This is a genomic window from Halomonas sp. B23F22_20, from assembly GCF_043496985.1.
Taxonomy (GTDB): Bacteria; Pseudomonadota; Gammaproteobacteria; order Pseudomonadales; family Halomonadaceae; genus Halomonas.
Genome location: NZ_JBIEKH010000012.1, coordinates 54,364 through 109,496 on the forward strand (window position 1 = coordinate 54,364; position 55,133 = coordinate 109,496).

53 protein-coding genes (1 of these 53 running past the window's edge) are annotated in these 55,133 nt (G+C 66.9%); 23 read left to right on the top strand and 30 right to left on the bottom strand.

The features are described from left to right. Nucleotides 1-262: the 3' portion of a bacterioferritin gene (gene bfr / locus ACGTN6_RS11605; protein ID WP_394591694.1), read on the top strand. The gene continues 206 nt to the left of window position 1, outside the view; the window shows 262 of its 468 coding nt (coding positions 207-468); its start codon lies beyond the left edge, outside the window; it ends in the stop codon at nucleotides 260-262. A gap of 164 nt (nucleotides 263-426) precedes the next feature. Here bfr and ACGTN6_RS11610 read toward each other — a convergent pair whose 3' ends face one another. Both ACGTN6_RS11610 and ACGTN6_RS11615 read right to left on the bottom strand, forming a co-directional pair. Then, on the bottom strand, nucleotides 427-960 hold the full coding sequence (locus tag ACGTN6_RS11610) for a YgjV family protein (protein ID WP_394591695.1): 534 nt from the start codon (nucleotides 958-960) through the stop codon (nucleotides 427-429). 537 nt (nucleotides 961-1,497) lie between these two features. After that, nucleotides 1,498-1,860, bottom strand: coding sequence for a hypothetical protein (locus tag ACGTN6_RS11615; RefSeq protein ID WP_394591696.1), 363 nt, complete (start codon nucleotides 1,858-1,860; stop codon nucleotides 1,498-1,500). A gap of 179 nt (nucleotides 1,861-2,039) precedes the next feature. On the opposite strand from ACGTN6_RS11615, the gene ACGTN6_RS11620 reads away from it, so the two are divergent. Beyond that, nucleotides 2,040-2,843, top strand: coding sequence for an EAL domain-containing protein (locus ACGTN6_RS11620; RefSeq protein ID WP_394591697.1), 804 nt, complete (start codon nucleotides 2,040-2,042; stop codon nucleotides 2,841-2,843). After that, nucleotides 2,834-3,727 carry a sensor domain-containing diguanylate cyclase gene (locus ACGTN6_RS11625; RefSeq protein WP_394591698.1) on the top strand — a complete coding sequence of 298 codons (894 nt, stop codon included), beginning with the start codon at nucleotides 2,834-2,836 and terminating at the stop codon, nucleotides 3,725-3,727. The genes ACGTN6_RS11620 and ACGTN6_RS11625 overlap by 10 nt, the downstream gene beginning before the upstream one ends. Before the next feature lie 16 nt (nucleotides 3,728-3,743). Here ACGTN6_RS11625 and ACGTN6_RS11630 read toward each other — a convergent pair whose 3' ends face one another. Further along, nucleotides 3,744-4,376, bottom strand: a complete 633-nt coding sequence (locus tag ACGTN6_RS11630) for an SDR family oxidoreductase (protein WP_394591699.1) — start codon at nucleotides 4,374-4,376, stop codon at nucleotides 3,744-3,746. 185 nt (nucleotides 4,377-4,561) lie between these two features. Between ACGTN6_RS11630 and ACGTN6_RS11635 the strand changes: the two genes are divergently transcribed. Both ACGTN6_RS11635 and arfB read left to right on the top strand, forming a co-directional pair. Continuing rightward, nucleotides 4,562-4,777, top strand: a complete 216-nt coding sequence (locus ACGTN6_RS11635) for a DUF3820 family protein (protein WP_394591700.1) — start codon at nucleotides 4,562-4,564, stop codon at nucleotides 4,775-4,777. Nucleotides 4,778-4,798: 21 nt separating this feature from the next. Continuing rightward, entirely contained in the window at nucleotides 4,799-5,212 is a 414-nt protein-coding gene (arfB, locus tag ACGTN6_RS11640; RefSeq protein ID WP_394591701.1) for an alternative ribosome rescue aminoacyl-tRNA hydrolase ArfB, read from the top strand. A 52-nt stretch (nucleotides 5,213-5,264) separates the two neighbouring features. Here arfB and ACGTN6_RS11645 read toward each other — a convergent pair whose 3' ends face one another. The 3 genes from ACGTN6_RS11645 to ACGTN6_RS11655 form a co-directional block, all read right to left on the bottom strand. Continuing rightward, nucleotides 5,265-5,714, bottom strand: coding sequence for a hypothetical protein (locus tag ACGTN6_RS11645; RefSeq protein ID WP_394591702.1), 450 nt, complete (start codon nucleotides 5,712-5,714; stop codon nucleotides 5,265-5,267). An 89-nt stretch (nucleotides 5,715-5,803) separates the two neighbouring features. After that, the gene (locus tag ACGTN6_RS11650; RefSeq protein ID WP_394591703.1) at nucleotides 5,804-6,454 is read right to left on the bottom strand and encodes an NAD(P)H-dependent oxidoreductase; all 651 of its coding nucleotides are present in this window, start codon (nucleotides 6,452-6,454) and stop codon (nucleotides 5,804-5,806) included. A gap of 25 nt (nucleotides 6,455-6,479) precedes the next feature. After that, complete coding sequence (locus ACGTN6_RS11655; RefSeq protein WP_394591704.1) at nucleotides 6,480-7,436, bottom strand: DMT family transporter; 957 nt, start codon at nucleotides 7,434-7,436, stop codon at nucleotides 6,480-6,482. A gap of 78 nt (nucleotides 7,437-7,514) precedes the next feature. Between ACGTN6_RS11655 and ACGTN6_RS11660 the strand changes: the two genes are divergently transcribed. Beyond that, nucleotides 7,515-8,006: a MarR family winged helix-turn-helix transcriptional regulator gene (locus ACGTN6_RS11660; RefSeq protein ID WP_394591705.1), complete on the top strand. Its 492-nt coding sequence runs from the start codon at nucleotides 7,515-7,517 to the stop codon at nucleotides 8,004-8,006. On the opposite strand, the gene ACGTN6_RS11665 is transcribed toward ACGTN6_RS11660, so the two are convergent. Continuing rightward, nucleotides 7,960-8,490: a GNAT family N-acetyltransferase gene (locus ACGTN6_RS11665; RefSeq protein ID WP_394591706.1), complete on the bottom strand. Its 531-nt coding sequence runs from the start codon at nucleotides 8,488-8,490 to the stop codon at nucleotides 7,960-7,962. The two genes, ACGTN6_RS11660 and ACGTN6_RS11665, sit on opposite strands and share 47 nt — an antisense overlap. Nucleotides 8,491-8,702: 212 nt before the next feature. Between ACGTN6_RS11665 and ACGTN6_RS11670 the strand changes: the two genes are divergently transcribed. The 5 genes from ACGTN6_RS11670 to ACGTN6_RS11690 all read left to right on the top strand — a co-directional run bounded on the left by ACGTN6_RS11670 (nucleotide 8,703) and on the right by ACGTN6_RS11690 (nucleotide 12,655). After that, nucleotides 8,703-9,269 carry a diguanylate cyclase gene (locus ACGTN6_RS11670; RefSeq protein ID WP_394591707.1) on the top strand — a complete coding sequence of 189 codons (567 nt, stop codon included), beginning with the start codon at nucleotides 8,703-8,705 and terminating at the stop codon, nucleotides 9,267-9,269. Further along, nucleotides 9,266-10,381 carry a beta-ketoacyl-ACP synthase III gene (locus ACGTN6_RS11675; protein WP_394591708.1) on the top strand — a complete coding sequence of 372 codons (1,116 nt, stop codon included), beginning with the start codon at nucleotides 9,266-9,268 and terminating at the stop codon, nucleotides 10,379-10,381. The genes ACGTN6_RS11670 and ACGTN6_RS11675 overlap by 4 nt, the downstream gene beginning before the upstream one ends. Continuing rightward, the gene (locus ACGTN6_RS11680) at nucleotides 10,378-11,067 is read left to right on the top strand and encodes a hypothetical protein (protein WP_394591709.1); all 690 of its coding nucleotides are present in this window, start codon (nucleotides 10,378-10,380) and stop codon (nucleotides 11,065-11,067) included. The genes ACGTN6_RS11675 and ACGTN6_RS11680 overlap by 4 nt, the downstream gene beginning before the upstream one ends. Next, the gene (locus tag ACGTN6_RS11685; protein WP_394591710.1) at nucleotides 11,054-11,890 is read left to right on the top strand and encodes a DUF6999 family protein; all 837 of its coding nucleotides are present in this window, start codon (nucleotides 11,054-11,056) and stop codon (nucleotides 11,888-11,890) included. Before ACGTN6_RS11680 ends, ACGTN6_RS11685 begins: the two co-directional genes overlap by 14 nt. A 108-nt stretch (nucleotides 11,891-11,998) precedes the next feature. Further along, nucleotides 11,999-12,655 carry a hypothetical protein gene (locus ACGTN6_RS11690; RefSeq protein WP_394591711.1) on the top strand — a complete coding sequence of 219 codons (657 nt, stop codon included), beginning with the start codon at nucleotides 11,999-12,001 and terminating at the stop codon, nucleotides 12,653-12,655. Between the two features lie 75 nt (nucleotides 12,656-12,730). On the opposite strand, the gene ACGTN6_RS11695 is transcribed toward ACGTN6_RS11690, so the two are convergent. Continuing rightward, nucleotides 12,731-13,969: a DUF3422 domain-containing protein gene (locus tag ACGTN6_RS11695; protein WP_394591712.1), complete on the bottom strand. Its 1,239-nt coding sequence runs from the start codon at nucleotides 13,967-13,969 to the stop codon at nucleotides 12,731-12,733. A gap of 207 nt (nucleotides 13,970-14,176) precedes the next feature. Continuing rightward, nucleotides 14,177-15,145, bottom strand: a complete 969-nt coding sequence (locus ACGTN6_RS11700) for a magnesium transporter CorA family protein (RefSeq protein ID WP_394591713.1) — start codon at nucleotides 15,143-15,145, stop codon at nucleotides 14,177-14,179. Between the two features lie 86 nt (nucleotides 15,146-15,231). Here ACGTN6_RS11700 and chrA point away from each other — a divergent pair, with 86 nt between their 5' ends. Continuing rightward, nucleotides 15,232-16,422 (top strand): chromate efflux transporter, encoded by a 1,191-nt coding sequence (gene chrA / locus ACGTN6_RS11705; RefSeq protein WP_394591714.1) that lies wholly within the window; start codon nucleotides 15,232-15,234, stop codon nucleotides 16,420-16,422. 64 nt (nucleotides 16,423-16,486) lie between these two features. Here chrA and ACGTN6_RS11710 read toward each other — a convergent pair whose 3' ends face one another. Continuing rightward, on the bottom strand, nucleotides 16,487-17,200 hold the full coding sequence (locus tag ACGTN6_RS11710; RefSeq protein ID WP_394591715.1) for a DUF3581 family protein: 714 nt from the start codon (nucleotides 17,198-17,200) through the stop codon (nucleotides 16,487-16,489). Nucleotides 17,201-17,440: 240 nt separating this feature from the next. On the opposite strand from ACGTN6_RS11710, the gene nhaD reads away from it, so the two are divergent. The 5 genes from nhaD to ACGTN6_RS11735 all read left to right on the top strand — a co-directional run bounded on the left by nhaD (nucleotide 17,441) and on the right by ACGTN6_RS11735 (nucleotide 24,576). Then, nucleotides 17,441-18,934, top strand: a complete 1,494-nt coding sequence (gene nhaD, locus ACGTN6_RS11715; protein WP_394591716.1) for a sodium:proton antiporter NhaD — start codon at nucleotides 17,441-17,443, stop codon at nucleotides 18,932-18,934. Between the two features lie 283 nt (nucleotides 18,935-19,217). Further along, nucleotides 19,218-19,652 (top strand): hypothetical protein, encoded by a 435-nt coding sequence (locus ACGTN6_RS11720; RefSeq protein ID WP_394591717.1) that lies wholly within the window; start codon nucleotides 19,218-19,220, stop codon nucleotides 19,650-19,652. Further along, nucleotides 19,621-20,841 (top strand): hypothetical protein, encoded by a 1,221-nt coding sequence (locus tag ACGTN6_RS11725; protein ID WP_394591718.1) that lies wholly within the window; start codon nucleotides 19,621-19,623, stop codon nucleotides 20,839-20,841. The genes ACGTN6_RS11720 and ACGTN6_RS11725 overlap by 32 nt, the downstream gene beginning before the upstream one ends. 45 nt (nucleotides 20,842-20,886) lie before the next feature. Beyond that, on the top strand, nucleotides 20,887-23,712 hold the full coding sequence (locus ACGTN6_RS11730) for a bifunctional diguanylate cyclase/phosphodiesterase (RefSeq protein ID WP_394591719.1): 2,826 nt from the start codon (nucleotides 20,887-20,889) through the stop codon (nucleotides 23,710-23,712). Nucleotides 23,713-23,757: 45 nt separating this feature from the next. Next, nucleotides 23,758-24,576, top strand: a complete 819-nt coding sequence (locus tag ACGTN6_RS11735) for a PEP-CTERM/exosortase system-associated acyltransferase (protein WP_394591720.1) — start codon at nucleotides 23,758-23,760, stop codon at nucleotides 24,574-24,576. On the opposite strand, the gene ACGTN6_RS11740 is transcribed toward ACGTN6_RS11735, so the two are convergent. Next, nucleotides 24,498-25,628: a DUF3541 domain-containing protein gene (locus tag ACGTN6_RS11740; RefSeq protein WP_394591721.1), complete on the bottom strand. Its 1,131-nt coding sequence runs from the start codon at nucleotides 25,626-25,628 to the stop codon at nucleotides 24,498-24,500. The two genes, ACGTN6_RS11735 and ACGTN6_RS11740, sit on opposite strands and share 79 nt — an antisense overlap. After that, complete coding sequence (locus ACGTN6_RS11745) at nucleotides 25,625-26,371, bottom strand: trimeric intracellular cation channel family protein (RefSeq protein WP_394591722.1); 747 nt, start codon at nucleotides 26,369-26,371, stop codon at nucleotides 25,625-25,627. Before ACGTN6_RS11745 ends, ACGTN6_RS11740 begins: the two co-directional genes overlap by 4 nt. Nucleotides 26,372-26,540: 169 nt before the next feature. On the opposite strand from ACGTN6_RS11745, the gene malT reads away from it, so the two are divergent. The 3 genes from malT (at nucleotide 26,541) to ugpC (ending at nucleotide 32,191) form a co-directional block, all read left to right on the top strand. Continuing rightward, nucleotides 26,541-29,252 (top strand): HTH-type transcriptional regulator MalT, encoded by a 2,712-nt coding sequence (gene malT, locus ACGTN6_RS11750; protein ID WP_394591723.1) that lies wholly within the window; start codon nucleotides 26,541-26,543, stop codon nucleotides 29,250-29,252. Nucleotides 29,253-29,414: 162 nt separating this feature from the next. Continuing rightward, entirely contained in the window at nucleotides 29,415-31,088 is a 1,674-nt protein-coding gene (locus ACGTN6_RS11755; protein ID WP_394591724.1) for an alpha-amylase family glycosyl hydrolase, read from the top strand. After that, nucleotides 31,076-32,191 carry a sn-glycerol-3-phosphate ABC transporter ATP-binding protein UgpC gene (gene ugpC, locus ACGTN6_RS11760; RefSeq protein WP_394591725.1) on the top strand — a complete coding sequence of 372 codons (1,116 nt, stop codon included), beginning with the start codon at nucleotides 31,076-31,078 and terminating at the stop codon, nucleotides 32,189-32,191. Before ACGTN6_RS11755 ends, ugpC begins: the two co-directional genes overlap by 13 nt. 54 nt (nucleotides 32,192-32,245) lie before the next feature. Here the strand turns inward: ugpC and ACGTN6_RS11765 are convergent, their stop codons facing one another. The 6 genes from ACGTN6_RS11765 to malE form a co-directional block, all read right to left on the bottom strand. Further along, the gene (locus ACGTN6_RS11765) at nucleotides 32,246-32,746 is read right to left on the bottom strand and encodes a DUF1993 family protein (protein WP_394591726.1); all 501 of its coding nucleotides are present in this window, start codon (nucleotides 32,744-32,746) and stop codon (nucleotides 32,246-32,248) included. A 67-nt stretch (nucleotides 32,747-32,813) separates the two neighbouring features. Further along, a complete protein-coding gene (locus ACGTN6_RS11770; protein WP_394591727.1) occupies nucleotides 32,814-33,728 on the bottom strand; it encodes a MalM family protein in 915 nt (304 codons plus the stop codon). 98 nt (nucleotides 33,729-33,826) lie between these two features. Further along, nucleotides 33,827-35,095: a maltoporin gene (locus ACGTN6_RS11775; RefSeq protein WP_394591728.1), complete on the bottom strand. Its 1,269-nt coding sequence runs from the start codon at nucleotides 35,093-35,095 to the stop codon at nucleotides 33,827-33,829. Nucleotides 35,096-35,469: 374 nt separating this feature from the next. Further along, nucleotides 35,470-36,360 (bottom strand): maltose ABC transporter permease MalG, encoded by an 891-nt coding sequence (gene malG / locus ACGTN6_RS11780; protein WP_394591729.1) that lies wholly within the window; start codon nucleotides 36,358-36,360, stop codon nucleotides 35,470-35,472. A gap of 11 nt (nucleotides 36,361-36,371) precedes the next feature. Continuing rightward, nucleotides 36,372-37,943 (bottom strand): maltose ABC transporter permease MalF, encoded by a 1,572-nt coding sequence (gene malF / locus ACGTN6_RS11785; protein WP_394591730.1) that lies wholly within the window; start codon nucleotides 37,941-37,943, stop codon nucleotides 36,372-36,374. A 71-nt stretch (nucleotides 37,944-38,014) separates the two neighbouring features. Beyond that, nucleotides 38,015-39,211, bottom strand: coding sequence for a maltose/maltodextrin ABC transporter substrate-binding protein MalE (malE, locus tag ACGTN6_RS11790; RefSeq protein ID WP_394591731.1), 1,197 nt, complete (start codon nucleotides 39,209-39,211; stop codon nucleotides 38,015-38,017). 256 nt (nucleotides 39,212-39,467) lie between these two features. On the opposite strand from malE, the gene ACGTN6_RS11795 reads away from it, so the two are divergent. Next, nucleotides 39,468-40,964, top strand: coding sequence for an alpha-amylase (locus tag ACGTN6_RS11795; protein ID WP_394591732.1), 1,497 nt, complete (start codon nucleotides 39,468-39,470; stop codon nucleotides 40,962-40,964). Nucleotides 40,965-40,979: 15 nt separating this feature from the next. Here ACGTN6_RS11795 and zapE read toward each other — a convergent pair whose 3' ends face one another. From zapE to ACGTN6_RS11830, 7 genes are all read right to left on the bottom strand, one after another. Next, on the bottom strand, nucleotides 40,980-42,107 hold the full coding sequence (gene zapE / locus ACGTN6_RS11800; RefSeq protein ID WP_394591733.1) for a cell division protein ZapE: 1,128 nt from the start codon (nucleotides 42,105-42,107) through the stop codon (nucleotides 40,980-40,982). Between the two features lie 10 nt (nucleotides 42,108-42,117). Further along, nucleotides 42,118-43,038: a DUF808 domain-containing protein gene (locus ACGTN6_RS11805; RefSeq protein WP_394591735.1), complete on the bottom strand. Its 921-nt coding sequence runs from the start codon at nucleotides 43,036-43,038 to the stop codon at nucleotides 42,118-42,120. Between the two features lie 115 nt (nucleotides 43,039-43,153). After that, on the bottom strand, nucleotides 43,154-44,509 hold the full coding sequence (gene astB, locus ACGTN6_RS11810) for an N-succinylarginine dihydrolase (protein ID WP_394591737.1): 1,356 nt from the start codon (nucleotides 44,507-44,509) through the stop codon (nucleotides 43,154-43,156). Beyond that, nucleotides 44,506-45,975, bottom strand: coding sequence for a succinylglutamate-semialdehyde dehydrogenase (gene astD / locus ACGTN6_RS11815; RefSeq protein ID WP_394591823.1), 1,470 nt, complete (start codon nucleotides 45,973-45,975; stop codon nucleotides 44,506-44,508). Before astD ends, astB begins: the two co-directional genes overlap by 4 nt. Further along, the gene (astA, locus tag ACGTN6_RS11820; protein ID WP_394591739.1) at nucleotides 45,975-47,021 is read right to left on the bottom strand and encodes an arginine N-succinyltransferase; all 1,047 of its coding nucleotides are present in this window, start codon (nucleotides 47,019-47,021) and stop codon (nucleotides 45,975-45,977) included. The genes astD and astA overlap by 1 nt, the downstream gene beginning before the upstream one ends. Continuing rightward, nucleotides 47,021-48,091, bottom strand: coding sequence for an arginine N-succinyltransferase (locus ACGTN6_RS11825; RefSeq protein WP_394591741.1), 1,071 nt, complete (start codon nucleotides 48,089-48,091; stop codon nucleotides 47,021-47,023). Before ACGTN6_RS11825 ends, astA begins: the two co-directional genes overlap by 1 nt. 50 nt (nucleotides 48,092-48,141) lie before the next feature. Further along, nucleotides 48,142-49,356, bottom strand: a complete 1,215-nt coding sequence (locus ACGTN6_RS11830; RefSeq protein WP_394591742.1) for an aspartate aminotransferase family protein — start codon at nucleotides 49,354-49,356, stop codon at nucleotides 48,142-48,144. Between the two features lie 183 nt (nucleotides 49,357-49,539). Between ACGTN6_RS11830 and ACGTN6_RS11835 the strand changes: the two genes are divergently transcribed. Then, nucleotides 49,540-50,169 (top strand): class I SAM-dependent methyltransferase, encoded by a 630-nt coding sequence (locus ACGTN6_RS11835; protein ID WP_394591744.1) that lies wholly within the window; start codon nucleotides 49,540-49,542, stop codon nucleotides 50,167-50,169. A 76-nt stretch (nucleotides 50,170-50,245) separates the two neighbouring features. On the opposite strand, the gene ACGTN6_RS11840 is transcribed toward ACGTN6_RS11835, so the two are convergent. The 5 genes from ACGTN6_RS11840 to fabV form a co-directional block, all read right to left on the bottom strand. After that, nucleotides 50,246-51,220 (bottom strand): GlxA family transcriptional regulator, encoded by a 975-nt coding sequence (locus ACGTN6_RS11840; RefSeq protein WP_394591746.1) that lies wholly within the window; start codon nucleotides 51,218-51,220, stop codon nucleotides 50,246-50,248. After that, nucleotides 51,207-51,764: an isochorismatase family protein gene (locus ACGTN6_RS11845; RefSeq protein WP_394591748.1), complete on the bottom strand. Its 558-nt coding sequence runs from the start codon at nucleotides 51,762-51,764 to the stop codon at nucleotides 51,207-51,209. Before ACGTN6_RS11845 ends, ACGTN6_RS11840 begins: the two co-directional genes overlap by 14 nt. Nucleotides 51,765-51,882: 118 nt before the next feature. Beyond that, nucleotides 51,883-52,860: a GlxA family transcriptional regulator gene (locus tag ACGTN6_RS11850; RefSeq protein ID WP_394591749.1), complete on the bottom strand. Its 978-nt coding sequence runs from the start codon at nucleotides 52,858-52,860 to the stop codon at nucleotides 51,883-51,885. Nucleotides 52,861-52,998: 138 nt separating this feature from the next. After that, nucleotides 52,999-53,208 (bottom strand): hypothetical protein, encoded by a 210-nt coding sequence (locus ACGTN6_RS11855; protein ID WP_394591751.1) that lies wholly within the window; start codon nucleotides 53,206-53,208, stop codon nucleotides 52,999-53,001. Nucleotides 53,209-53,260: 52 nt separating this feature from the next. Beyond that, nucleotides 53,261-54,469 carry an enoyl-ACP reductase FabV gene (gene fabV, locus ACGTN6_RS11860; protein WP_394591753.1) on the bottom strand — a complete coding sequence of 403 codons (1,209 nt, stop codon included), beginning with the start codon at nucleotides 54,467-54,469 and terminating at the stop codon, nucleotides 53,261-53,263. Between the two features lie 166 nt (nucleotides 54,470-54,635). Here fabV and ACGTN6_RS11865 point away from each other — a divergent pair, with 166 nt between their 5' ends. Then, on the top strand, nucleotides 54,636-55,028 hold the full coding sequence (locus ACGTN6_RS11865) for a DUF7079 family protein (protein WP_394591755.1): 393 nt from the start codon (nucleotides 54,636-54,638) through the stop codon (nucleotides 55,026-55,028). Nucleotides 55,029-55,133: the final 105 nt, after the last annotated feature.

A 55,133-nucleotide genomic window follows, 5' to 3' on the forward strand; every position in this document is an offset into this window, starting at 1 on the left:
GGACATCCACACCCGCACCCCGGTGCGCATCGGCCAGGACGTGGAAGAGATGCTCACCAACGACCTGCAGCTGGAGTATGAGGTGGGCGACGCGCTCAAGGCCGCCATCGCCCTGTGCGAGCGCGAGCGCGACTTCAACACTCGCGCCATCCTGCTGCCGCTGCTCTCCGACACCGAGGAAGACCACGCCCACTGGCTGGAGCAGCAGCTGCGGCTGATCAAGCTGGTCGGCCGCGAGAACTACCTCGTCGCCCAGATGTAAACCGGGCGCCCCTACCCGCCTCACCTCGCGCCGTCCGGCCCTTCACGCCGCCGGCGCCCAGCACAGCGTGGTGCGCACCGCCCCCGCTCGGCTGGCCGAACAGGCCGAAGCCGAGTGGGTAGACGTGTGCAAGGAGGCCGAGATCGCCTGAGGCCGGATCCGATTCAGCCGGTGCCGCCCAGCCCGTAGCGATGGGTGGCGCGGCGCAGCCGCCAGATGGTGATCAGGTTGGTCACGAGTATCAGCGTCTCGGCGAGGGTGCCGCCGATGGAGCCGGCCAGCAGGTTGCTGATAATCCAGCAGAAGGCAGCCGCGGCCAGCACCGCGCGCATGGCGATGCCGCGCAGCATGAACATGCCATAGGTGCCCAGCAGCCCTGCCATCAGGGCTGGCACGTCGCGCGGGCCGCTCCAGGTCAGCGCGGCAATTACCAGGGTCGCGACCAGCACCGCTGCCATGATGCCGACGTGGCCCGGATAGCGGCGCACCAGGGCGATGCGCAGCACGATCAGCGCCGAGATTCCTGCCGCCACCCAGCTCTGGAACAGCGCAAACTGGAGGGCAAAAGCCACGTTGGCGACCAGCAGCAGCCCGAACAGCCGCTGGTCGCGTTGGCTGGCGAAGCCGATCACGCACAGCGCCAGCGCCACCAGGCTCACGCCTTGCCCCAACAGCTCTCTCAGGCCGATGTCGTCCATTGACGGCTCCGATAGTGGAAATGGCACGACAGGTTAGCATGCCGCCGACTCGGCCATGGCTCCGAGTCCGGTGGGAACGATCTTCAATCTTCAGATCGCAAAAGTAGGGTGCCTACCCAGACAGGCGCTGCCCGGGCTATCAATCCCTCGCGCAGCGAGCTGCGCTCCCACGAACACCTGATCAGTGGCACGCAATCGCTATAGGACCGCCCTTGCGCGATGATGTCTCTCAGGGCCTGCAGCCCCGAGTCGTGAGGTGTCGCCCATGACCCAGATGGAGCGACGCTGCGAACGCTACGGCCCCCGCTAGCGACTATGGGTCACCCTCACGGTGAAGCAGGGGCTGGTGGAACGTGGCACGTCGATCACCATCGTCAACGTGGCGATTCCCTACATCTAGGGCGCCCAGGCCCCTCGCCCATGAACAAGCCATGTTGCCTGACACATCCGCACGCAATCCCTGGGCATCCTGCCTTCAGTTCGCGCTTTGCCTTCAGTTCATGTCAGAGGGGCCGATAGTCGACACAGTGCCATCGTTCAGTGACCGGTCGACCGTGCCGACACGGCAAGACGAAACTCCTCCTGCCAGGCCATGACTTGGGCATTCGAGCCCTCGGGGAAACGCCCCAGTTCGACCGCCAACTCGAAGAATCCCACCCGTGGCAGCCCTTCGCCCTGCCGGCCGACCACCAGGGCCGCGAGAAAGGGGCGCTTGGCCCGGGCGTCCTCGCGCATCAGCGCCTCCAGCGCCAGGGCCACGCGGCGGATGGTACGCGGTGGCGTGAGCTCGAGGGCCTCGGCGAGCTGCTGGTAGGTCAGCGGCAACGCGGTCTCGGGGGCGCTCTCGAGCAGGTGGCGGACGCGCCGGGTCAGTTCTTCGTCGGCGAGGGTGTCAGTCATGCGAGCTCCTGGGAAAACGGTTGGGCGCCGATGATGCCGACAAGGCGCCAGGACGTCGAGGGCACGCCAAATACTTGTACAGAAATAGTACAAAAACGATACTTAGCAACGAAACACATCTATCTGCCATCCCTTTCCCCTGCCTGGGCCGAGAGATGGCACATCGCCGGGGAACCACCATGGCACACTGTGCACGGGTCACGGGCCACTGCCGTCGCTGCGAGGGAGCGCTGCCCTTCGACTTCACCATGGCCTTTCAGCCCATCGTCGACGTCAACCGTCGACACATCCACGCCTATGAAGCGTTGGTGCGCGGCGCCAGTGGAGAGCCGGCGGGCCAGGTGCTGGACAGCATCACCGATGCCGAGCTCTACCGTTTTGATCAGGCCTGTCGGGTCAAGGCCATCGAGCAGGCCAGTCGGCTAGGCATGCGGGAGTCCCTGTCGATCAACTTCCTGCCCAACGCGGTCTACGAGCCCGAGGCCTGCCTCGAGGCCACCCTCGAGGTCTCGCAGCGAGTCGGATGGCCGCCGGAGAGGCTGATCTTCGAGATCGTCGAGTCGGAGCACGTCAGCGACCGCGATCATCTGATGGCCATCATCACCGCCTACCGCCGACACGGGTTCCGGGTCGCCCTGGACGACTTCGGCACCGGCTACGCCAACCTGGACATGCTGGCCGACCTGCACCCGGACAAGCTCAAGCTGGATCGCCGGCTGGTGGCGGACTGCGACCGGGACCCGCGCCGCCAGGCGCTGATCGAGGCCACCGTCGTGATGGCGTGCCGGCTCGGGCTGACCCTGATCGCCGAGGGCGTGGAAACCGCGGCGGAGGGCCGCTGGCTACTCGAGACCGGCATCGGGCTTCAGCAGGGCTACTATTTCGCCCGGCCGGCACTGGATGCCCTGGCAACGGTCCCGGACGAACGCTTCGAGGCGATCCACGCCGCCCCCCTGCCAAGAAGGGGGGCCGCATGCCGCTGACCTTGACCGGGCCCGACGACATTCCCCGACTGATCCGAGCGGCACCGATCGGCATCTCCATCACCGATGCCGCGGGCCGCTACGAGATGGTCAATCCCGCCTACTGCGACTTCTACGGCTATACGGAACAGGAACTACTGGGCCAGCCCTTCACCATGATGGTGCCGAGTGAGCAGCGTCGGCGACTGCTCGAGATGCACCAGCGGCTGATCCGCGGTGAGGAGGATCTGGCGCGACGCCAGGAGTGGGAGGTGAGACGCAAGAACGGTGAGCGGCGCACGGTCATCGCCGAGGCGGCGCGCATCTTCGACAACACCGGCGAGGCGAAGAAGGTCACCTTCGTCACCGACATCACCGAGCGCAAGGCCCTGGAACGCCGGCTCGACTACCTAGCCCGCCACGACGAGCTCACCGGTCTGCTCAACCGACGCGCCGGACTGGCCCGCCTGGAAGAAGAGCTGGAACGACACCGCCGACTCGGCGGGGCGCTGTGCGTGGCCATCTGCGACCTGGACCATTTCAAGCAGGTCAACGACCGGCACGGTCACGCGGTGGGCGACGAGGCCCTGCAGGGCGCCGCCGACGTGTTGCTGCGTGGCTTGCGCCACTATGACGTGCTGGCCCGCCTGGGCGGAGAGGAGTTCCTGGTGATTCTGCCCGGAGTGACCCGGCCGGGTGCCGAAACCAGTCTGGAACGACTGCGCTGCAAGCTGTCGGCGACGCCGTTGGCCAGGCCGAGGCTCCACCTGACCTTCTCGGCCGGTGTTGCGGCATTGGCCGGCAACGAAGAAGCCAGCCATGCCCTGCTGGAACGCGCCGACCGGGCGCTGTATCGCGCCAAGGCCTCAGGGCGTAACTGCATCCGGGCAGCCCAGAACGACTGAACCAACCTTGCGCCGCTCAGCTCAGCGCCTCGGCGATCTCGCGCTCGCCGTCCAGCAGGAGGAACTCGCGGCCCGACAGGTCATCGGCCTGCACCAGGTGCAGCAACGCCTCGGCCACGTTGGCCCGGGACACGGTGTTCTCGCCCCCGGTCTCGGCCAGCGAGGTCGCGACGCGGCGGGTGGCGGGCTCATCGATCAGCCGCCCCGGCTTGAGAATCGTCCAGGGCATGCCGGAGGCCTTGAGATAGGCGTCGGCGGCCAGCTTGGCAGCCATATAAGGACGTAGCTTCTCGGGCGCCGCCTGGGGATTCTCGGCACGCAGGGCGCTGACCATCACGAAGCGCCGCAGTACCCGCTCGGCCGCCAGGTCAACGGCCCGCATGGCACCGTAGAGGTCGATCAGCAGCGTCTTGTCGGGGCCAGTATGCGGCCCGGAGCCGGCGGTGAACACCAGCTGATCGCAGCCCTCGAAGGCATGGGCGAAGTCGCCTTCCAGGTCGGCGACAACGCTGGGAATGCCACGCTCCTCGAACCAGGCACGCTGGGCCTCGCCTCGCACCATGGCCTTGATGGGCTCCCCGGCCGCCTGGGCAAGTTCGCAGAATTGCCGGCCGATCTGGCCGTTGGCACCGATCACCAGTGTCGTCATGAGTTCTCCTCGTGGGAATGGCTGCCTTCACTGCATGCGGGCCGGCAGCCCGAAGTTCAAGGGCACCAGCCGCGATGCGCGGTTCAGCGCGCCCCCGCCGGCACCGGTAACGGGCTGGCCCCACGCGCTGCGGTGGCGTAACCTGCCACGTCATTTCGCCAACCCCATGATGAAGGAGCGGCGCCTTGCACCCCGAGGACCTGCAACGCCTGGTCACCCTGCGCATGCCCTTCGGCAAGCACGCGGGTACCCTGATCGCCGACCTGCCCGGCCCCTACTTGGCGTGGTTCGCCCGCGAGGGCTTCCCCGAGGGCCAGATCGGCCGGCTGCTGGCGCTGATGCACGAGATCGATCACAACGGTCTCAATGAGCTCCTCGAGCCGCTCCGGCATCAAGACTGAACGTCGACCGACGAGGTGATCATGCTGCGCATCTCCAACACCGTGGAGCTCCCCGATCACGAGCTCGAGATCCACCAGATCCGCGCCCAGGGCTCTGGCGGCCAGAATGTCAACAAGGTCGCCTCGGCGGTGCACCTTCGCTTCGACATCCGCGCCTCAAGCCTGCCGGAGTTCTACAAGGAGCGCCTGATGGCGCTCTCCGACCAGCGCATCAGCAAGGACGGGGTGGTGGTCATCAAGGCCCAGTCCCACCGCGCTCTGGAGCTGAACAAGGAAGAAGCGCTGGGCCGGCTGCGCGAGCTGATCCGCCAGGCCATCCGGCAGCGCAAGACCCGCAAGCCGACCCGGCCCACCAAGGGCTCCCAGCGTCGCCGGGTCGACAAGAAGGTGAAGAAAGGCAAGACCAAGGCGCTGCGCGGCAAGGTCAAGCCCTGAGCGACTCGGGTCCTGGCCGGCCCTGGAATTCGGCCGTGAGGGCCACGCCGGCTCAGCGGAAGGTGTCGCAGACCGCGGTCTGCGCCGAGGGATCGTGTTGCTCGGTATGGGTCACCGGGCCGCCGGTGGGCTCGATGGCCACGCTCCACTGGTGGTCGTGCTGCATGTCGTCACAGTTGCCGGCGGTGCCGCCACCGAAGTTGGAATCGATCCAGTAGTGCACGGCGTAGTCGCCGCCTTCCATCAGCACCCCGGGGAAGGTGAACGAGAAGCTTGGATCGGCTTCGGCGGAGACCTCACCGGTCTTCACTGCGATGGTGTCGCCATTGGCGGCATCCACCAGCGCCGCCTGCAGGGCCTGGCCGCCGTGGGGGCCGTGGAAGCTGGCATCGCCCTGAAAGGTCAGGTCCTGTCCTTCGCTGGCGAGCGCCGCACCGGCGAGCAGCAGCGTCAGCGATAGGCCCAGACCGAGCCGAGTGGTGAAAAGCGGTGTGCGGTTCATGCGATGTCTCCTCTAGCGGATCATGATCTGCGATGCGTACCTGCAGCGTAGCGTCTGTCACCGGCCAATGCCGTGGCCCCGTCAGCTCCTCAGCCAGCCTGCAGGATCACTCTGTCACGGGGCCAGCGTACCTTCTTGAGCCCGGCGAGCCAGTCGGTGTCTCCATCGCGGTAACCCAACGCCACCACCACGACACTGGAGAGCCCTTGCTCCCGTAGCCCCAGCACCTCATCCAGGGCGACCGGATCGAAGCCTTCCATGGGCGTGGCATCGACCCGCTCCAGGGCGGCCGCGGCCAACACCATGCCCATGGCCAGGTAGGCCTGCTTGGCAGCCCAGTGGCGCCGGGCCTCCGGGCTCTCGAAACCGTTAACCACGCCCTTCAGGGTAGCGCGATAGCCGTCGAGGCTGGATTCCTCGACTTCCCGCTCTCGCGCCATCAGACGAATCAGGTCATCGACCTCACCATCGCCGGTGGCCTGCCAGGTGGCGAATACCAACAGGTGTGAGCATTCGGCGATCTGGGGCTGGTCGAAAGCGGCAGGCCGGCAGCGCTCACGCAGCGACGGGTCGTCGACGACCACCACCGAGTATGGCTGAAGGCCGTAGGAGGACGGCGACAAGTGGGCCGCATCGAGGATGCGCGCCAGGGCGGCCTCGGGAACGCGCTGACCGTTCATGCGCTTGGCGGCATAGCGCCACTGCAGGGCCGCTTGGAGGGTGGTCGGGGTCAGGGACATGTCATTTCTCCGCTGTGATGGGACGTTATGCATTTCGGGATTGGGCTGGCGTGGTCGCCTCAGCAGGGCGATCGGCCGGCCCGCGTTGAAAAATCAGGGTGCCGACAATGACCAGTGCGGCGGCCGGCAGCAGGTTGGGCGGCGTTGATTCGCCCAGCGCCAGCACGGCGAAGGCGGTACCCATTACCGCGGCGACGGTACCGATCTGGCTCAGGTACACCGGGCCGGCCAGCCGCTGCAGGATGAAGAAGAACAGGTAGAGCACGGTGAAGATGCCGACCTCCACCAGCAGCAATCCCAGTGCCCGAGGCGCGGCGAACAGCTCGCCGATTCGCCCGGGCTCCATCGCCAGGCTGAACGGCAGCAGGGTCAGGGCGGCGCCGATCAGCACCAGGGCGGTCAGGAAAGCCACCGGCACGCCCTGGGGCCAGCGCAGGGTGCGATAGATGTTGCCTGCGGCCAGGGTCAGCGGCATCAGCAGGATCAACAGCGACCAGCCGAGGGAGCCTTCACTACCACCGGCTTTGGACAGCGCCAGCACGATACCGCCGGCCAGCCCCAGCGACACGCCGCCCAGGCGGCTCCAGCGCAGGGGCTCGAGGCGCAGCACCACGGCCAGCACCCAGGTCGCCAGGATCGGAAAGGCGAAGCTCAGCGAGATGAAGCCGGCGCCGACGTGGCGCACCGCCAGGAAGCCGAGGGCATTGGGCAAGGCCAGCAGACTCCCGGCCACGAGGGCGTACTCGAGGATGCGGCGGTCGAGTCGCCAATCGGCACGGCGTCGCAGCGACAACATCAGCAGGCCGGCGCTCGCACCGAGCAGCGACGCCATCAGGAAGGTCAGTCGCGGCAGGTTCGCCGTGTCGGCGACCTTGGCCACGCTCAGCGACATCGCCAGCAAGGTCCCCACCAGCAGCAGGCAGCCCAGGGCCTTCAGCCCGGTGCGCTGATCGCGCTTGTGTCCCACGGTCGGCTTCGTCATCCTTACACTCCTATAGTTCGCCATCGTGTATCACGATGAAAAGAATCTTAGTGTAAAGATAAATAGGTAGCAAGAGCCATGAACCGAGTCAGTGTGGCCATCGACCAGTGGCGCCAGGAAATTCCCGAACTGGATCTGTTGCCCATGGAGCTGACGGCGCGGCTGAACACCGTCAGCCGACACGTCAGCGCCCAGTATTTGGAGCCCTTCTTCCAGCAACGTGGCGTGCAGCCAAGGGAGTTCGACGTGCTGGCGACGCTGCGCCGGGCGGGCGAGCCCTACGCGCTGACCCCGACACAGCTGTTCGAAGTGCTGATGATGTCTTCCGGGGGCATGACCAACCAGCTGGACCGCCTGCAGAAGGCCGGACTGATCGAACGCCGGCCCAATCCGGCGGACCGTCGCAGCATGCTGGTCAGCCTGACCGACGCGGGCCTGGCGCTGGTGAACGAGACCATCCCGCAGCACGTGGAGAACGAGGCGCGTGCCTTTGCACCGCTGAGTCGCGAAGAGCAGCAGACCCTCAATGCCCTGCTCGCCAAGCTGATGGACCATCTCGAGACGGAGTGAGCCCTCGGCGCAGCTCCGCCAGGCGAGCGACCATGTAGCACAGCGGCGGCTGCGGCACTGCCGCCTGCGCCTCGGCGAAGCCCAGGCGGCGGTAGAGACGCCGGGCCGGGTTATCGGGAAACACCCACAGCGAGCAGGTCTCGACGCCCAGAGCCTCCCCCCCGCGCGATGCCAAGCGTCGGATCAGCTCGCCGCCCAGCCCCCGCCCCCGGGCGTGGGGCGCGACGGCGAGCCGCATCAGATGGCAACGCCCCCAGCGCTCGGCGTACTGGCCGACGCCCAGCAATTCCCCCGCGTCGCCCAGCAGGCCGAAGCTCGCCAATTCGTCGAACCCCAGGTCTTCTCGAAAGCCTTGCGCCGTGAAGGGGTAACGAAAGGCCGGGCCACCCCAGCGCCGACAGCTGTCGGCGTCGGGAAACCAGTCCCGCAGGGTAGCCAACTGTTGCCTCTCGAGCGGTCGCAGATCGTGAGTCTTCTGATTCATTATGGCTTATATTCCATCATGTTATTCGCGACCCGCACCTCGCCGGCAGGAAGCCTGACCGGGCAGGGATAAATAAAACGATCGTTTGCATTTCTGCAGAGAGCGGCTAGACTCGTTTTCGAACAGCGTTTCCAAACCCCAGCACCCCTCCATGGAAAGGAGAACCTCACCGTGTCATCCACCGCCCGCCCATGCCAACGCGAGGTCACCCCATGACCACCGATGCGCTGCTGGTCCAGGTCCTGCTCTACGTCTTCTTGCCGCTCTGGGGCATCGCCGGCTTCGTCGACTGGTGCTGCCACCGTGCGACCCGCATCGAGGCCACCTCAGGGCTCAAGGAATCGCTGGTCCACTCGCTGATGGGCCTTCAGGTCGGCATTCCGATCCTTCTGTGCCTGCTCTTCGAAGTCAACGTGCTGGTGCTGCTGATCTGCCTGGCGGCCTGGGTGCTGCACGAGCTGGTCGCCCACTGGGATGTGCACTATGCCGCCCCGCGCCGGCACATCAGCATCTGGGAGATGCATGCCCACAACTACCTGGCCAGCCTGCCGCTCTACATGCTGGCGCTGATCGCGGTGATCAACGGCCCGACGGTGGCGGACCTGCTGACCCTGGACTGGGCCGGCCAACTGTCACTGGTACCGCTGGAAACCCCTCACGGCGGCGCCGGCTACTTGCCCGGCTATCTCACCTTCATGGCGGTGCTGGCGGTGTTCCCCTACGCGGAGGAGAACCTGCGCTGCCTGGTCTATGCCCTGAAGCGCGGGAGGTCGGCATGAGTGTCTATATCACCAGCACCGGCCACCATCTGCCCGGCGAGGCGGTGGACAACGACCGCATCGAGCAGGTGCTGGGCCTGGTCCATGGTAAGCCCAGCCGGCTCAAGCGTCGCATCCTCGAGGCCAACGGCATCCGCACGCGCCACTACGCCATCGACGCCGCACATCGCACCACCATCAGCAACGGCGAGATGGCCGCCCTGGCCGGCCGCGACTGCCTGGACCAGGGCTACGTTCCCGACGCCCGCCTCGACATGCTCAGCGTGGCCACCAGCCAGGGCGACCTGGTACTGCCGGGCTTCGGCAGCATGGTCCAGGCCGAGCTGGGCCTGCCAAGCCTGGAGCTGCACACCAGCCACGGCATCTGCTCGAGCAGCATGATGGCGCTGAAAGCGGCCTACACGGCTATCCGCGCCGGCGAGCACGGCAACGCCCTGGTGGTCGCCAGCGAGCTGGCCTCGAGGCTGTTCAAGGCCAGCCGTTTCGAAGCCGCCGGCGCCACGCCGGACTTCAACGCCGAGTTCCTGCGCTGGATGCTCTCCGACGGCGCCGGCGCCCTGCTGCTGGAGGACCGGCCGCGCGGCCTGAGTTTCCGCATCGACTGGATCCGCGGCGTGTCCCACGCCGACGCCTTCCCGGTGTGCATGAGCGTGGGCCGGGCCAACGGTCAGGGGCGCCACCCGAGTTGGCAGGACTACCCCACCTACGCCGAGGCCGAGGCCGACGGCGCGCTGCTGATCCGCCAGGACGTGCGACTGCTCGACCATCTGGTGAAGCTCGGCGTCGACGGCCTGCTGCGGCTGATCGACGAGGGCCGGGTGAGGGTCGACGAGGTCGACCACCTGCTGTGCCACTATTCGTCGCACCACTTCCGCGGCCAGATCTACGACATGCTCACCCAGGCCGGCGCCGCCATTCCCGAGGAGAAGTGGTACACCAACCTCTACACCCGCGGTAATACCGGCTGCGCCTCGCTGTTCATCATGCTCGACGAGTTCCGCCGCACCCACGAGCTCGCCGAGGGCGAAACCCTGCTGTGCTTCGTGCCCGAGAGCGGGCGCTTCAACAACGTCTATATGCATCTCACCGTGGTCAGGGAGGCCACCTCATGAGCGACAAGGTCACCACCCCCGAGGGCCAGGCCTGCCTGCAGGGCCTGATGCGCGTCTGGTTCGACTTCGAGCGCCAGCTTGGCCGGGTGCCGATCCTCCAGCGCCTGGAACGCGACCGCTTCACCGACGAGGACTATCGCCGCCTACTGTGCCACCTGCGTCAGCAGGTGATCGAGGGCGCGCGCTGGATCACCCGCGGTGCCTCGAGCTTCGAGCGCGACTTCGCCGACGTGCGCTCGATGGTCATCGAGCATGCCCGGGAAGAACACCGCGACTACGAGATGCTGGAAGCCGACTACGTGGCGGCCGGCGGCGAGCGTTCAGTGATCGTCGCAGCCGAGCGCAATGCCGGCAGCGAGGCACTCCACGCCTTCATGATGTATCGCGCCGGCCAGCCCAACCCCGTCGACCTGATCGGCGCCATGTGGATCATCGAGGGGCTCGGCCACAAGATGGCCGACGACTGGGCCCGGCGCATCGATGCAGCCCTGGGCGGCGACGGCAGCGCCACGCGCTTCATGCGCTATCACGGCGCCAACGACGACGCCCACCTGGACAAGCTCTACGCGCTGCTCGACCGGGTCTGCCGCGGCGAGGCCGAGCGACGTGCCATCCTGCGCACCGCCCGGGTGGTGGCGCGGCTGTATGCCCTGCAGCTCGAGGAGATCGACCATGAGCCGGCGTAGCCCCTTCCTGCGCGCCCTCGAGGCCGACGACACCCTACCCATCGAGCGCGAGGCGCTGACGCTGTGGCTCAACGATCTGGAACGCCCCACCCGCTGGTCGTTGCGCCCGCTGCTGCAGCTGGTGCTGGGCGCGCTGCTGCATCTGACCTGGTTCTTCAAGCGCCTACCGCTGCCCCAGTTCCGCGCTCACGGCCTGCTGCAGCGGCTGATCTGCTGGTTCTGCCGCCACGTGGTCAGCCCCGAGGCCAACCTGCTGATCCTGCGACACTACGCCACCGAGTCCAACGTGATCAACTTCCTGATCGACAACGGCGCTGCCGGGAAAGTCGAGCCGCTGACGCTGTATCCCCAACGCATCGAGGACATGCTGACGGCGAGCTTCGTCGACCACGATCAGGAGCTGTTTCGCGCCTTCGCCGAACTCGGCGAGCATGGCCAGGATACCCAGCCTCGGCCCCCGGAGGCGCTGCACTGGGACCACTGGCGGCCGCTGGACATGGGTGAATTCACGCTCGAACGCCGACGCACCCAGGTGCTCGACTTCGAGAGCGCCCATGTGCTGTTCATGTGCCTGTTCTGCCTGCTGCTGACCCGCGAGGAGTACCGCGACGCCATCAACGGCTTCAACCTCGACCAGTCGATCGCCCTGCGCATCGGCCGGATAATCGACGACCCGAGCCTCGCCGAACTGGCCTACAACAAGTATCCGCACTATCTGGTCGGGCCCTGGAACCTCAGCCAGCGCTTCCTGATGCACGGCTTCTTCACCGAGCACCTCTACGCCCGCCTGGAGCGCCTGCGCCGAGAGGCCACCTCGGCGTGACTTTCCGGGGGGGCTGAGTACTATGACCGGGTGCGCCACGCACCATGACTTGAAAAAATCGCAGGGAACAGGACTATGCTGTCGTCAACTCATCGCAGGGCCGCCCTCGTGGCCCTTCCACTTCTGTGTTTCAGTGTCGGCGTCCAGGCTCTGGACTGGGAGGCGACTCCCACCTACGGCACCGTGAACCTCAACTCAGGCTTCCAGCCCGATCCCTACGTGACCGCGCTCTCCGCTGGCGGCAGCCGCTCGGCCGGCGAGGCCGGTGCCAACTGCAGCGGCTACGTCAGCGACAAGCCCGACCTGGATCTCAACTACGAGGCCGGACAGTACACCCTGAGCATCTACGCCGAGGCCCAGGAAGACATCACCCTGGTAGTCTACGACGCCGCGGGCAACTGGCACTGCAACGACGACTTCTCCACGGCGGCCGGCACCAACCCGGGGATCAAGTGGAGCAACCCGCCCTCGGGCAACTACAACATCTGGATCGGCACCTACGCCTCGGGCGGCCTGCCGGAAGCGACCCTCTACATCTCCGAGGCCGATCCCTCCTGGGGCAGCGGCGGCGGCACGTCCGCCAGGAGCGACGACACCGGCATCGAATGGGGCGACAACACCAGCCAGTGGGCCAACGACGGCGAGTGCGACGATCCGCGCTTCGACGGGCCGGGCGTGCACTCGATCAACCTGGACGAAGACCGCTATCACGATGCCAACGACTGCCGCTCACTGCATGAACAGGGGCAGATCTACCTGAAATAGCCCTCGGCGCACGACGCCAGAGCACCCCGTTCCGACCTGGCGCCGACCATTCGATCGGCGCCATCCTTTCCCCCGCTAGTGGTGACGTTTTACCCGCCAGATCCGCCAAGCCAGCACGGCGATCACCAGGATGGCCAGCGGCGCGAAGATCGCCGTCGCCCGCCATGGGGCGATCGGCATGCCCAGCGCCTCGAGGCTGTCCAGCGCCAACTTGATCAGGCTGAAGATGTAGTAGCTGATGACGATGATCGACAGGCCCTCTACGGCCTTCTGGATCTTCAACTGGCTGCTGGTGCGCTCGTTGAGGCTGCGCAGCATCTCGACGTTCTGTTCCTCGATCTCTACCTGGGCACGAGTCCGCAGCAAGTCGTTGAGGCGCGCCACATTCTCGGCCAGCCGCTCCTGGCGGCGATCCACCGCAGCACAGTAGCGTACCGTGGGCTGGAAACGGCGCATCAGAAAGATGCCCAGCCGCTGGCAGTCGCCGACCCGTGTCTCGCGCAGTTCCTCGACGCGGGCAAAGACGATCCGCGCATAGGCCTCAGTGGCGGCGAAGCGGTGGCGGCTGCGCGCCCCGCTGCGCTCGAGCCTGGCCGAGAGCGAGGCGATTGCCGCCAGCAGGGGGCGCGGCCCCTCGGGGCGATCCTCGGCGTTGCGGTCAGAGAGCTCGCCCAGCTCCGCCTCGAAGGCCGCCAGCTCGATGCCCAACGTCTTGGCCTGGGGCAGCGCCAGCGAGGCCATCATGCGATAGGTCTCTATCTCCAGCAGCCGCCGGGCGATACGTCCAAGGCGGAAGTCGTTGAGGGCACGATTGACGATCAGCAGTCGGTTGACGCCGCTCTCATCGAGACGGAAATCGCTCCAGGCCGTGGCATCGCCGCCGGCGACCCGCGAGCCGGCGGGATCGCGAAAGCCATAGTGGGCGGTGTCACCGGCCCAACTGGCCTCGGTCTCGATCCGGATCAGGGTGGCATTGATCAGCGCCTCGTGATGGGTCTCGGCGATCTCCGCCAGCCGGGGCGGCGGCGCGGGCCATAGCTGGCCGCCGTCGGCGATCGGCACCATCAGCGTCAGGGTGAAGAACTCGGTGTGGCGTTCCCACTTCAGCACTTGGCCGCCGTCGAGGGTCAGGATGCCCTGGACGGCATCGGGCGCCGGGGAGGTACCGGTCAGCTCGCACAGCCGATGGACGATGCCGTCGCAGACGCCGTCGGTGTCGAGAAAGGCGTAGTGGTGAAGGTGGGCCGGCCCGGCGAAGTAGATCGACGGCCGGGCATGCAGCTCGTTGTGCAGTTGTTCGCGCTGGGGATGCATGGTCAGGGGCTTGATAAGAGTGGAAGCCCTCGAGACTACGGGGCCTGACGGCGGCGTCCACCCTGCAGCGCCGCATGAGAAACCGCCGAACGACCGGAGCTCGAGGCCATAACTCGGTGAAATCATGGGGTTAGAACATGACATCGGGGCCGACGCAGCGTGAGAGCCACTCACGCTGCGTCACTATGCCCTACCCCGGAGTCACGGTCACAGCCATTTAACGCGCCGGAACCACCATAGCAGGCCGCCGCCGATCGCCAGCATCACGCCCATTACGATGAAGTAACCGTAGCGGTAGGCCAGCTCCGGCATGTGGCTGAAGTTCATGCCATAGATGCCGGCGATGAAGGTCAACGGCACGAAGATGGCGGTAATCACCGTCAGCACCCGCATGGTCTGGTTGAGCTGGTGCGACGACAGCGACAGGTAGCCGTCGATCAGGTCGCCGCAGATGTCGTAGTACATCTGGGTCAGGCTGTGCAGGCGTTCGAAGCGCTCATGCACGTCGTTGATGGCGTGCAGTGTTTCCTCGTTGCCACGCGGCAGGTGGGCATAATCGTAGGCGGTAAGCTCCTGGGTGATGCCCAGGTGATAGTTGAATACCCGGCGCATCTTCACCAGCCGGGAGCGATAGCCGATCACCCGGCGCATCAGGGCATCGCTGCCGTCCTCGATCAGGGCATCCTCCAGGTCGCTCAGCTCGTTCTCGAAGGCCAGCAAGCTATCCAGGTAGTAACCGGCGGAGGCGTACATGACCCGCAGCGCCACGTATTCCGGCGAGCGTGCCAGCAGGTGGCCGGCATCCTGGGCCATCAGCCGATCGATGCTCAACGCCAGCCCCGGATGCAGGCTGATCAGGAAACGTTCACCGAGGAAGAAGGCGATTCGCTGGGGCTGGTAGGAGAGATCGGCATCGAAGGAAGAGATGCCGCGATAGAGGATCAAGGTATGGTCCTCGAACTCCTCGATCTTGGGCGGGTGGCGGTCGCGGTGGGCATCATCGATGGCCAGCGGATGGCAACCGAAGGCTTCAAGCAGGGCCCGCTCAGCTTCCAGGGGTTCTCCCTGCAAGTCGATCCAGATGCGGCTTTCCGGCTCAGCCCGCCAGCGCTCGATCAGCGACTCGTCGCCTTGGTCGAGACGACCCGCGGCATCCACCAGCAGCGTGCGTATCATCGAGTGGTCATCCTGTACCGGGACAATGGAACGCATCATGCGGCAAAGCTCACCGCCTTGCCCACCCCCTAGCCAATGGAGACAACATGACCGACACATCACGGCAACCCGGCGAAGTCTTCCGCGCCTTCCTGCTGCTGGGCCTGAGCGCCTTCGGCGGGCCCATCGCCCATCTGGGCTACTTCCGCCAAGAGTTCGTGGCCCGGCGCCGCTGGCTCGACGAGCATGCCTATGCCGACCTGGTGGCGCTGTGCCAGTTCCTGCCGGGGCCGGCCAGCAGTCAGGTGGGCTTCGCCCTCGGGCTGATGCGCGCCGGCCCCCTAGGCGGCCTGGCCGCCTGGACGGCCTTCACCCTGCCCTCGGCGCTGCTGCTGATGGGCTTTGCGCTGGGGGCAGCGAGCCTGACGGGCCCGCTCGGCAGCGGGCTGCTGCACGGCCTCAAGGTCGTGGCGGTAGCGATCGTCGCCCATGCTGTGTGGGGCATGGCTCGGACCCTATGCCCCGATCGCACCCGGGCCACGATCGCCGTGGGCGCCGCCCTGCTGGTGACCGCCACCAGCGGCGCGGGCAGCCAGGTGATGGCCATTGCCCTCGGAGGACTCATCGGGCTGGCCGCCTGTCGAGAGGCCAGCCGCGCGTCGCCCACGATGCTGGACTTCGGCCTCTCGCGACGCACAGGGATAGCGTGTCTGGCAGTTTTCACCCTGCTGCTGCTGGGGCTTCCGCTGCTGGCGATGGCCGGCGCCGGCCAGGGCGTGGCGCTGTTCGATGCTTTCTATCGCGCGGGCGCGCTGGTATTCGGCGGCGGCCACGTGGTATTGCCGCTGCTGGAGGCCGAAGTCGTGCGCACCGGCTGGGTGAGCGCCGATGACTTCCTGGCCGGCTACGGGGCGGCCCAAGCAGTTCCGGGGCCATTGTTCACCTTCGCCGCCTATCTGGGCATGACGACGGCTGGTGTAGTGGGGGCGCTGCTGGCCCTGATGGCCATCTTCCTGCCGGGCCTGCTGCTGGTAGTGGGCATCGTGCCATTCTGGAACCAGTTGCGGGCTCGGCCCGCGGTCCAGGCGCTGATGCGCGGCGCCAATGCCGCCGTGGTGGGCCTGCTCGCGGCGACGCTGTATCAGCCTGTGTGGACGAGCGCCATCCTGGGTCCGGCAGAGTTCGCCCTGGCACTGGCGGGCTTCGCCTTGCTGTCGGTGTGGCAGCGGCCGGCCTGGACGGTAGTGTTGGTCTGCGGCCTGGGCGGCATGCTGCTGAGCCTGCCCTCGACACCCTGACGCCGTGGCCACCCAGGCGGGCGGTCATCGGCAGGCCGCGAGGCCCGGCGAAGCCCGCCTGGGGTCAGGCGTCAGCCTCGTGGGCCGCCTTGAGACGGTAGAACTCCTCGACCACGGCATCCATGGCATCCGAGTCGTAGTCGCACAGTCCGCTGACGACCAGCTTCTTGGAGCCGATGCCAACTTCCTCGCCGCCGGCGCGGATACGGAACTCGAGCAATACGTCGCCCCGCTTGCCGGCCACCTCCAGGGAGGCATCGATCAGCTCCAGGCCAGGCTCGATGCCGTCCAGGCGCTCCAGCGAAAAACCCATGCTGTCGTAGATCACCAGCGGGCGCTTGGGGTTGAACATCACGCCCTTGTCTTCCATCAGCGGCTTCAGATAGTGAGGGAAGTTCTTGCCTGAGAAAGCCACATAGCAGCGCGTGAAGGCCTCCACCACCGACTCGTCATGGGTCGTTTGGCCACTACGCTCGACTTCCAGATAGCACTTGCCGCTGTCGTCTCGCACCCGAATGCGACCGTCATCGTCCTCGGTAAAGTCCAGCGGTACACCGGCACCGACCATGCTCAAGAAACGGAACGTCATGTGCCGGGAGAGGCCGAAGTGCGCCAGTACCAGGGCGAAAAGCAGGTCGCCGGGCACGCAGAAGCGCCGCGCATCCGGGTTGTGGATGGGGTTGAAGTCACCGGCGACGCGCTTGGCGAAGCGGCTTGCCTGCTCTGACGAGATGCAGAGACGCGAACCCGCGCGCGAGTGGTAATCATCGAGAAACATGCGTCTGGAGCCTGCCCTGAAGTCGTTGGCGATGCGTAGCTGGTCACGGCCGAAGCCGGAGGAGGCCAGATGATGCCATATATTTGCCTGGTTCGGGCAGCCGATCCTTCCATAGTGCATCGTCGTTAGCGTTGATCCAAGCCCGTGTCCCCCTACCAAAGAGGCAAGCACATCAGAGCCTTGGCTGGGTACGCTGAGAGGTGATTCTTCTCACTCCATCAACCTTGGATGACATTCGCCATGCAGCCCCTAAGCCGCGTCTCACCCAGCTCCCATCACGCCACGCGACGACTCGGTCGCCGCCGTGCGCTCTCCGGACTCGTCCTGGCGACAATCCCCGCCTCGCCGGCCATCGCTGCCACCGGCTCGCTCGACCTGACGCAGTCCTTCGTCGGCGGCCTGGCGGTGGTGATCTTCGTTCTCGCCTATGCGCTGGTCATGGCCGAAGAGAAGATCCATATGCGCAAGTCCAAGCCGGTGCTGGTGGCGGCCGGCATCATCTGGGGATTGATCGGCTGGATCTACGTGCAGTCCGGCATGTCGAGCGAATCCGAGCATGCCTTCCGAATGACGCTGCTCGAGTTCACCGAGCTGATGCTGTTCCTGCTGGTCGCAATGACCTACATCAATGCCATGGACGAGCGTGGCGTCTTCGATGCCCTGCGTGCCTGGATGGTGCGCAAGGGCTTCAGCTACCGAACCCTGTTCTGGATGACCGGCGTGCTGTCGTTCGTGATCTCGCCGGTGGCCGACAACCTGACCACGGCGCTGCTGATGTGTGCCGTGGTCACCAAGGTGGCCGAGGGCGACAAGCGGTTCATCAACCTGGCCTGCATCAACATCGTGGTAGCCGCCAACGCCGGCGGCGCCTTCAGTCCCTTCGGCGACATCACCACCCTGATGGTCTGGCAGGCCGGCATCGTGCATTTCCAGGAATTCTTCGACCTGCTGGTCCCGTCGCTGGTGAACTTCCTGATCCCCGCCGTGGTAATGAGCGCCTTCATCAAGAACCGCGTGCCGGCAGGCCTCGAGGACAACGTCTATCTCAAGCGCGGGGCCCGGCGCATTATCGGGCTGTTCCTGCTCACCGTGACCACCGCCGTGGCCTGCCATACCCTGCTGCACCTGCCGCCGGTGCTGGGCATGATGACCGGCTTGGGCTACCTGCAATTCTTCGGCTACTACCTGCGCCAGACCCTGCCGCGCTCGATCGAGCGCAAGCGCACCCTCTACACTCAGCGCGGCGACTGGAAGATGCTCGAGCAGTTGGGCAGCGTGGTGCCCTTCGACGTCTACAAACGGGTAGCCCGGGCCGAGTGGGACACCCTGCTGTTCTTCTACGGCGTGGTGATGTGCGTGGGAGGCCTGGGCTTCATGGGCTACCTCGCTCTGCTCTCCGATGCCCTCTACTCCGGATGGAACGCCACCGGCGCCAACATCGTGCTGGGCGTCGTCTCGGCGGTAATCGACAACATCCCGGTGATGTTCGCGGTGCTGACCATGGAGCCGGAGATGTCCCACGGCCACTGGCTGCTGATCACCCTGACCGCCGGGGTCGGCGGCAGTCTGCTGTCGGTCGGCTCGGCGGCCGGCGTGGCGGTGATGGGCCAGGCTCGGGGCAGCTACACCTTCATGGGGCACCTGCGCTGGACGCCGGTGATCGCCCTGGGCTATGCCGCCAGCGTGGTCACTCACCTGTGGCTGAACGCCGGCAGCTTCGCCGTCTACAGCTGACGGGCCGGCAGGAGGTCGCCATGCGCATGGCTTTCATTGCCTTCCCGTTATATAGCGAATGAGGGTAAGCTGTGTCGAAACGTACGCTCAATCGCACGCGCCAGCGCGGTCAATGCTTACGTCTCGATAACAATGACGCCCGGACAGGGCCGCAGGGAGATAGCGCTATCGCCCCCTTCCCCATGCCACTGCCGACAGCCCGCCTCAGGCATCACTTCCCGGCTGGCCACCCAGGCCCGGCCGGGAAGCGCGGCAAGCGCAAGCGCCATGTGGAGGCCACCCGATGATGCGGCGGCTGGCCAACGCCCTTTGGCTGGCGGTGCTGATCGGCCTGTCCTCCTGGACCATGGCCGATGAGCCCTCCGTCCTGCTAGTGGCTAATGCCGGCGTCGAGACTCACCACCTGACTCGAGACACTACCCGGGCGCTTTTCGCCATGCGCCAGCGCACCTGGCCCGACGGCCAGGCCGCCCGCATCTTCGTGCTACCCAACCGTCACCCCGTCCATGCCCGATTCGTCAAGCAGCGCCTCTCCGTCTACCCCCACCAACTTCAACTGGCCTGGGACCGAGTGGTGTTCTCGGGCACCGGACAGGCCCCCAATCGCGTCCTCACCCAGGCCGAGATGCTCGAGCAGATCGCCAGCACTCCCGGCGCCCTGGGCTACCTGGAAAGGGAGTATGTGGATGACCGCGTCCAAGTCCTTACGATGGAGTGAGCCGCGCCTCGCCCTGCTCCTGGGCGCGCTGTCGCTGGCCGCCATCCCCCCGGCCTACGGTGAAGAAACCGGCGTTCTGGATACGCTGCAGCTGCATGGATTCCTGAGCCAGGCGCTGGTGATCACCGACGACAATGATTTCTTCGGCCCCAGTAGCGAAGGGGGCGGCAGCCTGAAATTCACCGAGGTAGGCGCCAACGTGTCCTTGCGCCCTCATCAGGACGTGCTGATCGCGGCCCAGGTCTTGAGTCGCCGCGCCGGCGGCGACGCCAGCGATGCCAGCCCCGAGCTGGATTATGGCCTGATCGACTATCAAGTTCTGTCTGACCAGAAGCGCAATATCGGCCTCCAACTGGGACGTTTCAAGAACCCTTTCGGCTTTTACAACCAGACCCGGGACGTGGCCTTCACTCGCCCCAGCATCCTGCTGCCGCAGTCGATCTACTTCGACCGCACTCGGTCGCTGGCCCTGTCGGCCGATGGCGTGCTTGGCTACTACGAGGAACGCCTGTCCCAGGGCACGCTGCGCTTCCAGGCCGGCGTGGGTCGCGTCCAGGCTGGCGACGACCTGCGCCGAACCCTGCGTCTCGATCAAATTCCCGGTGATCTCGAGCCGGAAACCTCGGCCATCGGTCAGGTCCGCTACGAACACGACGGAGGCCGTATCGTCGCGGCCCTGAGTACCGCCGACGTCGGCGCCCATTTCGACTCACGCCAGGCCGGGCTAAGCGATGGCGACTTCTACTTTCGGCCCTGGGTCCTGTCGCTGCAGTACAACGCCGAACTATGGAGCCTCACGGGTGAATATGCGCTGCGCCGGTCGGGACTCGAGGACTTCAACGATCCTCGATTCAACTTCGATACCACCGGCGAGAGCTGGTACCTGCAGTACACCCGTCGCTTCCACGACGACTGGCAGTGGCTGGTGCGCTACGACAGCCTGGTCGCCAACCGCAACGACCGCTCCGGCGAGCAATTCGAGGACAGGAGCGGCAGCCCCGCCTACTCGCAGTTCGCCAAGGACTGGACGTTCGGACTACAGTGGACCCCTCATCCTAGGGTCCTGCTCGCCGGGGAGTATCACCACGTCGACGGTACCGGCTGGCTGCCGGCCCGAGACAACCCGGATCCCGAGGAGACGGTCGAGCAATGGAACATGCTGCTGTTCCAGATGTCGCTGCGCTTCTAGCCACTCTCCGAGCCTGTCGCCAACTTTTTCGTAGGAATCGGAGACATGTCCTTCATCACGCAGTTCAGGAACCGTCGACCGCTGAGCCTGACCTGGCGCGTGATCGCGCTCAGCAGCCTGCTGCTGCTGGTACTGGTGTCGCTGTTCACCTGGCTAGGCCACACCAACCTGACCCGGCAGTTTCAGGACAGTCGCCAACAGCACCATGCTCGTCAGCAACGCGAGGTCCGACTCGCCCTGCAACGCTCCGAGGAGGGGCTGCGCCAGCTCACCAGCCTGGCCGCGGCCGCGCCTGAACTCGGCCCTGCTATGGAGGCCAACGATGAAGACGCCGTGCGCGCCTCTCTGGCCTCCCAATGGCCGACTCTCCAACTCGACTCGGGCATCGACGAGATCCAGGTCTTCGACCGCCGGGGCGACCCCCTGGCGTCATGGGGACAGCGCCAGTCCAGCCCACAGCCCGTTCAGTCCTGGGTCAGACGCGTGCTGAGTACCGAGATGCCGCTCACCACTCTGCGCTGCTCGACCGGCTGCCGGCAGTATGCCGCCGTACCGGTGCTGGTGGATGGCACCAGCGTAGGCCTGGTCATCCTGTCGCGCTCCCTGGCCGACGTCATCCGTCAGGCCAAGTCGGTCTCCGGCAGCGAAATCGCCCTGCTGGTCACCGGGGCAGAGGAGGATGAGATCCCACCGTCGGCACGCAGCCTGCCGGCCTGGGATGGCCAGCTGCTGGCACTGACTCAGGAGGAACGAGGGCTGCCACTGCTGCAGCGGGCCGCCGCGCATACCTCCCTGGAGGGCCTCACCGACGCTCCCCTGGTCCTGCAGTACGGCGACCGCCGGGAAGAGCTCTCGGCCATTCGCGTGGAGGAGAATCGAGACCGCCACAGTACCGGCTATTTCCTGTTGATCTCCGATATCACCGCCCAGCTCCAGGCCATCAATCACGATACCCGTACCCTGCTGGTGGCGGGGGTGGCCGGCTGGCTCGCCGCCGAGCTGCTGCTGCTGGTGATCCTGCTCGGCCCCATGGCACGTCTGCGTCGAGTCGCCGGCGTGCTGCCGGCACTGGCCAGGGGCGGCTTCGCCGAAGCCCGTCGTGCCATTCCCGCATCGACGCGCCGCTGGCCGGATGAGATCGACGTTCTCGAGGGCACCACCATCGAGCTCTCCAAGCAGCTCGAACTGCTCGAGGAAGAGGTCCAGGCCCGGGGCGAACAGCTCGCCGAGCGCGTCGACGAGCTGGCCAAGGAGCGCGACTTCGTCGGCGGGCTGCTCGATACCGCCCGAGTCTTCATCATCGCCCTGGATGGAGCGGGGCGCATCAACCTGGTCAATGCCTATGCCCTGACAGTCCTCAAGGTAGAGGAAGAGACACTGATCGGCCGCCGTTTCGACGATATCTTCACACTGCCCGGCCAATCGCCGGTCGCGGATGCCAGGACGACCGAACAGGAGGAACGTACCCTGCTGACGCCTGAGGGTCAGAGGTACACCATCGCCTGGTATCACGCCCCGCTCCCGGGCGGCGGCGATACCGGGCTGGCCTGGATCTCGGTGGGGCTCGATATCACCGAGCGCAAAGCGGCCGAGGGTCGCCTGACCTGGCTCGCCGAGCGCGACCCACTCACCGAGCTCTACAACCGCCGATACTTCCAGGAAGCCATTCAACGCACCCTGCAGCGAGGCCGCCAGGGCGCGCTGCTGCTGCTGGATCTCGACCAGTTCAAGGAAGTCAACGAGCTCAGCGGTCACCACGCCGGCGACATGCTGCTGCGCCAGGTGGCCGAGGTGCTGCGACTCCACATCGGCCATCGCGGCCACATCGCGCGACTGGGCGGCGACGAGTTCGCGATTCTGCTCGAACATGTCGATGCCGATCAGGCGATTGGTATCGCCCAGCAGTGCAACCAACTGCTCGAGGGCCTGCATTTCAGCGCCGGCGGCCGTCGTCACCGTGTCGTGGCCAGTATCGGTATCGCCCAGTATCCCATTCATGGCGACAATCCTGCCGACCTCCTGGCCAGTGCCGATGTCGCCATGTACAAGGCCAAGGAGCACGGCCCGCAGCGCTGGCACCTGCTGTCGACGCTGGAGAGCGCCAAGAACGAGCTGCAGGAACGCGTCTACTGGGGCGAACGCTTGCGCAAGGCGTTGCAGGAGGAAGGCTTCGCACTGATGGTGCAACCCATCGTGCGACTCGCCGACCAGGACGTGAAGCACTACGAGGTGCTGATCCGCATGCGCGAGGAGGACGGCCGCCTGGTCTCTCCCGCCCACTTCATCCCCGTGGCCGAGCGTAACGGCATGATCGTACAGCTGGACCGCTGGGTGCTGCATCACAGCCTCAAGGCCCTGCGCCGCATCCAGGATCAGGGCATCAGCCTGGCGGTCAACCTGTCGGGGCAGTCGTTGCACGACAAGGGGCTCGAGCAGTTCCTGGCCGATGAGCTGGCCAGCAGCGGCGCCGATCCCCACCACCTGATCCTCGAGATCACGGAAACCGCCGCCATCACCGACTTTTCGACGGCTCGCGGCGTGCTACAGTCGATGCGCGACCTGGGCTGCCGGACCGCTCTCGACGACTTCGGCGTCGGTTTCAGCAGCTTCCACTATCTGGGGCAGCTGCCGGTCGACTACATCAAGATCGATGGCTCCTTCATCCGCAGTCTGGCGCTGAGCGCGGACAGTCGGGTCATCGTCAAGGCCATCGCCGATATCGCCGCCGGATTCGGCAAGCAGGCCATCGCCGAGTTCGTCGACAGCGACAAGGTGATTCCACTACTGAACGCCTATGGCATCGCCTACGGGCAGGGCTTTCATCTCGGCAAACCACAGCCGCTCGCTGTTATCTTCGATGCCGAGCCCTGATTCATGGACCCCAGCTCACGCTCATCGACCCAGGGACGTACCGCCATGACTTCGCCACCTCCGGAAGCATCTCCTCGCAAACTTCGCATCGAGCCCGAGCTCTACACACGCTTTCGTGAAGAATTCATGTTCCGGCTTGCCGGGGACGCAGAGACACAACGCCGCATCTTCCGACTGCGCTACGACATCTACTGCGAGGAACTGGGCTATGAAGCGCCGGCGGACCCCAAGCACCACCTGGAATTCGATGCCTACGACGAACGAGCCATCCTGTGCCTGATCGAGCATAGAAAGAGCGGACTCGCCGCCGGCTGCATGCGTTTGGTGCTCCCCGATACCACCCCCGACGGCCGCAGCTGCCGGCTGCCACTGCAGGAACACGGCGATGACAGCCTCACCCATCCCAATCTGCATCCGGCCCGGCTGTGCCTCGATCACGTCTGCGAGATCTCGCGTCTGGCGATTTCGCCGCTGTTCCGCAAGCACTCGACCATCGACGAGATCGACAGCATCGTCCGTCACCAACAGCCTTTCAGCGCCACGGATCGCGAAACCTTTCCCCTCATCGTCATCGGCCTGTTCCTGGCCACCTACGCCTTGCTGGGGCTGTCGAACCGCCCCCATGCCTTCGCCATGATGGAGCCACGCCTGCCACGCCTGCTGAGGATGTCCGGATTCCACTTCACCCGAGTCGGCGAGACCATCGAGTTCCACGGCAAGCGCAACGCCTTCTACATCGACCAGCGGCGCGTCGAGGAGGAGATGAGCCGCGACCTGATGCCACTTTACCGGCACATCATGGAGACGCTGGCGCCGCAGTTGGAGGGCGCCCTGCCCCGCCAGGCCATCGCGACCTCTTCCTGAACGGGAAGCGACAGGATTGGCCCGGGATGCAGTCTTTCGGGCCAGTCAAGCAGCATGATCGCCAGCACATTGCGGTGCTCGCCATGCGCGAGGTCGGTGCCACCCGACTCCGACGGCACCATGCCAGCCACCGGGTCATAGGCCGCGACCAGGGCGTCACGCAGGCGCCGCAGCGCGGGCGTCTCGTCCCGACCTGCCAGCAGGAAGCTGATGCCCACTTCGATGTAGATGTCTTCCTTGGTGTCGGCGAGGATCCGCCCTACGTTGGCGGCGAAATAGTCCAGAACCCAGGCAAACTCGTCCGCGGACACCGGGCGCTGGTAATAGTCGCTGGCGGCGATCACGAAGTGCGTCATGCCATAGATCTTGTTGCGAAACAGCGCGCGATCGAGGTTCGCATCCCGGGACGGCGGAAAGCGTGCGCGGAAGGCGGCGATGGTCTCGTCGCGCAGGTCCGCCACCCCCAGGTCGTGCAGATAATAGACCAGGTTGGCCACCTGGGCCGCATAGACATCGAGCACATCAGGGTCGGTAAGAAAGGGACGAAAGTCGACCCCGGCCAGATAATCCAGGGCCCGCCGATAACCGGGCAGAGCATCATCATTGAGCAGGCCATGATAGTGCGCCTGGGTCAGATCGAAGGCCAGGCTCTTGGCATAGAGGATCTCTTCCCAGTCGCCGAGCAGGCGCTTGCGACGCCGCTGCTTGGGGGTCCGCTGCGGATAGTGGGCCAGCATATGCCGGGCGCGACGTGACACATGACCGGGCATGGACAGCCCGTCGATCTCGTCGCGCAGCGATTCGACCAGCCGCTCACCGTAGTCCCGGTTCAAGGGCAGGTAGCGTGCCTCACCAGTCATGCGATAGAGCCGTTGGGCATAGTGGCGCTGTTGGCCGCCCGGCAGACCGGGCAAGGCACGCTCATAGGTGGCACGGATCTCGGCGGCCACCGCTTCATCGGCGGGAGGCGTCGGCGGGGCAAGAGCACAGCCGGTCAGCAGGAGTGGCAGCAGCCAACCCAGCAGACAGGCTCGCCATCGAAACAGGCTCACGAGGATCTCCTGCGACGACGCGACCGCTCAGGGGGAATCATCTTGACCCGAACCTTGGGCCGGCGAGGCGGCGGAGGCGGCTCGCCCGTGCCATCAACCTCAGCCGAGGGTGGCGCGGGGCGCGCCACGGTCACCCAGGCGAAGACCGGCAGCGCCAGATGCCAGTGGATGGCCGACAGCCGCAGGGCCAGCGTGGTCGCCAGGGACGCCGCCACCGCGGCCACTACGGGCACCCCCAAGGCCTCGAGGGAGACCAGCACCACCCCTCCGGCGATGGAGGCGGTGGCATAGATCTCCTGGCGCAGCACCATCGGCACCCGCCGGGCCAGCACGTCGCGCACCATGCCGCCGGCCACCCCGGTCAGCAGCCCCATCAGTACCGCCACCACACCGGGTGCCCCCAGGCTCTGGGCCTTGAGGGTGCCGATCACCGTGAACAGCGCCAGGCCGAAGGCATCGGCCACCGGCAGGAAGACCCGTGACAGGCGATGAATGTAATGAAAGCCGAGGATCGCCAGTCCCACGGTGATCAGGATCACCCACAGGTAGGCGGGATCGCTGACCCAGAACACCGGCCGCACGCCGAGCACCAGGTCGCGCAGGGTGCCGCCACCGATACCGGTCACGGCGGCCAGCACCAGCATGCCGAAGGGATCCATCCGCGAGCGACAGGCCAGGATCACCCCCGAAAGCGCGAAGACGATCACCCCCGCCATGTCCAGCCAGTAGACCCACCCTGCCACATCGACTCTCCCTTGCCGTTTTAACCGCCATCATAGCAGGGGCAACCGCAAAACCCCGGATGCCCTGGAGCGGCGCGGCCGTGGCTTTGACGTTCGTCGTAGTGATCCCCGTCTGGGCCGTCACGTCGGGCATAATAACCGGCTAGCTATGTTCGTCTCGGGACCCCGGATGCCATTGATACAGGAAAAACTCGCCTCTCCCCTGCTGCCACTGACGCTGGTCGCCCGCCCTCGTCTCAACGACCACTTCGTGCTTGATGAGCGTGTACGCGTGCTGCTGGTCAAGGCACCGCCGGGCTACGGCAAGAGCACCCTGGTGGCGGAACGACTACCCGCCCTCGAACAGCGGGCCACCTGGCTGTGCCTGGACGCCCGCGATGATAGGCCGGAACGCTTCGCCTCTTATTTCGCCGCCGCTCTGGACCGATTGTGTAGAGAGCATTTGGCAGTTTCACTACCGGCCGTGGACGCTACCCTCTCCCTAGACGCCCAGTTGGAGTCCTGGCTGGCCGAGCTTCCGACCGAGGCCAGCCCATGCCGCTTAGTCCTCGACAACGTCGAACACCTGCACCATCCGGTCATTCTCGACGGTCTCAACTACTGGCTTCGCCACCAGCCACGCTGGCTTACCCTGACGCTCATCTCGACAACCCAACCACCTCTGGGCCTGCCAGGGCTACGGCTTCGCGGCGGACTGGAGGAAATCGGCCCGATGGAGCTGGCCTTCGACTCCGAGGAAGCCCAGACCCTGTGCGATGAACAGCTCAGTTTCCCGCCCACACGCGTCAGCCTCGAACGGGCCCTGCGACTGACCGAAGGCTGGCCAATGGCGCTCAACTGGCTGGTCGAGCGAACCACTACCCGAGCCGGCTTCGATGCCCTGATCGAGCGGCTGTCCGGGGCCCATCCGGACTTCGTCGCCTGGTTCGACGACCTCCTGCAAGATACCCTCGACTCAACCGACCACGAGTTCCTGCTGCAGCTCGGCGTGCTGGAGCGCTTCTCGCCGCAGCTGGTGGCCCGGCTACTGGAGGGAGACCGGGTCACTCAGCGCCTGGCCGCCTTGGATCGAACAGGGCTGTTCCTGCAGCGCATCGATCCCCACGACCAGTGGTGCCGCTTCCATGCCTTGTTCGCCCAGTACCTGCACCATCGTCGCCACGAGCTGAGCCTGGAGGCCCAACGCCGGCTGCATCGCCGCGCCAGCGAGGCCTGGCTGGCCCTGGACGCCCCTGCCCTCGCGCTGTCCCAAGCCATCGAAGCCGACGATCCCGAGGCGCTGACAGCCCTGCTCGAAGCCCAAGGCCCCACGATGCTGGGTCAGGGGCACTTTGCGCTCCTGGCGCGGGCCCTGGCGACGCTCGGTGAGCCGCGTGTCGTCGCCTCGCCACATCTGACCCTGCTCCACGGCTGGGTCTCTCACGCCCAGTACCAGTTCGACCGCACCGCACAGGCCATCGCCTGGATCGAGGCCCAGCTTGACGAGCCGGCCTGGCAAGAGCTCGCCGCCGAATTCGCCACCTTGCGCGCGCAGTTGGCGATCAACCGGGGCGACGCCGAACGAGCCGCACCGTTGGCCGAACAAGCGCTGGCCCTTCCGGCCCGCTACCTGGCCGCCACCCCGGTATCGGCCGGTGCCATCTTCTGCGAGGCACGCTTTGTCCAGGGGCAACTGGAAGACTCGCTATCGCGAATTCGAGTGGTAGAGCAGGACGCTCGGCGTATCGGCGATGATCAGCTGATGCTGTGGGCCCTGTGTCACCATTCGGAAACCCTGGTCGCCCAGGGACGATTGCAGGCGGCCTATGACATCCAGGAGCGCGCTTACGCTCATATCGAGCACTGCGGCCTCGATCGTCTGCCGGTCGCCGAATTCCTGCATCGCATCCGCAGTCAACTGCTGTGGGAATGGCATCGGCTGGACGAGGCCGAACAGGCTGCACTGGACGGCATCGCGGTGCTCGACAATCAGGGGGAAAGCTGGACCCTGCAGTGCCATATCAGCCTGGCCAAGGTGGCCCTGGCACGCGGCGACCAGGCACAGTGCGCCGACCATGTCCGGAGAATCCGCAAGATCCTTGCCGAGGGCCACTACCACATCGACTGGCGGGCCAATGCCCACGCCACTCTGCTGACATGGTGGCAGGCCAACGACGACCGCGACGCCGTGGCCCGCTGGCTGCAGGAGGCGCCAACCGCCGAGCCCGCGACCGCCAGCAACCACTTCGCCCAGGCCAACGTCCGCAATCATGCCCGCGCGCTGATGCTGCTCGAGCGACCGGACGAGGCTCGGCCCCTGCTGGAGGCGCTTGAAGCGCAAACCGAGCGCTTCGGCCTGGTGACCGACGCCAATCGCAACCGACTATGCCTGGCAGCACTGGAGTGGCAATGCAGCCACGAGGAAGCGGCGCTGGATCATCTGGCGAGCGCTCTGGAGCTGGCCTCGCGCACGGGGCTCATCGGCAGCTTCCTGCGTCTGGGCCACCCCCTCACCGCCATGCTCGTGCGGCTGCTCGAGCACCACGAGCTAGATGAGCTGGCGCGGCGTCGCGCCGAGCGACTGATCGAACTGGCCGGCCGCCAGCGCGACTTCGGCCGCGCCGTGCGACTGATACTCGACGAGGCGGTGATCGCCGATATCGTCGCCCGTCCCGACGTCCCCGAGTTGATCCGCACTTCGCCGCTGACCCGCCGGGAATGGCAGATCCTGGGGCTGATCCATGCGGGGCTGTCCAACGAGCAGATCGCCGAGCAGCTCTCGGTGGCACCGACCACCGTCAAGACACACATCCGAAGCCTCTACCAGAAACAGAACATTCGCCGTCGCGAAGAGGCCATCGCCCTGGCCGGCGACCTGCTGGCCCGCATAGAGGGGGAGTAGGCGCCGGCCCGCCTGCCCACTCCTCCCCCCGACTACGCCCATCCTCCTCTTGAAGGGAGGATGTCTCCCGCTGCCCCCGCCGCCACCATGAGCCTGACGCTATTCCCCGCGGGTGCGGCCCAACGCCGACGCCTGCGCATGTCCACGACGAGAACCCGGCTCATGATCACAGAAACTCCCCAGTACCTCGGCCGTCAGGGCGCCGACTGGTGGCGCGGCGCAGTCATCTATCAGATCTACCCCCGCAGCTTTCAGGACGCCAACGGCGACGGCATCGGTGACCTCCAGGGCGTGATCGACAGGCTCGATTACATTGCCTCGCTCAACGTCGATGCCATCTGGCTGTCGCCTTTCTTCACCTCACCGATGAAGGACTTCGGCTACGACGTCAGCGACTACCGCGGCGTCGACCCCATGTTCGGCACCCTCGAGGACTTCGACCGCCTGGTCGAGGCCGCCCATGCCCGCGGCCTCAAGGTCACCATCGACCAGGTGCTCTCCCATACCTCCGACCAGCACCCCTGGTTCCGGGCAAGCCGACAGAGTCGTGACAATCCGAAAGCCGACTGGTACGTGTGGGCCGACCCCAAGCCCGACGGCGCCCCACCCACCAACTGGCAGGCGATCTTCGGCGGCAGCGCCTGGCAGTGGGATACCCGGCGTTGCCAGTACTATCTGCACAACTTCCTGATCGAGCAACCGGACCTCAACTTCCGCAATCCGGAAGTGGTCGAGGCCATCCTCGGCGAGGTGCGTTTCTGGCTGGAACGCGGCGTCGACGGTTTCCGCCTGGACGCGATCAACTTCTGCACCCATGGCGAGCTGAAGGACAACCCGCCACGGGACGACGTCGCCGAGGGTTTCATCGGCGTACGCCCCGATAACCCCTACGGCTATCAGCGCCACCTTTACGACAAGACCCAGTCGGAGAATCTGGTCTTCCTGGAGAAACTGCGTGCGCTGCTCGACGAGTATCCCGGCACCACCAGCGTCGGCGAGGTCGGCGACGACGACTCGCTTGGCGTGATGGCCGCCTACACCCAAGGCGGTAACCGCCTGCACATGGCCTACTCCTTCGACCTGCTCGGTGAGCGCCATGATCCGACCTTCCTGCACGACACGCTCACCGCCATGGAAGCGCGCATCGGCGATGGCTGGCCATGCTGGGCGCTTGGCAACCACGACGTCACCCGCCTGGCCACCCGCTGGGGGGCCGAAGGCAACGCCGCGGCGCTGCGGCTGTACATGGCCTTCCTGCTCACTCAACGCGGCAGCGTCTGCCTGTACCAGGGCGAGGAACTGGGCCTGACCGAAGCCGAGCTGACCTTCGATCAACTGGTCGACCCCGCCGGCATCACCTTCTGGCCGGCCTACAAGGGTCGCGACGGCTGCCGCACGCCCCTGCCGTGGCAGGCCGATGCGCTCAACGGCGGCTTCTCCCCGACCACGCCCTGGCTGCCGGTGTCGGACGAGCACCTCGACCTGGCCGTGGACCGGCAGGACAGCGACCCACAATCGCTGCTCAACGCCATCCGCGACCTGCTGGCCTTCCGCCGCGAGCACCCGGCGCTGGTCAAGGGCGAGGTCCGTTACCACCCGGTACGCGACGAGGTGCTGTGCCTCGAACGCACCTACCGCGACCAGCGGCTGCTGGTAGCACTGAATTTCGCCGACACTCCCCGCGAGCTGCCGGCCCCGCGTGCCGCCCGAAACCTCGCCAACGCACCGACCCTGGTCAACGGCCGCTGGCAGGCCGGCACTCTTGAGCTGCCGGCCTACGGCATCGCCATCGCCCGCTGCACCACCGATTCGGAGGAAGCCTCATGGGACGACTGACACTCGAAGGCATCGGCAAGGACTATGACGGCGTCGAGATCTCGCGCGACATCGACCTGACCATCGACGACGGCGAGTTCGTGGTGTTTGTCGGCCCCTCGGGCTGCGGCAAGTCGACCCTGCTGCGCATGGTCGCCGGGCTCGAGGACATCACCCGCGGCGAGATGTGCCTGGACGGCGAGCGGATCAACGAGATCCCGCCCCAGGAGCGCGACATCGGCATGGTCTTCCAGTCCTATGCGCTCTACCCGCACATGACGGTGGCAGAGAACATGGCCTTCGGCCTCAAGCTGGCGCGCACCGACAAGGGAGAGATCCGCCGCCGCGTCGAGCACGCCGCCGACATCCTGCAGCTCACCCCGCTGCTCAAGCGCAAGCCCAAGGACCTCTCCGGCGGCCAGCGCCAGCGGGTGGCGATCGGCCGCACCCTGGTCAAGGAGCCGGCGGTGTTCCTGTTCGACGAGCCGCTGTCCAACCTCGATGCCTCGCTGCGGGTCGAGATGCGGGTGCAGATCGCCGAGCTGCACAAGCGCCTGGGCGCCACCATGATCTACGTCACCCACGACCAGGTCGAGGCCATGACGCTGGCCGACCGCATCGTGCTGCTCTCGGGTGGGCGCATCGCCCAGGTCGGTGCGCCGCTGTCGCTCTACCATTTCCCGCAGTCTCTCGAAGTGGCCGAGTTCATCGGCTCGCCGCGCATCAATACCTTGCCGGTGACGGTGGTCGATCCGGGCCCGCGGCGCACGGGAGTGCGCCTGCCCTCCGGCGAGACGCTCGCCGTGGCAGTGGACGGACGCGGCCTGGCGGCGGGCGAGACCGCCACCCTGGGGATTCGTGCCGAGGACTTCGTCACTCCGGACCTGGGCGAATCGCGACTGACGGCGCAGCTGATGGTGGCCGAGAAGCTCGGCTACGAGACACTCGCCCACCTACGAGTGGAGGGGGTCGAAGGCACGATTACCCAGCGTCTCGACGGTCTGGCGCATCTTGAGGAACATCAGGTCGTCACCCTGGGGCTGGCCGGCGACCACTGCCACCTGTTCGCGTCGGACGGTACGGCCTGCCCACGCCAGGTGGAAATCCCCGGCATCGTCGCCTGAACGCCCCTGGAACCTGGCGGTCCCGGATGTTCCAGGGCCGCCAGGCGTCCGCCGCTAGCGGAAGGAAAACCCGGGCGGATACTGGTGGTAACCATCGAAGTCCGCCTTGCCCAGCGGGACGCCGGCCGCCCTGGCGATCGCATAGACCATCGACAGATGAAAGAAGAAGTTCGGCAGGGCAAAGGCGTGAACGTATTCGTCCATGGGCAAGGAGATGGCGGCGTCACCCGCCGTATCCTGCCCTATGGGCAAGGCACGCGGCTCTCCCGGAATGACGAGGGACACGATGTACTCCCGACTGCGGCGAAGCTGCTCCTCCAGACCCACGTAGGTATCATCGGTATCGTCGAAGCTGACCACCGGGACCGCCGCCAACTGACAGCAGGCCCGGAGTGCAAAGTTCGCGGTGATCCGTGCCTGGGTCAGCAACGGGAACATGTCCGGCGCCAGGCTAGCATGGAGCACACCGCCGCCCTGCGTATCATGACGCTCGATCGTCCCCATGAGCCTGGACAGCCGTTCCAGGTAGCGCACGAACAGGTCTCGCGGCAACATTTCTCTCTCCTTCGTGTTCAAGGGCGTGCTCCGCCCCAGAGGCCCATGCTTGCCGGCGCAGCGGTCATCAGCGTCGCTCCAGCTGTTGTGCCAACCAGCGTCGAGTGCCCGTTTCACCGGCCAGCTCGGCTCGCTCGGCCAGCGACATCGCCAGATCCAGGTCACCGGCCGCCAGGGCGGCTCGGATGGTACGCCGCCAGTCCAGCGGCGCCGGCGTCGGTTGCCCGTGGGGCACCGTATCGGCCGTCTTCGCCATCCCGGCGTCCGCGGGGGGCGACACAGGCGCCGGCTCATCGCCTCCGCCTGCCATCAGTGGCGCCAACAGACCGGCCGTCTCGCCGATGGGGTGGACCCGCAGCGTCACCTCGCCCCTGGCCCTGTGAACGGCCAGCGGATTGAGCACCGCCGGCTCGGCCAGGTGGCGGGCCCGGGCCAAGGCCCGCGCAGGATGCAGCAGCTCGGTCTCGGCGGACAGCGCCGCCTCGGTCGTCAACACGACCAGGCGATCGGCATCGCTCGAGGGCATCACATCGAGACTCAGCGTCAGGCGATCGCCCTTCAGCCCTTGAGCGGGACGGTAGGTGAACTCCTGCCAGTCATGGCGACGACGAATGCGCCCGGCCTCGTCGAGGATCAGCAGCGTCGGCGCAAACAACGCGGGCTGGCCCCGGACGTCTCGCTGTACGGCACTCACCAGCTCGAGTCGCAGCGGACCTGAGCTGCGGGGCAATCGCAGCGCCCGGAAAGCACTCACGCCGGTATCGAAGCGATGAACCGGTGCCATGGGACCGAACTCGAGTTCCTGCGAGCCGCGGGTGGACAGGTCCATCAGGGGCAGGTCGGCGAGTTCCGCACAACAGTCGCTTGCGCGATCGAGCCATTCAGCATCGGCGGGCATGGAGGATGGCGATGTCGAGGTAGCACAGCCGCTCAGCCAGAGCGTTCCCAGCGCCACCGCCACCAGGGTCTTTGCCGGAATCATGAAGAAGCCTCCTGTCACGGCGACCAGAAAAAATGCCGACCCCGCCTCGGGCGGTGTCGGCCAAGTATCAGCAGGCATTGCTGACATCACGATCTTGCTTACCACCAGGCCTCGACCTGCAGGCCGACGGTGACACCATCGTCCTCGCCCATGTCGATGGACTCGCTGGCCGCGTTGTAGACATCACCATCCCAGTTCGCATAGGTAGCGAAGGCACGCAGCACCGGGCGGGCAAAGGCACCGCGGCCCGCCGACCATTGCTGGGCCAGCGTCAGCTTGGTCAGATCGACCGTGTCCAGATCGCCCTGCTGGGGATCGATCCGATCGTAGCCAAGCTCCAGCGCCGTACTCTGGGTATCGCTCCAGTAATAGGTCGGGCGGATACCGGAAGACATCCAGGTCTGTCCCTGGCCGTTGTCGAGGTCACGATCCTCATAGATGGCCGCGTACAGCATGTCGACATTGGGCGAGAGCTCGACGAGGCCGTGATCGATCACTCGTACCATGCTGCCCTCGGGCGTGGCCGACGCCGTGGTGGGACGACCGGCGCTGCCGATGATGCCGTCGGTGGCATATTGGAAGACCAGCTTGTTGAAACCGCCGAACCAGTCCCCCTGAGTGTGTTCGAGGGTCAGCATGTGTCCCTTTTCAGGATCGATACCGGCTCGATCCTGGGCCTCGGTCAGTGTTGCGGCGCCATAGTCGTAACCGATCTCGAGGCTACCGCCCGGATTGGTGGCGATTCCCGCCAGGCGTACGTCGAAGGTATTGTTGGCCAGATTCTGGCTGGCGTCGGGAAACTCGGAGTCGGTGCTGGTGTTGCGCAACCAGGCCAGGCTCAGCTTGGCAAATCCCAGGTCGACGTTCTCTATGCCACCACCGGGACCGGAAAGATCCCAGTAGTAGAAGTCATTCATGTGGATGTCGTGACGCTGGTAGAACCGCTTGCCGGCCCACAGCGTGGCTTCGGGAAGCGACTCGATGACCCCCTTGGCCTGGACGTTGAGCTGGCGCAGGGCGATGGTGTTGCCATCGTCGCTCGCGCCATCCAGGGATTCGAAGTCGTTGGCCTGTTCGTTGACGTAGGCCACCAGGCTGTCGAAATAGAACGACTTTCCATCTTCCTCGTAGAGCGTCGAGCCGAGCCCCAGTTCGGCGTAGGTCTCGCACTCATTGCCGAGGCGATACTTGGCCGGTGCCCCGGCCGCCTGGAAGCAAGCCTGATCGCCGCCGCCACTGGTCGAGCCGATGCCGGAACGGGCATAGCCATGGAAATCGACGTCGGCTGCCTGTGCCGCTGTCGTGCCCAGAACCATGGCGGCCGCCGCCATGGAGAGCCGAAATGACGTGTGATGCGAGAGACGCATGATGATCCCCTTGTTGTTGTCTCGTTCCCATCCCCAGACCATCGTTTGGCCCCGGGGGCGTGCATGAAGTCAGCGCCGCTGGCGCTGCAGCCACTTTCGCCCGGATGCCATCTGCCTTGACCCTCCCCACGCCCCCGAGCGAGGGAGGGGACGAGGGGCGTAGGGAAGGGGGATGTCGGGTGTAAGCCTTTGGTGGAAAGTCATGCGAGACCGGTGATCGGCGACAGCGCGAGACCATCCCACGGCCGGTGCCGGCATCGACCGACACGTGTCTGTGGCGGGATAAGCGAAAAAAACCCGGCACATGGCCGGGGAAGCGAGCGTTACGGGGCAAGCAAGGAGCGATGGGGAAAGAGCGATGGAGAACGGGGGACTCAGCCCTTTACCCCCCCCGAGGTGAGGCCACCTACGATCCAGCGCTGGCAGAGCAGGAAGACCAGGGTGATGGGTAACCCCGAGAGCACCGCCGCGGCGGCGAAGTCGCCCCAGCGCTGATTGTGGTCGGCGAGGTACTGCTGGGCGCCCACGGCAAGCGTCAGCTTGTCCTCGTCGAGCAGCAGCACCGAGGCCATGGGGTACTCCATGATCGACATGATGAAGGCAAGGATGAACACCACCATCAGGATCGGCACCGACAGCGGTAGCAGGATGTGGTAGAAGGCCTGCCAGGTGCTGGCGCCGTCGACCACCGCCGCCTCCTCCAGGGAGCCGTCGATGGACTCGAAGTAGCCCTTGATGGTCCATATGTGCAGTGCTACCGCGCCCAGCGAAGCGAGGATCAACGCACCGTGGGTGTTGATACCCAGCCAGGGCACCAGTTGCCCGAGGCGGTCGAACAGCGCATAGAGCGCCACCAGCGACAGCACCGCCGGGAACATCTGGAAGATCAGCATGCCCTTGAGGATCGGCGCCTTGCCCTTGAAGCGCATGCGCGCGAAGGCGTAGGCGCTGGTAGTGGAGAGCGCGAGGATCATCAGCGATGACACCAGCGCCACCTTGATCGAGTTCCACAGCCACAGCAGCACGGGGAACGGCGGCTGGACGATGCTGCCGTCGGCACGCTCCCAGGGGATGCCGAATGCCAGCGCCCAGTGCTCCAGAGAGAAACGCTCGGGAATCAGGCTGCCGGTGGCGAAGTTGCCCTCACGGAAGGAAATCGAGATCACCAGCAGCAGCGGAAACACCACCAGGCTGACGAAGCCCAACAGGGCGAGGTGAGCGCCCAGCTTGCGGGCGCGGATCGTACGGGGTTGAACCATGGCCATGATGAAGCTCCTCAGACCTTGACCTTGGAAAGCCGCAGATTGAGCAATGACAGCCCCACCACCAGCAGGAAGATCAGGGTGGCGATGGCCGCCGCCAGGCCGAAGTTCTGGCCGGCATCCTGGAAGGCGATGCGGTAGGTGTAGCTGACCAGCAGGTCGGTGGTGCCCGCCGGGGTGCTGGCGCCGAGGATGCCCGGCTTGCCGCCGGTGAGCAGGGCGATCAGCACGAAGTTATTGAAGTTGAAGGCGAAGGCGGCGATCAGCAGCGGCGTCAGCGGCTTGAGGATCAGCGGCAGCGTGATCCTGAACATGTTGGTCAGCGGCCCGCCGCCGTCCACCGCCGAGGCTTCGAAGAGGTCACGGGGGATAGACTGGATCAGCCCCATGCACAGCAGCAGCATGTACGGATAGCCCAGCCAGGTGTTGACCACCAGCAGCATGGTGCGCGCCAGCGCCGGGTCGGTGAACCAGTCGGGGCTAATGCCGAAGACATTCTCGAGGATCAGATTGATCTCACCGTAGTGCTGGTTGAACATCCCCTTGAAGATCAGGATCGAGATGAAGGCCGGCACCGCATAGGGCAGGATCAACAGGGTGCGGTAGATGGCCTTGCCGCGCAGCTGCTCCCACTGCAGCAGCGACGCCAGCACGAAGCCCACCGCCAGGGTGAACGCCACCGTCAGCCCGGCGAAGACGAAGGTCCAGACGAATATCTGCAGGAAGGGCCCGCGGATGTCGGGGTCGGTGAAGATCTTGGCGTAGTTGTCGAGGCCCACCGCCACCGGCCAGCCGGGGGTCAGGCGCTCGCCATCTTCTGTGACGAAGAAACCTGTCTCGCGGTCGGGCGTCAGGGTAGTGCCGTCGCGCAGGTCGGTGAGGCTGCCATCGGAATTCGACTCGAAGCGCGGCAGCATCGGTGCGAAGCGACGCAGGCCGGCCATACGCAGCTCCGTGCCGTCAGGCGTCACCAGGGTCAGGCCCTCGAGGACATCACGCCGGGCGATCACTTCGCGCAAGCCCAGCGCCTCGCCGGCCGGTGCCGCCTCGACCGGACGCACCGCCAACGGCTCCCCGTCGCCAGCCTCGGCCAGCGGCACCGAGGCCAGGCGCCGAGCCCCTTCCAGCCCGGCTCCCGGAGTCTCGAGGTAGAGCCGCACCTGACCGCCATCCTGGTACAGCCGGAAGTCGAAGGCCTGGCCCTCGGCCTGGTAGGTCTGCTCGAGGAACTGAGCGCGAACCCGCTCCTCGCTGAGCAGGTTGCTCGAGCTGTAGTTGCTGAAGCTGATGCCGAAGGTATAGAGCAACGGGAAGATCACGAACACGCCCATCCCGGCCAGCGCCGGGAAGATGTAGCGGTGGCTCATCAGCTGGCGCTTGCCGAAGACGATCGCCAACGAGGCGCCCAGCACCAGGAACAGCAGCGCGAACATCCACTGGCCGCGCAGGTGGAAGGCCACCACCAGCCACAGGGTGGCAAGCACCAGCGCCACCGTCAGGGCGCGCAGGGCCCAGCGGGTGTAGCGCTCAGTGGGGTAGCGGGAACGATGGCGCGGCAGGCCGCGCGACGCATTGGTCGTGTACATGGCGAGTCCCTCCCCGGGCCATCGACCGTGCCTCAGCGGCACGGCCGGCGGCACCAGGTGCGGCGTTGTGGTTACTGGATGGCGTTGTGGATGCGCTCGGCGGCGGCATCGAGGGCCGCCTGCGGGGCCTGGCGGCCGCTGCCGATGTTCTGCAGGGCCGGCTCCATGGCCGACCAGAAGGCGCCCATCTCGGGGATATTGGGCATCGGCTCGCCGAGCTCGGCGTTCTCCAGGGTCGCGGCGATCCGCGGGTCGCTCTCCAGCTCCTGCTGGTAGACCTTGTGGGCCACGGCCCCCAGCGAGCCATCGCTATTGAAGGTGCGCAGGCCTTGCTCGCTGAGCAGGTAGCTCTCGAGGAACTCGGTGGCCAGAAAGTCGTTGGGCGAGGCCGAATTGATCATCGCCGTCGTCACCCCGAACATCGGCTTGGCCCGCTCGTCGCCGACCCTGGGCAGCAGGGTCACGCCGTAGTCGATGCCGCTCTTGTCCAGATTGCCCCAGGCCCAGGGACCGCTGATCATGGCGGCCACCTCGCCGCGGTTGAAGCGGGTATCCATCATGCTGTAGTCAGTGCCCTCGGGCAGCACCCCGCTCTCGATGAGTTCCTGAAGATGCTCGGCCCCCGCCAGCGCACCGGCGTTGTTGACGCCGATATCGTCGACGTCGTAGCCGCCTTCGGTGCGCCGAAAGGGGTAACCGCCGTTGGCCGCCAGCAGCGTCCAGCCGTAATACGGCTCGCCATAGTCGAAGAGAATCGCCTTCTTGCCCTCTTGCTCGAGTTCGGCATCGAGCTCTGCCAGCTCGGCGAAACTCTCGGGCGGCGTCTTCACCAGGGCCTTGTTATAGATCAGGCCCAGCGACTCCACCGAGATGGGATAGCCGTAGGTCTCGCCGTTCCAGACCACGGCGTCCCAGGTGAAGTCGAAGTAACGCTCACGGTAGGCATCACCCGGTGCGACGCGCTTGAGCAGCCCACTCTGGGCCCACTCACCCATGCGATCGTGAGCCCAGATGACAATGTCCGGCCCTTGGCCGCTACCGGCGGCTTGCTGGAAGCGGTCGGTGAGGTTATCGGGGTGGACGATGTCGATGGCGATCCCGGTGTCGGCGGTGAAGCGATCGGCCACCTCGCGGATGCCCTCGGGCCCCTTGTTGTCCCCCATCCAGATGGTCAGTGAGTCATCCTCGAAGGCCATCGCCGGCAACGCGGACCCGGCACCTAGCGTGGCGACCAGCAGTGGAGTGAGGAAGGCGTGGCGTCGTGTCATGTCGAGCCCCTTGTTGTTGTGAACCGTCGTCTTTCAGCGAGAAAGCCCGATCCGGCAGGCGGCGGTCTTTCTCTGCGACAAGGGTCGCCAATCGCCCCCCGACCCGCCTCCTCCCCGCGGGGCGCAGGGGTGGCGTATGGGTGGGGCGTAGGGAGGGGGAAGCCAGTCATCCTGCAGGAGGAGGCCAGGTTCGATGCTCGCCGCTAGCATGGGTCGGACCATGCCTTCCCTCCACGACAACCACAACGGAATACCCATGACAGCACAGCAATTGCCCGGTTCGATCGCCCTGGCCGCGACCCTGGCCCTGTCGGCCCCGCCGGCCATAGCCGCCACCGACACCTCCCCTTCCCGGGGCGATCCCCTGCGCCTGGGCGACGCGCAAGCGGTGATGGTGCATCTGTTCGAATGGCGCTGGGACGATATCGCCGCCGAGTGCGAGACCCATCTCGGCCCGGCCGGCATCAACGCCGTACAGGTCTCACCGGCCAACGAGCATATCGCCCTCGACGCCGTCGACGGGGCCTGGTGGGCCCGCTACCAGCCGGTGAGCTATGCGCTGACCTCGCGCAGCGGCGACCGCGAGGGCTTCGCCGAGATGGTCGCGCGCTGCGACGCCGCCGGGGTCGTCATCGTCGCCGATGCGGTGATCAACCATATGGCCGGCATCGGCGAAGGGGTCGGCATCGCCGGTACCGTCTACTCCCCCTTCCACTACGGCGAGCTGTACCGGCCCGACCACTTCCACCACTGCGACCGTCACGGCAACGACCAGATCCAGAACTATCAAGACCGCTACGAGGTGCAGACCTGCCACCTGCTGGGGCTGGCCGACTTGGCCACCGAGCGCGAGGCGATACGCGAGAGCATCGCCGGCTATCTGCAGTCGCTGCTCGACCTCGGCGTAGGCGGACTGCGCATCGACGCTGCCAAGCACATGCCGGCGGCGGATATCGCGGCGATACTCGACCGTCTCGAAGGCGAACCCTATGTGTTCCAGGAGGTGATCGATCCGGGCAGCGAGCCGATCAAGAAGCGGGAATATGCCCCTGCCGCCGCGGTCACCGAATTCGGCTACTCCCAGGACCTGGCCCGGGCCATCAAGGAGGGCGACCTGGCCAGCCTCGAGACGCTGGGCCGGGGCAATGGCTGGCTGACCGGCGACGAGGCCCTGGTGTTCGTCGACAATCACGACAAGCAGCGCGGCCATGTGGGGGGCGACATGCTGATGCACCGCGATGCCCTCTACCCGCTGGCCAACGTCTTCATGCTGGCCTGGCCCTATGGCACGCCCAAGCTGATGTCGAGCTATACCTTCGACAATGGCGACCAGGGCCCGCCCGCACTGGCCGAGGAGGGCTGGCGCACCCGGCCGGTGCATGGCGAGGAGGGCCTGGGCTGCCTGGCCCGCGACGAGCTGGAGCGACACGGCTGGGTCTGCGAGCATCGTTGGCCCGAGATCACCGCCATGGTCGGCTTCCGCGAGGCGGTCGGCGACGCCCCGCTCGCCCACTGGCAGGCGGACGGCGACTCGCGCATCGCCTTCGCGCGCGGCGCGCGCGGCTTTCTGGCCATGAATCGTGCCGATACGACCTGGGCGGCCACGCTCGACACCGGCCTGCCGGCGGGCGAGTACTGCAACCTGCTGGATGACTGCACCACCCGGGTGACGGTGGACGCGGCCGGCCGGGCCGAGTTCGCGGTCCCCCGCGACGATGCCGTGGCGCTGCGCGCCGACCGGCCCGCGCCATGACAACGGCCGGAGCCGTCAGCCGCACCCGAAGCGCGCCAGCTGCATCTCGCCGAGCCGGCTCAGGGTGCGGCGGAAGGGAAAGGACAGGTGCCCGACCCGGTAGAGCTCCTCGAGCGGGACCTCCGCCTCGAGGTAGAGCGGCACGCCCCGGTCATAGCACTCATCGACCAGGGCGATGAAACGCCGCACGCCATCGTCCTGGCGGGTCAGCGCCGGCAGCTCGCGATCGCCGGCCACCACGCGACGGCTGGCATCTTCCGTGCCTCGGGCAATGCTGCCCAGGGCCGGCCCGCCATCAAGCCGCGGCAACTCCCCGATCAGCACATGACGGAAACGATCGCACAGGTCGATGAAGTCCAGCGCCGACAGCGGAGCCTCACACAGGGCAGCAAAGCGACACCACAGCACCGTCTCGCTTCTCGCCTCCACCGGAATGGGCCGGTGGCCGATCTCGACGGGATCGGGCACCCAGCCCTCGCCGGCGCTCAGCGTATCGAAGACTGCCGCCAGGGACGTCGGCTGGTCCGGCTCGAGCACCCAGTAGCGGCGCTGTCCCGCCCCGGGATGACGGCGATGGTCCTGGTCGCCGTCCAGGTGCACCACGCCCATGTGGCGATTGATCGCGTCGATCGCCGGCAGGAAGCGCTCACGGTTGAAGCCGTCCGCATAGAGCTGCTCCGGCGCCTGGTTGGAGGTCGCCACCAGCACCAGTCCCCGTTCGAACAGGGCCTCGAACAGACGCCCCAGCAGCATGGCATCGGCGATATCGTTGACGAACAGCTCGTCGAGACACAGCACCCGCACCTCGGCGGCGAGCTCCGCCGCCAGATGACGCAGCGGATCGGGCGTGCCGGAGAGCTGGAACTGCCGCCGATGCACCCAGCGCATGAAGTGATGGAAGTGCAGTCGGCGCGACGGCACCGTCAGCCCGTCATGGAAGCGATCCATCAGCCAGGTCTTGCCCCGCCCGACCGAGCCCCATAAGTAGACGCCGTCCGGCGCAGGCTCTCCGCGCGCCAGGGCCCGGTGGGTCGCCTCCAACGCCTCGACGGCCCGCCACTGGGCGGGATCTTCGACAAAGCCATGCCGCTCGAGAGCCTCACGATAGACCGACTCGGGGCCGACTGGAGAAGACCGAGCCATCAATGCCATCTCAGCCCCGACGCAGCTTCTGGATCAGCGTCACAGAACCCAGCACCAGTGCGCCGGCCACAAGCCCGATCACCAGATTGAGCAGCATCGGCCCCACACCGTGAACGACAGCCTCGAGTCCCGGCACGGCCAGGTCCGCCTCGGCCACGCCCTGGACGAGATGATGCAGAGCGGGCACGCCGTGGCCGAGGATACCGCCGCCGACCAGGAACATGGCGGCGGTGCCGACTACCGACAGCAGCTTCATCAGCCAAGGCGCGGCAGTGACCAGGCCACGGCCCAATCCGGCCAGGGCACCGTCGTGGCGGCTCAGGTAGAGCCCCAGGTCATCCAGCTTGACGATGCCGGCGACCAGGCCATAGACGCCGGCGGTCATCAGCACCGCGATGCCGACCAGCACCGTCACCTGCTGGCCCAGGGCCGCCCCGGCCACGCTGCCCAGGGTGATGACGATGACCTCGGCGGAGAGAACGAAGTCGGTGCGGATGGCGCCCTTGATGCGCTGACGCTCGAACTCGCGCATGTCGACGCCCTCCCCGGCCAACGCCTCGACGCGGCGCGCATGCTCGGCCTCGTCTTCCTCGCCGTGCAAGAACTTGTGGGCCAGTTTCTCGGCCCCTTCGTAGCAGAGGTAGGCGCCACCCAGCATCAGCAACACCGTCACCAGCACCGGCAGGAAGGCGCTGATCGCGAGCGCCGCGGGGATCAGGATCGCCTTGTTGCGCAGCGAGCCCTTGGCCACCGCCCACACGACCGGCAGCTCGCGGTCGGCATGTACGCCGGTCACCTGCTGGGCGTTGAGGGCCAGGTCATCGCCCAGTACCCCCGCGGTCTTCTTGGCCGCCACCTTGGTCATCAGCGAGACGTCATCGAGCAGGGTCGCGATGTCGTCGATCAGGGTCAGCAGGCTGCTTCCGGCCACGGCGGCCTCCTCGGGTAGGCAATGGGCGAATCGTTCACAGCATAACCGCCCGCTCAGACAAAAAAAGCCCCGCCGGAGGGCGAGGCAACGAGAGAGCATCAGGGGGCAAGGGACATCACAGCTGGAAGGGATAGACGCTGCCCAGCTTGAGCAGGCGGGTCAGCTCGTCCAGGGCGGTGAGCGTCTCGTGGGCGAGCGCCGGGTCGGCTAGGTCGGCCGGCGCCAGGCGATCGCGGTAGTGACGCTCGACCCAGGCGGTGAGTTCACCGTGCAGGGCATCGTCGAGCAGCACACGGCCCGATACCGCGGCCCGCTCCTCATCGGAGAGCGCCACCCGCAGCCGCAGGCAGGCGGGGCCGCCGCCGTTGCGCATCGACTGCTTGACGTCCTTGACCACCACCTCGGCGATGGGGTTGTTGCCCGCCAGCAGGTGATCCTGCAGGCAGCGCCACACCGCCTCGCGCTCCTGGCACTCGCCGGGCACCACCAGGGTCATGGTGCCGTCCGGGTTGCTGAGCAGCTGGGAGTTGAACAGGTACGAGGCCACGGCGTCGTCCAGGCTCACCGCCTCCACCGGCACCCGCACCGGGATCAGCGGCGACGCCATCCTCGCGCGCAGCGCGTCGAGGGTGCCCTGCTCGTCGCGGAAGGCGTATTCGTGGTAGAGCAGCACCGGCCCGTTGCCCACGGCGATGACGTCGTTATGGAAGACGCCGGCGTCGATGGCCTCGGGGTGCTGCTGGGCGAACACCGTCTGCGACGCCTCCAGGCCGTGCTGGCGAGCCACCGCCTGACTGGCCTCCAGGGTCTGGCGGGCCGGGAAGCGCTTGGGCTCGACGCCGTCTCCGCCGAATGCCTGGCGACCGTAGACGTAGAGGTGCACGCCGGGCTCGCCGTGGTCACCGGCCAGTCGGGTGTGGTTGGCCGCGCCCTCATCGGAGAAGGCCGGGGTCGATGGCAGCACCGGGTGATGGGCGAAGAAGCGCTCGTCGCGGAACATCGATGCCAGCACTCGGCCGGTGGTGGCCGGCTCCAGGTAGCGATGGAAGCTCGACTGAAGGTTGGCCGGCGTGAAGTGCACCCGGCGGTCCGGGGCGTCGACGCTCGGCGTCACCGTGGCGGCGTTGGCGGTCCACATGCTGGATGCCGAGCACACCGCGCGCAGCACCTGGGGCGCCTCCTCGGCGGCCCGGGCCAGCACTCGGGCATCGCTGCCGGTGAAGCCCAGCGCGCGCAGGGCGCCCAGGTCCGGCCGCTGCTGTGGCGGCAGCACGCCCTGGGCGTAGCCGGCATCCATCAGCGACTTCATCTTCTCGAGGCCCTGCAGGGCGGCCTCGCGGGGATTGGCCACCAGCCCCTCATGGGTCATCGAGGCCACGTTGCCGTGGGCCAGCCCGGAATAGTTATGGGTCGGTCCTACCAGGCCGTCGAAGTTGACCTCGCGCACGGTCGGATTCGGTGTCTGGCTCACAGCGTCACCCCCGGCGGCAGCTTGTCGGGCAGGCTCAGCGCTTCGCTCTCCATGGAGGCCACCGGATAGGCGCAGTAGTCGGCGGCGTAATAGGCGCTCGGTCGATGGTTACCGCTGTCGCCCACTCCACCGAAGGGCGCGTCGCCGGAGGCGCCGGTGGTCTGGCGATTCCAGTTGACGATGCCGGCGCGGATGCGCAGCAGGAAATCGTCCCAGTCGGCCCGCTCGCCGCCGATCAGGCCGGCGGAGAGACCGTAGCGGGTGTCGTTGGCCAGCCGGAGAGCCTCATCCCAGTCGCGGTAGCGATACACCTTGAGCAGCGGACCGAAGTGCTCCTCGTCGGGAATCTCCAGGCCGGTGACGTCAATCAGCGCCGGAGACAGCAGGCTGGTGCCCTCCTCCAGGCGATGCATGCGCGACAGCACCGTGCCGCCACGGGCCTCCAGGTCGTCCTGGGCGGCCAGCAGGCCGTCGGCGGCCGCCACGCTCACCAGGCCGCCGTAGAACGGAGCATCCTCGCTGAACTGGCCGGCCACGCGAAGCCGCGAGATGGCGTCGGACAGGGCGTCCAGCAGATGGTCGCCCACCTGGCCTTCCGGCACGATCAGCCGGCGTGCGCAGGTGCAGCGCTGGCCACCGGACAGGAAGGCCGACTGCAGGATGGTCAGCACGGCCGCGTCCTGATCGGGCACGTCCTTGATCACCAGCGGGTTGTTGCCGCCGAGCTCCAGGGCCAGGATCTTGTCGAGCTGGCCGGCGAACTGACGCTGCAGCAGGCCGCCGACCTTGGCGCTGCCGGTGAACAGCAGGCCGTCGATGCCGGGATGAGCGGACAGCGCCTGGCCCACCGGGGCCCCGCCCTGCACCAGATTGATCACGCCCTCCGGCAGGCCGGCCTCGCGCCAGCACTGCAGGGTCAGGTCGGCGGTCAGCGGCGTCTGCTCGCTGGGCTTGAAGACCACGGTATTGCCGGCCAGCAGCGCCGGCACCATGTGTCCGTTGGGCAGGTGGCCGGGGAAGTTGTAGGGCCCGAATACCGCCATCACGCCGTGGGGCCGGTGGCGCAGCACGGCCCGGGCATCGCCCAGGTCGCGCTCGCGCTCGCCGGTGCGCTCCTGGTAGGCGCGGATCGAGATCGCCACCTTGCCGATCATCGCGCCGACCTCGGTGCGCGCCTCCCACAGCGGTTTGCCGGTTTCGGCGGCGATCGCCGTGGCAAGATCCTCGCGGTGGTTTTCCAGCACCTCGCGGAAGCGTTCGACCATGGCCTGGCGTGCCTCGAAGGGCTGTCGCGCCCAGCCCGGGAAGGCGGCGCGTGCGGCGTCGACGGCGGCACCCACCTGGGCCTCGGAGGCGGCGTAGCCATGCCACAGCGCCTCGCCGGAGACCGGATCCTGCTTAGAGAAGCCCTCGGCCTCGCCGTCCTGCCACTGGCTGCCAATCAGCAGTCGTTGCATCGCCTTCATCATGCCTCCTCGTCGCTATCCAGAATGCGCAGGGTGTCGCCGGAGCCGACCTCGAGAAGCGCCGCCTCGGCCTCGCTCAGGGTCACCACGCCGTCATCGTCGGGGCCACGCCCCAGCCAGGCCGCGCGGAACCCGGCCATGGAGGTGGTGGCGGCCAGCCAGCGCGGCCGCTCGGCCTGGGCAAGCTCGCCGGCCTTGACCTCCACTCGGCAGGCCCGCGACAGGCGCACGCCGCGCACGTCGTCGACATAGGCTTCCACGGTGGGGCCACCGTCGAAGATGTCGATGAATCCTTCCCAGCGCAGGCCCTCCTTCTTGAGCATCGCCAGCGCCGGGCGGGTGTGCTCGTGGACCTGGCCGATGCAGGCCCGGGCCTCCTCGGAGAGGAAGGGGGTGTAGATCGGGAACTTGGGCATCAGCTCGCCGATAAAGCTCTTCTGGCCTAATCCCGTCAGCCTGTCCGCTTCATTGAAGTCCATGGGGAAGAAGTTGCTGCCCAGGCACTCCCAGAAGGGGCTGCGGCCCTCGGCGTCGAACACCCCGCGCATCTCCGCCAGCACCTTGTCGGGGAAGCTGTCGCGAAACTCGGCCATGAACAGCCAACGCATCATCGACAGCAGCGCGCCGTTGCGCTCGTGCCGACGATCGGCGCCGCGATACTCGGGACGCAGGAACAGCGAGGCCACCTCGGCGTCACCGGTATGGTCCGAACTCAGGAACAGGGTGTCGATGGTGCGGTGCAGGTCGAGCTGCACCGAAGAGTGAGCCAGGGTACCCACCCGATAATGGTAGAAGGGCACCTCGCGGCCCACCTGGCCCTCGATGGCGCAGCAGCCGGCCAGCTTGCCGGTGGCATCGTCCTCGAGCACGAAGAAGTAGAGACGCTGGTCCACCGGGGTCTGCTGATTGAAGGCACTGACCGCGGTATCGATCTTGGCGGCCAGGAAGTCGCGGTTGTCGGGCAGCGAGGTGAAGCCCACCCCGGTTTCTCGGGCCAGGGCCTGCAGCTCGTCCAGGTCGGACGGGGCAATGGGTCGGATGCGCATCACAGCTCTCCCTCGTCGTAGCCCGGGTCATGCGCATCGCCCGGCAGGGCGAGCGGCGCGGCCAGCACGGCGCGGCCCTCCTCCACGCCGAGCTGCTCGGCGTGTTCCGGCGACAGCATCAGCTGGCCGGTGGGCGACAGCGCGTAGCGCGCCACCACACAGCGGAAGTCGCGCAGCCGCTGGTTGGCCACCATCGCCGGTTCGGCGTCCGGCAGCGAGTGGGCCGGGCGGATGCGTACCGGGTGCCAGGCGGCGCGCCGGAAGCTCGAGAGGCGGTCGCGCTCGGCCTTGATCACCGGGCCGGCGTCGAAGATGTCGACGTGGCGCGAACGCAGGAAGCCCTCGCCCAGCATCTCGTCCATGGCCGACTCGTGGTCCGGGTGCTCACGGCCGATGGCGGCCCGCGCCTGGGGCGTGAGCAGCGCCAGGTAGAGCGGGAACTGGGGCATCACCTCGGCGATGAAGCTCTTCGAGCGCACCCCGGCCACGTAGTTGATCTCCTGGTAGTCGCGCACGAAGAAGTGGCGCCCCACGCTGTTCCAGAACGGCGACTGGCCGCCCTCGTCCAGGTAGCCGGGAAAGGCCATGGCCAGGATCTCGGCGAAACGCTCAGGGTACTGGGCAATGAACATCAGCCGCGCCCGGCGCAACAGGCTCTCGGCGCTGGTGCCGCGATAACGCGGGTCCAGCGAGTAGGCGCACAGCAGGCTCGCCTCGGAGACCTCATGGGACAGCGACAGGGTCTGCACCTCGCGGCGCACGTCGAGCTGCTGCGAGGCGTGGATCAGGGTCTCCTGCCGGTAGGTGTAGTAGGCCTCACGGGCACCGGCCTGGGCGCGCACGGTGGCAGTGCCCACCACCTCGCCGCGCTCCTGGTCCTCGAGCACGAAGGTGTAGTGCTCGTCGCCGGGGAATTCCACCTCGGCCTCGAAGGCCCGCTGGGAGCGCGTGATGCGCTCCTCCAGGCGGTCCCGATGGGCCGGCAGGTTGGTCAGGCGCGGCGTGGCGTTGCTCGCCAGCCGCTCCAGGGCCGGCAGGTCCGCCGGCCGGGTGGGACGTACGACCAGCATGGCTTGGCCTCCCGCGGGTGGTTCCGGATCTCGCATGGCGTGGCCGCGGCTCACTGGGCGGCCACCAGCCGGGCAATGGCCCGCTCCAGGCGCGCCATGCCCTCGGCGATGTCGGCCTCGGGGATCACCAGCGAGGGCGCCATGCGCAGCACGTTGGGGCCGGCGACCAGCGCCATCAGGCCCTCCTCGATGGCCAGCGGCAGGATGTCCTTGGCACGGTTCTGATAGTCGTCGCTCATCTCGGCGCCGATCAGCAGGCCCATGCCGCGGATCTCCTTGAACACCCCATGCTTGCGGTTGATCGCCTCGAGGTGCTCGCGGAACAGGTCGTGGCGCTGCTTGACGCCACCCAACACCTCGGGAGTGTCGATATGCTCCACGGCGGCCAGGGCCACCGCGGAGGCCAGGGCGTTGCCACCGTAGGTGGAGCCGTGGGTGCCGATGGCCATGGCCGGAGCGATGCGGTCGGTGGTCAGCATGGCGCCCACCGGGAAGCCGCCGCCCAGCGACTTGGCGCTGGTCAGGATGTCCGGGGTCACGCCGTATTCCATGTAGGCGAACAGCGAGCCGGTGCGGCCCACGCCGGTCTGCACCTCGTCGAAGATCAGCAGGGCGTCGTGCTCGTCGCACAGATCGCGCAGGCCCTGCAGGAATGCCGGATCGGCGGGCAGGATGCCACCCTCGCCCTGCATCGGCTCGACCATCACCGCGCAGGTGTCGCCGTCGATCAGGTCGCGCACGCTGTCCAGGTCGTTGAACTCGCCGTGGACGATGCCACCCGGCACCGGACCGAAGCCCTGGGAGTACTTGGGCTGGCCACCGACGCTGACGGTGAAGAAGGTGCGGCCATGGAAGGACTGGTAGAAGGACACGATGCGATGCTTGTGCTCGCCGTGGGTGTCGTGAGCCCAGCGGCGCGCCAGCTTGAGCGCGGCCTCGTTGGCTTCGCCACCGGAGGAGCACAAGTAGACCTTGTCGGCGAAGGTGCGCTCGACCAGCGAGCGCGCCAGCTTGAGCGCCGGCTCGTTGGTGTAGACGTTGGAGAGATGCCACAGCTTGTCGGCCTGCGCCTTGAGGGCATCGACCAGCACCGGGTGGCAATGGCCCAGGGAGTTCACCGCGATGCCGCCGGCGAAGTCGATGTACTCCTTACCTTCCTGGTCCCACAGGCGGCTGCCCTCGCCACGCACCGGAATGGCCTTCTGCGGCGCGTAGTTGGGCACCATGTACTGGTCGAAATCGCTGCGGGTCGGGGTCTGGGTCATGTCGTTCTCCGTTGTCTCGAGCCAGCCGGGCTCGTTCAGGATGAATCGGATCATTCGAGTATAGGGAGCGCCTCACGGGGGGGCTTTCAGCAATGGGACGGCGATTTGTGAAAAAGGCAGGGGCGCCTCGACGCGCCACCGTGCCGAATCAGCTAAGGTGATGGCCTGATCGGAGAACTTCGCATGTTCAACACCACCGCCTGGAACCGCCTGCGCTACGACCTCTATGCGCCGGTCTACGACATGGTGGCCGAACGCGCCTTCCGCCGGGCGCGGCGCACGGCCCTGGGCCAGGTGCACTGGCGCCCCGGTATGCGGGTGCTGCTGGTGGGCGCCGGCACCGGCCTCGACCTGCCATGGCTGCCGCGAGACATCGAGCTGCACGCCACCGACCTGTCCCCGGTCATGATGCGGCGCCTCGAACGCCGGGCCGAGACGCTGGGGCGGGACGTCGCGGTCGAGGTGATGGATGCCGAGGCGCTCGACTTCCCCGACGGCCAGTTCGACGTGGTGGTGATGCACCTGATCCTGGCGGTGATGCCCGACCCGGCCCGCGGCCTGGCCGAGGCCCGCCGGGTGCTGGTCGAAGACGGCCAGCTGTGCGTGATGGACAAGTTCCAGGCCGACGAGCGTCCGGCCGGCCTGGGCAGGCGGGCGCTGAACCTGGTCACCTCGGCGATCGCCACCGATATCACCCGCCAGGCCCGACCGCTGTTGGAAGGGGCCGGTTTCATGATCGAGGCCGACCGGCCGGTGATGATGGGTGCGCTGTTCCGTGCCCTGCTGGCGCGCAAGGCCATGCCTGAAACGTGAGTGCTCGAAGAGTAAGGGGCCGATGCGTGACGGCGTTCGTCGACGTCACCCATCCGACCTCACCATGCCGCCAGGCTCAAGCCGACGTCGCATGGCGCCGCCGCCATTCCCGGGGCGAGTCCGCCTCGAGACGCTTCCAGACGCGCCTGAGCTGGCGGTCGTCGCCCAGTCCGACCTCCCCGGCGATGCGCGCCAGGCTCCAGGGCGTCTCCTCCATCAACTGGCGCGCCAGCTGCAGGCGCAGCCGCGTCAGGTAGTCCCCGGGCGACATCCCCGCCACGGCGACGAAGCGGCGACGCAGGTGGCGCTCGCTCATCGCCGCGGCATCGGCCATGCCGGCCAGGGTCCAGCGCTCCCGGAGCCGCGCGCAGAGCGCGTCCTGCAGGCGGTGGATGCGCTCGTCGACATGGTTGCGTCCCGCAAGCCAGCCGGCCAGCTGGGGCTCGTGCCCGCTGCGCCGAAGGTAGAGCACCATCTCCCGGGCCACGGCCAGCGCCAGGCGATGCCCCAGGCGCCGGGTCAGCCAGTGCAGCATGGTGTCGATGCCGGTGGAGATGCCGGCGCTGGTCAGGCAGGGCCCGTCCTCGATAAAGATGCAGTCGCCCTGCACCCGGGCGTCGGACGCCAGCTCGCGCAAACGCGCCAGCAGGGTGTGATGGGTGGTGCAGCGCCGCCCGTCCAGCAGGCCCGCCTCAGCCATCAGCAACGAGCCCGAGCAGATGCCCATCAGGGTATCGGCCTGGCCAGCATGGCGGCGCAGCCAGTCGACGCAGGCCGGCTGCAGGCTTGGGTCGATACCGCGACGATACTGGCCGGGCACGACCAGCAGGTCCAGCGGCGCGAGCGCTTGCGGCAGCGGTTCGATGCCACCGAGCGTCAGCGGCCCCAGCCAGTCCAGCGATGCGCGGGGGCCGAAATAGCGAATCGCCAGGCCGCCCGCCAGCGTCTGGGCGGCGTGCAGCACCTGCAGCGGTCCGACCAGGTCCAGCGGCACCTGGCCGGGGAGCATCAGCACCCCGACCCGCAGCTCGCTCCGCTCAGGCGGTGACACCGCACCACTCCTTCTTCAGGGTCGCCACGTCGACGATCCGCGCGAAGCGCCTCTCCAGCACCAGCTCGGTGCGCGCCCGGATCTCCTCGGCGCTCCAGGTACGACCATGGCGCGTCATGGGGAAGGTCAGAGTCGCCTCGCCGACGAAGTCCACCGCGAAGCCGAGGTCCGATGCCACTCGCGTGGTGGTCTCGCAGCACTGCTCGGTGCGGATGCCGCTGACCACCACCCGGCGAATGCCGCGCTCGCGCAGCCAGGCTTCGAGCCTGGTGTCGGTGAAGGCGTTATGGGCACGCTTGTGGAAGGTCGCCGCGGCGGCGTCATCGAACCCGTCGAGCGGACGTATCAGGCCACGTTCGGGATCGAAGGGTGTGCCGCTATCCGGCTCCTCGTGGAAGATGCGAATCAGCGGCAGGCCCGCCTCACGGGCCAGATCCAGCAGCGCGCGCTGGCGCGCGCGCCAGGGGCCGGCCAGGGCCTCGTCCCAGTAGTCACGGGCAGGAAAGGAAGCCTGGACATCGATCAGCAGCAGGGCGGTGGTCATGGGTCGAGTCTCTCATGGGGAGTGGAGTGACCACCATAGCGCCGAAGCACGGATGCGAACGTCCCCGAGCGGCCGGGAAGCGGACCATTCCGGCCATCTTCGTGGCATCGACCGGGGCTCAGCCCAGGCGCTCCTCCCGAGGCGTGATGCCGAAGTGGTTACGGTAGGCGGTGGAGAAATGGGCCGCCGAGGAAAAGCCGGTCTGCAGGGCGATCTCGCCGGCCGGCCGGTCACTCTCGCGCAGCTGCTTGCGGGCCTGCTGCAGGCGCAGATTGAGGTAGTAGCGGCTGGGTACCGCCTGGAGGAACTTCTTGAACAGCCGCTCCAGCTGGCGCCGCGAGATGCCGAGGTGCTCGGCCAGCTCGTGGGTGGTCAGCGGCTCCTCGATGTTGGACTCCATCAGCGCCACCGCATCAATCAGGCTCTGCGGGGCATTGCCCAGCCGGGTGCGCAGCGGCACTTGCTGGGGCTCGTCGCCCATGCGGATGCGCTCGAGAACGAAGTGTTCGGAGATGCGCTCGGCCAGCTCGGCGCCGTGCTGGCTGCCGATCAGCGTCATCATCATGTCCATGGCCGCGGTGCCGCCGCCGCAGGTCAGGCGGTCGCGGTCGATCTCGAACAGCTGCTGGGAGAGCCGCACCCGGGGATAGTCGCGAGCGAAGGCCTCGAAGCGCGTCCAGGGCAGGGTCGCGCGGTAGCCTTCGAGCACCCCGGCCCGGGCCAGCAGCTCGGTGCCACCGCCGATACCGCCCAGCACCACCCGGGCGGCGGCCAGGCGCCGCAGCCACTCCAGCAGCGCCTCGGGCACGCTGCCCGACAGCGGCCCGGGAGCACAGACCAGCAGCATGTCCAGGGCCTGGTCCGGCTCGCCGGCCTTTGCCTGAGGCACCAGCGCCTGGCCGGCGGCACTGGCCACCGGGCGTTCGTCGATGGCGAAAGTGGAAAGGCGATAGAGGCTACGCCCCGCCAGACGATTGGCCACCACCAGCGGTTCCGTGGCACAGGCCTGGGCCAGCAGCGAGAAGCCGGGCAGCACCACCACGCCGACATGCCGGGACAGCGGCAAGGCCGATGCAGGGGGTGGGGCGTCAGGCATGGGGACTCTCTCGCAAGCGGTGAAGGCCTATTCTAGGCCGAAGCCTCCGGTCATAACAGCCGCCCGGATGCGACGACGCCGGGCGGGGTGCCCGGCGCCTGGGATGAGCCCTCCCCCTGCGATGAGAAGAGCGGATCGTCAGCCGCTGAGGCCGACCACCAGCATGCCGATCACCACTACCGCCACCACGACGATCAGCGCCGGCAGCAGCCAAGCCATGCCGTGATCCGGCTCGCGGGCCTCGGGCTGGTCTTCGTCGGGCTCGGGGTGATCATAGTCCTCGGGCTGGCTGACCTCATGGAGGTGTTCCAGCTCTTCGTCCGGCGTCTTGCTTTCCCTGGTATCCATGCGCACCTCCTGGGCTCGAGGATCGGGAGGCAGGGCGCCGGCGCACCGGGCCCTACGGCTCTACGACATCGAATTCCACCATCGGATTCACGTCGGCGTCGTAGTCGACGTCATCACGCTCGAAGCCGAACAGCTTCAGGAACTCGTGCTTGTACCCAGCATAGTCGGTGATCTCGAACAGATTCTCGGTGGTCACCCGCGGCCACAGGTCCTTGCAGGCCTGCTGGACATCGTCGCGCAGCTCCCAGTCGTCCAGGCGCAGGCGGCCGGCCTCGTCGGTATCGGCGCTGCCCTGCCCTGCGCCAAGATAGAGGCGCTCATCGAACAGGCGATTGAGCTGGTCGATGGTGCCCTCGTGCAGGCCCTGCTCCTTCATCACCTTGTAGACCATGGCGATGTAGAGCGGCATCACAGGAATCGCGGCGCTGGCCTGGGTGACCACAGACTTGAGCACCGCCACGTTGGCGCCACCGCCCCGCTGGGCCAGTCGCTGGTCGATCTCTCCGGCGGCGCGATCGAGGTCTTCCTTGGCGCGGCCCAGGGCACCGTGCCAGTAGATCGGCCAGGTGATCTCGGTGCCGATATAGCTGAAGGCCACCGACTTGGCGCCCTCGGCCAGGACGCCGGCCTGGTCCAGGGCGTCGATCCACAGCTCCCAGTCCTCGCCGCCCATCACCGCGATGGTGTCGTCGATCTCCTGCCGGGTGGCCGGTTCCACCTCGGCCTCGATGATGGCGTCCTTGTTGGTGTCGATGGCGGTGGCACGGTAGGTCTCGCCGATCGGCTTGAGGCTGGAGCGCTTCATCTCGCCGGAGTCCGGCAGCTTGCGCACCGGCGAGGCCAGCGAATAGACCACCAGGTCGACCTGGCCCAGGTCCTGCTTGATCAGCTCGATGGCCTTGTCGCGCGCCTCGTGGGAGAAGGCATCGCCGTTGATCGACTTGCTGTACAGCCCTTCCTGCTTGGCAAACTTGTCGAAGGCCGCGGCGTTGTACCAGCCGGCGGTGCCCGGCTTCCTCTCGGTGCCCGGCTTTTCGAAGAACACACCCAGGGTATCGGCGCCGTAGCCGAAGGCGGCGGTAATGCGCGCGGAGAGGCCATAGCCGCTGGAGGCCCCGATCACCAGGACCTTCTTCGGCCCGGCGCTCTTGTCCAGGTTCCGGGCACGGGTCGCCTCGATCTGCTCGAGCACGTTCTGCTCACAGCCGACGGGATGAGTGGTGGTGCAGATGAAACCGCGGACCTTGGGCTTGATGATCACGTGAGACCTCTTGGCGTTCGCAGCGGGGCGGTGAACGGTCGCCGCCCCGATGAAATGGATTCGTACGTGGCGACATTCTAGCGGCCTCGATGGGCGCTGTCCGCCCTTGAGCGACGCCGCCGGCTGGGGCAGGATGCTCGGCATCCCCATTCCGCCAGGAGATCCCATGGACGCACAGACCCTCGTCGACACACGCGGCGACCTCTGGCTGGCGCTGGCGCCACTATGGCTGGAGCGGGAACCCCGCGAGACCGACTATGCGCGCATGATCGAGGAAATCGAGCGCCACAGCCTCAGCATGCGGGAGCTGGAGTGGGTGTTTCGCCTGGAGCTGGCCCCGGTGCTGACCCGCCAGCAGATGTCGGTGACCGGAGAGTGGCGCCGCTTCGACGACCACAAGCTGATGCGCCAGCTGGTGGCCCACAACCTGCGACTGACCGGCTGGCGGCGCAAGACCTGGGCACTGTTCTCGGGGTTGACCACCATGATGGCCCGCCACCGCTTCAACGAGCTGATGGAACGGCTGATGATCGCCCGCGGCGAGGACATTCCCTCATGAGCCCGATCTCCGCTGTCACGCCGGCACGCGTCGTGCCAGTCTGAACCAGGCAGGCCGGCGCCTCGCCGGCCGGACGTCCCGACGCCCCACGACAAGGAGGCAATG

Excerpts from the sequence above, each read along its gene's own strand:
- ACGTN6_RS11770 (WP_394591727.1), bottom strand. The coding sequence starts at position 33,728 with ATGATTCCGGCAAAGACCCTGGTGGCGGTGGCGCTGGGAACGCTCTGG.
- ACGTN6_RS11650 (WP_394591703.1), bottom strand. The coding sequence starts at position 6,454 with ATGTCCCTGACCCCGACCACCCTCCAAGCGGCCCTGCAGTGGCGCTAT.
- ACGTN6_RS11700 (WP_394591713.1), bottom strand. The coding sequence starts at position 15,145 with ATGATACGCACGCTGCTGGTGGATGCCGCGGGTCGTCTCGACCAAGGC.
- chrA (WP_394591714.1), top strand. The coding sequence starts at position 15,232 with ATGACCGACACATCACGGCAACCCGGCGAAGTCTTCCGCGCCTTCCTG.
- ACGTN6_RS11610 (WP_394591695.1), bottom strand. The coding sequence starts at position 960 with ATGGACGACATCGGCCTGAGAGAGCTGTTGGGGCAAGGCGTGAGCCTG.
- ACGTN6_RS11735 (WP_394591720.1), top strand. The coding sequence starts at position 23,758 with ATGACTTCGCCACCTCCGGAAGCATCTCCTCGCAAACTTCGCATCGAG.
- malF (WP_394591730.1), bottom strand. The coding sequence starts at position 37,943 with ATGTACACGACCAATGCGTCGCGCGGCCTGCCGCGCCATCGTTCCCGC.
- ACGTN6_RS11755 (WP_394591724.1), top strand. The coding sequence starts at position 29,415 with ATGATCACAGAAACTCCCCAGTACCTCGGCCGTCAGGGCGCCGACTGG.
- ACGTN6_RS11720 (WP_394591717.1), top strand. The coding sequence starts at position 19,218 with ATGATGCGGCGGCTGGCCAACGCCCTTTGGCTGGCGGTGCTGATCGGC.
- ACGTN6_RS11835 (WP_394591744.1), top strand. The coding sequence starts at position 49,540 with ATGTTCAACACCACCGCCTGGAACCGCCTGCGCTACGACCTCTATGCG.
- astD (WP_394591823.1), bottom strand. The coding sequence starts at position 45,975 with ATGAAGGCGATGCAACGACTGCTGATTGGCAGCCAGTGGCAGGACGGC.
- ACGTN6_RS11665 (WP_394591706.1), bottom strand. The coding sequence starts at position 8,490 with ATGAATCAGAAGACTCACGATCTGCGACCGCTCGAGAGGCAACAGTTG.
- ACGTN6_RS11620 (WP_394591697.1), top strand. The coding sequence starts at position 2,040 with ATGGCACACTGTGCACGGGTCACGGGCCACTGCCGTCGCTGCGAGGGA.
- ACGTN6_RS11675 (WP_394591708.1), top strand. The coding sequence starts at position 9,266 with ATGAGTGTCTATATCACCAGCACCGGCCACCATCTGCCCGGCGAGGCG.
- ACGTN6_RS11695 (WP_394591712.1), bottom strand. The coding sequence starts at position 13,969 with ATGCATCCCCAGCGCGAACAACTGCACAACGAGCTGCATGCCCGGCCG.
- ACGTN6_RS11660 (WP_394591705.1), top strand. The coding sequence starts at position 7,515 with ATGAACCGAGTCAGTGTGGCCATCGACCAGTGGCGCCAGGAAATTCCC.
- ACGTN6_RS11710 (WP_394591715.1), bottom strand. The coding sequence starts at position 17,200 with ATGTTTCTCGATGATTACCACTCGCGCGCGGGTTCGCGTCTCTGCATC.
- ACGTN6_RS11685 (WP_394591710.1), top strand. The coding sequence starts at position 11,054 with ATGAGCCGGCGTAGCCCCTTCCTGCGCGCCCTCGAGGCCGACGACACC.
- ACGTN6_RS11775 (WP_394591728.1), bottom strand. The coding sequence starts at position 35,095 with ATGCGTCTCTCGCATCACACGTCATTTCGGCTCTCCATGGCGGCGGCC.
- malG (WP_394591729.1), bottom strand. The coding sequence starts at position 36,360 with ATGGCCATGGTTCAACCCCGTACGATCCGCGCCCGCAAGCTGGGCGCT.
- astA (WP_394591739.1), bottom strand. The coding sequence starts at position 47,021 with ATGCGCATCCGACCCATTGCCCCGTCCGACCTGGACGAGCTGCAGGCC.
- ACGTN6_RS11725 (WP_394591718.1), top strand. The coding sequence starts at position 19,621 with ATGACCGCGTCCAAGTCCTTACGATGGAGTGAGCCGCGCCTCGCCCTG.
- ACGTN6_RS11655 (WP_394591704.1), bottom strand. The coding sequence starts at position 7,436 with ATGACGAAGCCGACCGTGGGACACAAGCGCGATCAGCGCACCGGGCTG.
- ACGTN6_RS11855 (WP_394591751.1), bottom strand. The coding sequence starts at position 53,208 with ATGGATACCAGGGAAAGCAAGACGCCGGACGAAGAGCTGGAACACCTC.
- ACGTN6_RS11825 (WP_394591741.1), bottom strand. The coding sequence starts at position 48,091 with ATGCTGGTCGTACGTCCCACCCGGCCGGCGGACCTGCCGGCCCTGGAG.
- ACGTN6_RS11730 (WP_394591719.1), top strand. The coding sequence starts at position 20,887 with ATGTCCTTCATCACGCAGTTCAGGAACCGTCGACCGCTGAGCCTGACC.
- ACGTN6_RS11845 (WP_394591748.1), bottom strand. The coding sequence starts at position 51,764 with ATGACCACCGCCCTGCTGCTGATCGATGTCCAGGCTTCCTTTCCTGCC.
- malT (WP_394591723.1), top strand. The coding sequence starts at position 26,541 with ATGCCATTGATACAGGAAAAACTCGCCTCTCCCCTGCTGCCACTGACG.
- ACGTN6_RS11795 (WP_394591732.1), top strand. The coding sequence starts at position 39,468 with ATGACAGCACAGCAATTGCCCGGTTCGATCGCCCTGGCCGCGACCCTG.
- ACGTN6_RS11865 (WP_394591755.1), top strand. The coding sequence starts at position 54,636 with ATGGACGCACAGACCCTCGTCGACACACGCGGCGACCTCTGGCTGGCG.
- ACGTN6_RS11830 (WP_394591742.1), bottom strand. The coding sequence starts at position 49,356 with ATGACCCAGACCCCGACCCGCAGCGATTTCGACCAGTACATGGTGCCC.
- ACGTN6_RS11615 (WP_394591696.1), bottom strand. The coding sequence starts at position 1,860 with ATGACTGACACCCTCGCCGACGAAGAACTGACCCGGCGCGTCCGCCAC.
- ACGTN6_RS11670 (WP_394591707.1), top strand. The coding sequence starts at position 8,703 with ATGACCACCGATGCGCTGCTGGTCCAGGTCCTGCTCTACGTCTTCTTG.
- nhaD (WP_394591716.1), top strand. The coding sequence starts at position 17,441 with ATGCAGCCCCTAAGCCGCGTCTCACCCAGCTCCCATCACGCCACGCGA.
- ACGTN6_RS11680 (WP_394591709.1), top strand. The coding sequence starts at position 10,378 with ATGAGCGACAAGGTCACCACCCCCGAGGGCCAGGCCTGCCTGCAGGGC.
- ACGTN6_RS11850 (WP_394591749.1), bottom strand. The coding sequence starts at position 52,860 with ATGCCTGACGCCCCACCCCCTGCATCGGCCTTGCCGCTGTCCCGGCAT.
- malE (WP_394591731.1), bottom strand. The coding sequence starts at position 39,211 with ATGACACGACGCCACGCCTTCCTCACTCCACTGCTGGTCGCCACGCTA.
- ACGTN6_RS11630 (WP_394591699.1), bottom strand. The coding sequence starts at position 4,376 with ATGACGACACTGGTGATCGGTGCCAACGGCCAGATCGGCCGGCAATTC.
- zapE (WP_394591733.1), bottom strand. The coding sequence starts at position 42,107 with ATGGCTCGGTCTTCTCCAGTCGGCCCCGAGTCGGTCTATCGTGAGGCT.
- ACGTN6_RS11765 (WP_394591726.1), bottom strand. The coding sequence starts at position 32,746 with ATGTTGCCGCGAGACCTGTTCGTGCGCTACCTGGAACGGCTGTCCAGG.
- ugpC (WP_394591725.1), top strand. The coding sequence starts at position 31,076 with ATGGGACGACTGACACTCGAAGGCATCGGCAAGGACTATGACGGCGTC.
- ACGTN6_RS11645 (WP_394591702.1), bottom strand. The coding sequence starts at position 5,714 with ATGAACCGCACACCGCTTTTCACCACTCGGCTCGGTCTGGGCCTATCG.
- ACGTN6_RS11625 (WP_394591698.1), top strand. The coding sequence starts at position 2,834 with ATGCCGCTGACCTTGACCGGGCCCGACGACATTCCCCGACTGATCCGA.
- arfB (WP_394591701.1), top strand. The coding sequence starts at position 4,799 with ATGCTGCGCATCTCCAACACCGTGGAGCTCCCCGATCACGAGCTCGAG.